Annotated in this window: 57 protein-coding genes (1 of these 57 cut by a window edge); 26 read left to right on the top strand and 31 right to left on the bottom strand. The window is 57.5% G+C overall.

The window, feature by feature from the left end; genetic code table 11:
- Positions 1-174: 174 nt before the first annotated feature.
- The 6 genes from F8N43_RS18340 to acs all read right to left on the bottom strand — a co-directional run bounded on the left by F8N43_RS18340 (position 175) and on the right by acs (position 7,118).
- Entirely contained in the window at positions 175-939 is a 765-nt protein-coding gene (locus F8N43_RS18340; protein ID WP_008154324.1) for an ABC transporter ATP-binding protein, read from the bottom strand.
- 27 nt (positions 940-966) lie between these two features.
- Entirely contained in the window at positions 967-2,079 is a 1,113-nt protein-coding gene (locus tag F8N43_RS18335) for a M14 family metallopeptidase (protein WP_150654130.1), read from the bottom strand.
- A 1-nt stretch (position 2,080) separates the two neighbouring features.
- On the bottom strand, positions 2,081-2,779 hold the full coding sequence (locus F8N43_RS18330) for an ABC transporter permease (RefSeq protein WP_150633308.1): 699 nt from the start codon (positions 2,777-2,779) through the stop codon (positions 2,081-2,083).
- The gene (locus tag F8N43_RS18325) at positions 2,776-3,465 is read right to left on the bottom strand and encodes an ABC transporter permease (RefSeq protein ID WP_150639869.1); all 690 of its coding nucleotides are present in this window, start codon (positions 3,463-3,465) and stop codon (positions 2,776-2,778) included. Before F8N43_RS18325 ends, F8N43_RS18330 begins: the two co-directional genes overlap by 4 nt.
- Positions 3,466-3,556: 91 nt before the next feature.
- On the bottom strand, positions 3,557-4,330 hold the full coding sequence (locus F8N43_RS18320) for an ABC transporter substrate-binding protein (protein WP_150633306.1): 774 nt from the start codon (positions 4,328-4,330) through the stop codon (positions 3,557-3,559).
- 832 nt (positions 4,331-5,162) lie between these two features.
- Positions 5,163-7,118, bottom strand: a complete 1,956-nt coding sequence (acs, locus tag F8N43_RS18315) for an acetate--CoA ligase (RefSeq protein WP_150633305.1) — start codon at positions 7,116-7,118, stop codon at positions 5,163-5,165.
- 487 nt (positions 7,119-7,605) lie between these two features.
- Here acs and F8N43_RS18310 point away from each other — a divergent pair, with 487 nt between their 5' ends.
- The 3 genes from F8N43_RS18310 to F8N43_RS18300 all read left to right on the top strand — a co-directional run bounded on the left by F8N43_RS18310 (position 7,606) and on the right by F8N43_RS18300 (position 10,138).
- Positions 7,606-7,869, top strand: a complete 264-nt coding sequence (locus F8N43_RS18310; protein ID WP_150633304.1) for a DUF2790 domain-containing protein — start codon at positions 7,606-7,608, stop codon at positions 7,867-7,869.
- A 188-nt stretch (positions 7,870-8,057) separates the two neighbouring features.
- The gene (locus F8N43_RS18305; RefSeq protein ID WP_150654129.1) at positions 8,058-8,372 is read left to right on the top strand and encodes a hypothetical protein; all 315 of its coding nucleotides are present in this window, start codon (positions 8,058-8,060) and stop codon (positions 8,370-8,372) included.
- Between the two features lie 515 nt (positions 8,373-8,887).
- A complete protein-coding gene (locus F8N43_RS18300) occupies positions 8,888-10,138 on the top strand; it encodes a ribonucleotide-diphosphate reductase subunit beta (protein ID WP_008034875.1) in 1,251 nt (416 codons plus the stop codon).
- 268 nt (positions 10,139-10,406) lie between these two features.
- Here F8N43_RS18300 and F8N43_RS18295 read toward each other — a convergent pair whose 3' ends face one another.
- The 5 genes from F8N43_RS18295 to F8N43_RS18275 all read right to left on the bottom strand — a co-directional run bounded on the left by F8N43_RS18295 (position 10,407) and on the right by F8N43_RS18275 (position 15,404).
- Positions 10,407-11,483, bottom strand: coding sequence for a DUF262 domain-containing protein (locus tag F8N43_RS18295; protein WP_150654128.1), 1,077 nt, complete (start codon positions 11,481-11,483; stop codon positions 10,407-10,409).
- Positions 11,480-12,220: an FRG domain-containing protein gene (locus F8N43_RS18290; RefSeq protein WP_150654127.1), complete on the bottom strand. Its 741-nt coding sequence runs from the start codon at positions 12,218-12,220 to the stop codon at positions 11,480-11,482. Before F8N43_RS18290 ends, F8N43_RS18295 begins: the two co-directional genes overlap by 4 nt.
- Positions 12,221-12,418: 198 nt before the next feature.
- On the bottom strand, positions 12,419-12,829 hold the full coding sequence (locus tag F8N43_RS18285) for a very short patch repair endonuclease (RefSeq protein ID WP_150654126.1): 411 nt from the start codon (positions 12,827-12,829) through the stop codon (positions 12,419-12,421).
- A gap of 11 nt (positions 12,830-12,840) precedes the next feature.
- The gene (locus tag F8N43_RS18280) at positions 12,841-13,941 is read right to left on the bottom strand and encodes a DUF3883 domain-containing protein (protein WP_150654125.1); all 1,101 of its coding nucleotides are present in this window, start codon (positions 13,939-13,941) and stop codon (positions 12,841-12,843) included.
- Positions 13,938-15,404, bottom strand: coding sequence for a DNA cytosine methyltransferase (locus F8N43_RS18275; RefSeq protein ID WP_150654124.1), 1,467 nt, complete (start codon positions 15,402-15,404; stop codon positions 13,938-13,940). Before F8N43_RS18275 ends, F8N43_RS18280 begins: the two co-directional genes overlap by 4 nt.
- 569 nt (positions 15,405-15,973) lie before the next feature.
- Here F8N43_RS18275 and F8N43_RS18270 point away from each other — a divergent pair.
- The 4 genes from F8N43_RS18270 (at position 15,974) to F8N43_RS18250 (ending at position 19,669) form a co-directional block, all read left to right on the top strand.
- Positions 15,974-16,483 (top strand): Bro-N domain-containing protein, encoded by a 510-nt coding sequence (locus F8N43_RS18270; protein ID WP_150654123.1) that lies wholly within the window; start codon positions 15,974-15,976, stop codon positions 16,481-16,483.
- A 429-nt stretch (positions 16,484-16,912) separates the two neighbouring features.
- Positions 16,913-18,130, top strand: coding sequence for an S-type pyocin domain-containing protein (locus tag F8N43_RS18260; protein ID WP_150654122.1), 1,218 nt, complete (start codon positions 16,913-16,915; stop codon positions 18,128-18,130).
- A 7-nt stretch (positions 18,131-18,137) separates the two neighbouring features.
- Positions 18,138-18,401: a colicin E3-like toxin immunity protein gene (locus F8N43_RS18255; protein ID WP_150654121.1), complete on the top strand. Its 264-nt coding sequence runs from the start codon at positions 18,138-18,140 to the stop codon at positions 18,399-18,401.
- A 278-nt stretch (positions 18,402-18,679) separates the two neighbouring features.
- Positions 18,680-19,669: a hypothetical protein gene (locus F8N43_RS18250; RefSeq protein WP_150654120.1), complete on the top strand. Its 990-nt coding sequence runs from the start codon at positions 18,680-18,682 to the stop codon at positions 19,667-19,669.
- A 6-nt stretch (positions 19,670-19,675) separates the two neighbouring features.
- Here the strand turns inward: F8N43_RS18250 and F8N43_RS18245 are convergent, their stop codons facing one another.
- Entirely contained in the window at positions 19,676-20,491 is an 816-nt protein-coding gene (locus F8N43_RS18245; RefSeq protein WP_150654119.1) for a sulfite exporter TauE/SafE family protein, read from the bottom strand.
- Between the two features lie 112 nt (positions 20,492-20,603).
- Here F8N43_RS18245 and F8N43_RS18240 point away from each other — a divergent pair, with 112 nt between their 5' ends.
- The 3 genes from F8N43_RS18240 to F8N43_RS18230 all read left to right on the top strand — a co-directional run bounded on the left by F8N43_RS18240 (position 20,604) and on the right by F8N43_RS18230 (position 22,294).
- Positions 20,604-21,371 carry an AraC family transcriptional regulator gene (locus tag F8N43_RS18240; protein ID WP_150633930.1) on the top strand — a complete coding sequence of 256 codons (768 nt, stop codon included), beginning with the start codon at positions 20,604-20,606 and terminating at the stop codon, positions 21,369-21,371.
- Between the two features lie 82 nt (positions 21,372-21,453).
- Positions 21,454-21,771: a helix-turn-helix domain-containing protein gene (locus tag F8N43_RS18235; protein WP_150654118.1), complete on the top strand. Its 318-nt coding sequence runs from the start codon at positions 21,454-21,456 to the stop codon at positions 21,769-21,771.
- A gap of 202 nt (positions 21,772-21,973) precedes the next feature.
- Positions 21,974-22,294, top strand: a complete 321-nt coding sequence (locus F8N43_RS18230; RefSeq protein ID WP_150654117.1) for a helix-turn-helix domain-containing protein — start codon at positions 21,974-21,976, stop codon at positions 22,292-22,294.
- Positions 22,295-22,326: 32 nt separating this feature from the next.
- Here F8N43_RS18230 and F8N43_RS18225 read toward each other — a convergent pair whose 3' ends face one another.
- A complete protein-coding gene (locus F8N43_RS18225) occupies positions 22,327-23,805 on the bottom strand; it encodes an amidase family protein (protein WP_224787836.1) in 1,479 nt (492 codons plus the stop codon).
- Positions 23,806-23,938: 133 nt separating this feature from the next.
- Entirely contained in the window at positions 23,939-24,979 is a 1,041-nt protein-coding gene (locus F8N43_RS18220; protein ID WP_150654116.1) for an MBL fold metallo-hydrolase, read from the bottom strand.
- 212 nt (positions 24,980-25,191) lie between these two features.
- Here F8N43_RS18220 and F8N43_RS18215 point away from each other — a divergent pair, with 212 nt between their 5' ends.
- The 3 genes from F8N43_RS18215 (at position 25,192) to F8N43_RS18205 (ending at position 27,636) form a co-directional block, all read left to right on the top strand.
- Positions 25,192-25,800 carry a TetR/AcrR family transcriptional regulator gene (locus F8N43_RS18215; protein ID WP_150633927.1) on the top strand — a complete coding sequence of 203 codons (609 nt, stop codon included), beginning with the start codon at positions 25,192-25,194 and terminating at the stop codon, positions 25,798-25,800.
- A 157-nt stretch (positions 25,801-25,957) separates the two neighbouring features.
- Positions 25,958-27,034, top strand: a complete 1,077-nt coding sequence (locus F8N43_RS18210) for a diguanylate cyclase (RefSeq protein WP_150654132.1) — start codon at positions 25,958-25,960, stop codon at positions 27,032-27,034.
- A gap of 71 nt (positions 27,035-27,105) precedes the next feature.
- The gene (locus F8N43_RS18205) at positions 27,106-27,636 is read left to right on the top strand and encodes a DUF1003 domain-containing protein (protein WP_150654115.1); all 531 of its coding nucleotides are present in this window, start codon (positions 27,106-27,108) and stop codon (positions 27,634-27,636) included.
- Here the strand turns inward: F8N43_RS18205 and F8N43_RS18200 are convergent, their stop codons facing one another.
- Complete coding sequence (locus F8N43_RS18200; RefSeq protein ID WP_150633925.1) at positions 27,637-27,948, bottom strand: hypothetical protein; 312 nt, start codon at positions 27,946-27,948, stop codon at positions 27,637-27,639.
- Between the two features lie 189 nt (positions 27,949-28,137).
- On the opposite strand from F8N43_RS18200, the gene F8N43_RS18195 reads away from it, so the two are divergent.
- Positions 28,138-28,845 carry a CTP synthase gene (locus tag F8N43_RS18195; RefSeq protein ID WP_150654114.1) on the top strand — a complete coding sequence of 236 codons (708 nt, stop codon included), beginning with the start codon at positions 28,138-28,140 and terminating at the stop codon, positions 28,843-28,845.
- Positions 28,842-29,165, top strand: coding sequence for an antibiotic biosynthesis monooxygenase family protein (locus F8N43_RS18190; RefSeq protein ID WP_150639852.1), 324 nt, complete (start codon positions 28,842-28,844; stop codon positions 29,163-29,165). The genes F8N43_RS18195 and F8N43_RS18190 overlap by 4 nt, the downstream gene beginning before the upstream one ends.
- Positions 29,166-29,289: 124 nt before the next feature.
- Here F8N43_RS18190 and F8N43_RS18185 read toward each other — a convergent pair whose 3' ends face one another.
- Positions 29,290-29,616 carry a DUF2025 family protein gene (locus tag F8N43_RS18185; RefSeq protein WP_150633922.1) on the bottom strand — a complete coding sequence of 109 codons (327 nt, stop codon included), beginning with the start codon at positions 29,614-29,616 and terminating at the stop codon, positions 29,290-29,292.
- Between the two features lie 219 nt (positions 29,617-29,835).
- On the opposite strand from F8N43_RS18185, the gene F8N43_RS18180 reads away from it, so the two are divergent.
- Together F8N43_RS18180 and F8N43_RS18175 are read left to right on the top strand one after the other, a co-directional pair.
- Positions 29,836-30,963, top strand: a complete 1,128-nt coding sequence (locus tag F8N43_RS18180; protein ID WP_150639851.1) for a glycerophosphodiester phosphodiesterase — start codon at positions 29,836-29,838, stop codon at positions 30,961-30,963.
- A gap of 200 nt (positions 30,964-31,163) precedes the next feature.
- Positions 31,164-31,472 (top strand): PepSY domain-containing protein, encoded by a 309-nt coding sequence (locus F8N43_RS18175; protein WP_150633920.1) that lies wholly within the window; start codon positions 31,164-31,166, stop codon positions 31,470-31,472.
- Positions 31,473-31,535: 63 nt separating this feature from the next.
- Here the strand turns inward: F8N43_RS18175 and F8N43_RS18170 are convergent, their stop codons facing one another.
- Positions 31,536-33,161 carry a methyl-accepting chemotaxis protein gene (locus F8N43_RS18170; protein ID WP_150639850.1) on the bottom strand — a complete coding sequence of 542 codons (1,626 nt, stop codon included), beginning with the start codon at positions 33,159-33,161 and terminating at the stop codon, positions 31,536-31,538.
- 268 nt (positions 33,162-33,429) lie between these two features.
- On the opposite strand from F8N43_RS18170, the gene F8N43_RS18165 reads away from it, so the two are divergent.
- The 4 genes from F8N43_RS18165 to F8N43_RS18150 all read left to right on the top strand — a co-directional run bounded on the left by F8N43_RS18165 (position 33,430) and on the right by F8N43_RS18150 (position 37,968).
- A complete protein-coding gene (locus tag F8N43_RS18165; protein ID WP_150633918.1) occupies positions 33,430-34,452 on the top strand; it encodes a transporter in 1,023 nt (340 codons plus the stop codon).
- Positions 34,453-34,579: 127 nt separating this feature from the next.
- The gene (locus tag F8N43_RS18160; protein WP_150654113.1) at positions 34,580-36,193 is read left to right on the top strand and encodes an inorganic phosphate transporter; all 1,614 of its coding nucleotides are present in this window, start codon (positions 34,580-34,582) and stop codon (positions 36,191-36,193) included.
- 189 nt (positions 36,194-36,382) lie between these two features.
- The gene (locus F8N43_RS18155) at positions 36,383-37,249 is read left to right on the top strand and encodes a hypothetical protein (RefSeq protein WP_008032558.1); all 867 of its coding nucleotides are present in this window, start codon (positions 36,383-36,385) and stop codon (positions 37,247-37,249) included.
- The gene (locus F8N43_RS18150; RefSeq protein WP_007946102.1) at positions 37,246-37,968 is read left to right on the top strand and encodes a TylF/MycF/NovP-related O-methyltransferase; all 723 of its coding nucleotides are present in this window, start codon (positions 37,246-37,248) and stop codon (positions 37,966-37,968) included. Before F8N43_RS18155 ends, F8N43_RS18150 begins: the two co-directional genes overlap by 4 nt.
- A gap of 134 nt (positions 37,969-38,102) precedes the next feature.
- On the opposite strand, the gene F8N43_RS18145 is transcribed toward F8N43_RS18150, so the two are convergent.
- On the bottom strand, positions 38,103-38,999 hold the full coding sequence (locus F8N43_RS18145; RefSeq protein WP_150654112.1) for a LysR family transcriptional regulator: 897 nt from the start codon (positions 38,997-38,999) through the stop codon (positions 38,103-38,105).
- Between the two features lie 120 nt (positions 39,000-39,119).
- On the opposite strand from F8N43_RS18145, the gene F8N43_RS18140 reads away from it, so the two are divergent.
- Positions 39,120-39,878 carry an SDR family NAD(P)-dependent oxidoreductase gene (locus F8N43_RS18140; RefSeq protein ID WP_150633914.1) on the top strand — a complete coding sequence of 253 codons (759 nt, stop codon included), beginning with the start codon at positions 39,120-39,122 and terminating at the stop codon, positions 39,876-39,878.
- Between the two features lie 43 nt (positions 39,879-39,921).
- Here the strand turns inward: F8N43_RS18140 and F8N43_RS18135 are convergent, their stop codons facing one another.
- A complete protein-coding gene (locus tag F8N43_RS18135) occupies positions 39,922-40,359 on the bottom strand; it encodes a multidrug/biocide efflux PACE transporter (RefSeq protein ID WP_150633913.1) in 438 nt (145 codons plus the stop codon).
- Between the two features lie 90 nt (positions 40,360-40,449).
- Between F8N43_RS18135 and F8N43_RS18130 the strand changes: the two genes are divergently transcribed.
- Positions 40,450-41,304, top strand: coding sequence for a LysR family transcriptional regulator (locus tag F8N43_RS18130; protein WP_150633912.1), 855 nt, complete (start codon positions 40,450-40,452; stop codon positions 41,302-41,304).
- 98 nt (positions 41,305-41,402) lie between these two features.
- On the opposite strand, the gene F8N43_RS18125 is transcribed toward F8N43_RS18130, so the two are convergent.
- The 3 genes from F8N43_RS18125 to F8N43_RS18115 form a co-directional block, all read right to left on the bottom strand.
- Entirely contained in the window at positions 41,403-42,638 is a 1,236-nt protein-coding gene (locus F8N43_RS18125; RefSeq protein WP_150639847.1) for an RNA polymerase sigma factor, read from the bottom strand.
- A gap of 59 nt (positions 42,639-42,697) precedes the next feature.
- Entirely contained in the window at positions 42,698-43,042 is a 345-nt protein-coding gene (locus tag F8N43_RS18120; RefSeq protein WP_150633910.1) for a YciI family protein, read from the bottom strand.
- Positions 43,043-43,109: 67 nt separating this feature from the next.
- Positions 43,110-43,535 (bottom strand): YybH family protein, encoded by a 426-nt coding sequence (locus F8N43_RS18115; protein WP_150654111.1) that lies wholly within the window; start codon positions 43,533-43,535, stop codon positions 43,110-43,112.
- A 141-nt stretch (positions 43,536-43,676) separates the two neighbouring features.
- On the opposite strand from F8N43_RS18115, the gene F8N43_RS18110 reads away from it, so the two are divergent.
- Positions 43,677-44,162 (top strand): GNAT family N-acetyltransferase, encoded by a 486-nt coding sequence (locus tag F8N43_RS18110; RefSeq protein ID WP_150633908.1) that lies wholly within the window; start codon positions 43,677-43,679, stop codon positions 44,160-44,162.
- Between the two features lie 7 nt (positions 44,163-44,169).
- Positions 44,170-44,775, top strand: a complete 606-nt coding sequence (locus tag F8N43_RS18105) for a pyridoxamine 5'-phosphate oxidase family protein (protein WP_150633907.1) — start codon at positions 44,170-44,172, stop codon at positions 44,773-44,775.
- Between the two features lie 69 nt (positions 44,776-44,844).
- On the opposite strand, the gene F8N43_RS18100 is transcribed toward F8N43_RS18105, so the two are convergent.
- The 9 genes from F8N43_RS18100 to F8N43_RS18060 form a co-directional block, all read right to left on the bottom strand.
- A complete protein-coding gene (locus tag F8N43_RS18100; protein ID WP_150633906.1) occupies positions 44,845-45,342 on the bottom strand; it encodes a GNAT family N-acetyltransferase in 498 nt (165 codons plus the stop codon).
- Positions 45,343-45,480: 138 nt separating this feature from the next.
- Positions 45,481-46,173 (bottom strand): response regulator, encoded by a 693-nt coding sequence (locus F8N43_RS18095; protein WP_150633905.1) that lies wholly within the window; start codon positions 46,171-46,173, stop codon positions 45,481-45,483.
- Positions 46,170-48,863 (bottom strand): sensor histidine kinase, encoded by a 2,694-nt coding sequence (locus F8N43_RS18090; protein ID WP_150633904.1) that lies wholly within the window; start codon positions 48,861-48,863, stop codon positions 46,170-46,172. Before F8N43_RS18090 ends, F8N43_RS18095 begins: the two co-directional genes overlap by 4 nt.
- A 54-nt stretch (positions 48,864-48,917) precedes the next feature.
- On the bottom strand, positions 48,918-50,987 hold the full coding sequence (gene kdpB, locus F8N43_RS18085) for a potassium-transporting ATPase subunit KdpB (RefSeq protein ID WP_150633903.1): 2,070 nt from the start codon (positions 50,985-50,987) through the stop codon (positions 48,918-48,920).
- Entirely contained in the window at positions 50,984-51,679 is a 696-nt protein-coding gene (kdpC, locus tag F8N43_RS18080; RefSeq protein ID WP_150639843.1) for a K(+)-transporting ATPase subunit C, read from the bottom strand. Before kdpC ends, kdpB begins: the two co-directional genes overlap by 4 nt.
- A gap of 10 nt (positions 51,680-51,689) precedes the next feature.
- Positions 51,690-53,396 (bottom strand): potassium-transporting ATPase subunit KdpA, encoded by a 1,707-nt coding sequence (gene kdpA / locus F8N43_RS18075; RefSeq protein ID WP_150633901.1) that lies wholly within the window; start codon positions 53,394-53,396, stop codon positions 51,690-51,692.
- 167 nt (positions 53,397-53,563) lie between these two features.
- Positions 53,564-53,662, bottom strand: coding sequence for a K(+)-transporting ATPase subunit F (gene kdpF, locus F8N43_RS18070; protein ID WP_095130908.1), 99 nt, complete (start codon positions 53,660-53,662; stop codon positions 53,564-53,566).
- A 260-nt stretch (positions 53,663-53,922) separates the two neighbouring features.
- Entirely contained in the window at positions 53,923-54,408 is a 486-nt protein-coding gene (locus F8N43_RS18065) for a GyrI-like domain-containing protein (RefSeq protein ID WP_150633900.1), read from the bottom strand.
- Positions 54,409-54,475: 67 nt separating this feature from the next.
- Positions 54,476-55,138 (bottom strand): LysE family translocator, encoded by a 663-nt coding sequence (locus F8N43_RS18060; protein ID WP_150654110.1) that lies wholly within the window; start codon positions 55,136-55,138, stop codon positions 54,476-54,478.
- Between the two features lie 139 nt (positions 55,139-55,277).
- Between F8N43_RS18060 and alaC the strand changes: the two genes are divergently transcribed.
- Positions 55,278-55,705 carry the beginning of an alanine transaminase gene (gene alaC / locus F8N43_RS18055; RefSeq protein ID WP_150633898.1) on the top strand. It continues 790 nt past the right edge of the window, so 428 of the gene's 1,218 nt are visible here — the first part of the coding sequence; it begins with the start codon at positions 55,278-55,280; its stop codon lies off the right edge, out of view.

Raw genomic sequence — 55,705 nt, 5'->3', positions numbered from 1 at the left:
CCAATTCGATGGGCAGTCATGGCGGGCAATCCGAAACGAAAACAGTGATGAAGGCATGGGCCAATGCTAGCCCGGAAATGAACGCAAATCTCAAAACCAACACAGATCAAACTGTGGGAGCTGGCCTTCAGGTTGCGAAGCATGCACTATCCCGGTGCGCAACGGGAGTTCGGTTTACTTCAGGCTGCCCGAGAGGAATTGCTGCAGACGCTCGGACTGTGGATTGACCAGCACCTCGCGCGGGTTGCCGCTTTCTTCGACGACACCTTTGTGCAGGAACACCAGTTGGTTCGACACTTCACGGGCGAAGCCCATTTCGTGCGTGACCACCACCATGGTCCGGCCTTCCAGCGCCAGGGCCTGCATGACCTTCAGCACGTCGCCGACCAGTTCCGGGTCGAGGGCCGAGGTCGGTTCGTCGAACAGCATCACCTCGGGCTCCATCGCCAGGGCACGGGCAATCGCCACGCGCTGTTGCTCGCCGCCGGACATGTGGCCTGGGTAGGCATCCTTACGATGCGCCACGCCCACCTTGTTCAGGTAGTGCTCGGCTTTCTCGCGGGCTTCGGCCTTGGACATGCCGAGCACATGGACCGGCGCTTCCATGATGTTTTCCAGCGCGGTCATGTGCGACCACAGGTTGAAATGCTGGAACACCATCGACAGGCGCGAACGCATGCGTTGCAGCTGTTTCGGGTCGGCGGCCTTCAGCGCACCGTCCTTGTTGGCCACCAGTTTCAGCTCTTCGTTGTTGAGCAGAATCTTGCCCGCGTGCGGCTGCTCCAGCAGGTTAATGCAGCGCAGGAAAGTACTTTTGCCGGAGCCACTGGAGCCGATGATGCTGATCACATCGCCAGCCGCCGCTTTCAGGGACACGCCCTTGAGCACTTCGTGACTGCCATAGCGTTTATGCAGGTCTTGGACTTCAAGTTTGTACATGCGGTCGGTTCTCACAAAAACAGTCAGTCAGTCGTTGAGCAAGCGCCCGTGACGCAGCGCTTCGCGCCCCGCCACCTTGGCCAGCCAGAAACCGGGTTGGGCATAACGCAGCCGTTCAATGGCAAACAGCACCCCGGACGTACCAGCACACACCGTGCTGACCCGATCCGATAACGGATCGATCACTTCGAAAATCTCATCGCCGGCTTCGATCCACTCACCGGGTTTACGCAGAAAACTGATCACGCCCGGATGCGGCGCGAACAGCAATTCGGTGCCTTCGAACGGCAGGCCTTCGCAAGCTTCGTGCGCCGGTTTCGGCCATTCGCCGCTGATCAAGCCTTGCTCGGCGAGGAACGCGAGAATGCCTTCGGCGTAAGCCTCGGCATCAGCGCGACCGGTGTCGGCCTGACCACCCAGTTCAATGGTGGTCGCCAGGCAGGCCAGCGGAATCTGCGCGTCCGGGAACTGACGCGACAGACGCAGCCACGGCAGCGAGCAGGCTTCGTCGAAGGAGCTGCCGCCGGAATCTTCCGCCAGCAAACCGACCTTCACATTCAGGTGCGCGGCGAGCGAACGCCATTGCGGCCAGTGTTGCGGCAAGGCATACATGTGCAGCGCTGCTTCGGCGTCGCAGTGCAGATCCAGCACCACGTCGGCGGTGCAGGCATGGCTGAGCAGTACGCGCTGCATGCCTTGCAACTGGCTGCTTGCCTCTGGCAATGCCGCCAGGTGATCGCTCATGGCCTGGCGAATCAAGCGAATATTGGCGTGCGGATCATCACCCAGATGTCCTTCGAGTTGGGCCGCCACTGGCGCGCTCAGCTCGACGAAATCGCGGTTGAAATTCTTGCCGCTGCCCGCTTCGAAACGACCTTGATGATTGCCCTGAAGCAGTTGACCGAGGCCCAGTGGGTTGGCCACCGGCACCAGTTCGATTACGCCGTTGAGCAAGCCTTGGGCTTCGAGTCCGGCCAGGCGCTTTTTCAGCTCCCAGGCCGTGCGCATCCCCGGCAATTCATCGGCGTGCAGGCTGGCCTGGATGTAGGCCTTGCGCTCGCCACTACCGAAGCGGAACACCGAAATCTGGCGTTCGCTGCCCAGGTGGCTCCACGGCAATGGATGATCGATGCGTTCCATATCAGTGCTTCCGCGGGGCCAGATAGCCCAGCCAGCGGCGCTCGGCCAGTTTGAACAGCTTCACCAGAATGAACGTCAGGCACAGGTAGAACACGCCAGCGGTGATGTAAGCCTCGAACGGCAGGTAGAACTGAGCGTTGACCGTGCGCGCGGCACCGGTGATGTCGATCAGGGTCACGATCGACGCCAGACTGGTGGTCTGCAGCATCATGATCACTTCGTTGCTGTACTGCGGCAACGCACGGCGCAGGGCCGATGGCAGCAGGATGCGTTTGTACATCTTGAAGCGCGACATGCCCATGGCCTTGGCCGCTTCGATTTCACCGTTCGGCGTAGCGCGCAGGCTGCCGGCGATGATTTCTGCGGTGTAGGCACTGGTGTTGATCGCGAAGGCCAGGCACGCACAGAACGTCGCGCTGGACAGCCATGGCCACAGGAAGCTTTCACGTACTGCTTCGAATTGCGCCAGCCCGTAGTAGATCAAAAACAGCTGCACCAGCATCGGCGTGCCGCGGATCACGTAGGTGAAGAGCCAGGCCGTCATGTTGACGACGGTGTTCTTCGAGACGCGCATCAGCCCCAGCGGCAAGGCCGCCAGCAGACCGAAAAACAGCGACAGTGCGAGCAATTTGAGGGTGGTCACCAGGCCGCCAAAGTACAGCGGCAAGGCCTCCCAAATGACGTTGTAGTCGAAGATCATAGATCAGCCGCCCTTACGCCTACCGAGTAGCGCTTCTCAAGGTGACGCAATGCCAGCAACGAGACACTGGTGATCACCAGGTACATCGCCGCCACTGCGAGGAAGAAGGTGAAAGGCTCGCGGGTGGCATCTGCCGCCTGCTTGGCCTTGAACATCATGTCTTGCAGACCCACCACCGAAATCAGCGCGGTGGCCTTGGTCAACACCAGCCAGTTGTTGGTGAAGCCCGGAATCGCCAGACGAATCATCTGCGGCACCAATACCCGGAAGAACACCTGAAAACTGCTCATGCCGTACGCCATGCCCGCTTCTGCCTGCCCCTTCGGGATCGCCATGAACGCGCCACGGAAGGTTTCCGACAGGTACGCACCGAAGATGAAGCCCAGAGTGCCGATACCGGCGACCAACGGGTTCAGGTCGATGTAATCGTCATAGCCGAGCATCGGCGCGACGCGGTTGAGCAGGTCCTGACCGCCGTAGAAAATCAACAGGATCAGCACCAGATCGGGAATCCCGCGGATCACCGTGGAATACAGATCGCCCAGCCAGGCCAGCCAACGCACCGGCGACAGACGCAGCGCAACGCCGATCAGCCCCAGAACGATGGCCAGAGCCATGGACGACAAGGCGAGCTGAAGCGTCAGCCATGCGCCATCGAGGATGACAGCCCCGTAGCCTTTCAACATGATTCAGGTCCTCGAAAGTTGGGATGAAAAAATGGCGCAAACCTCAGAGATCCTGCTGCTTGCGCCATTTCGGACTTGTCGCCGGAACGTGTTACTTGCCGTAGATATCGAAGGCGAAGTATTTGTCCTGGATTTGCTTGTACTTGCCGTTCTCGCGAATGGCGGTGATCGCGGTGTTGATCTTGTCTTTCAGCGCGTCACCCTTGCGAACAGCAATGCCTACGCCGTCGCCGAAGTATTTGACGTCGGTGAAGGCCGGGCCAACGAAGGCGAAACCTTTGCCGGCGTCGGTTTTCAGGAAACCGTCATCCAGCAGCGTAGCGTCTGCCACGGTGCCGTCGAGGCGACCGGCCGCCACGTCGAGGTAAATTTCGTTCTGCGAACCGTACGGCTTGATCTCGGCACCCAGCGGGGCCAGGACTTCGCGGGCGAAACGCTCGTGGATCGAACCACGTTGCACGCCGATGTTCTTGCCCTTGAGCTCAGTCAGGCCTTCGCTGACTTGAGTGCCGGCCTTCATGACCAGGCGAGCCGGGGTGTTGTAGTACTTGTTGGTGAAGTCCACGGACTTCTTGCGGTCTTCAGTGATCGACATGGACGACAGGATCGCGTCGATCTTGCGCACTTTGAGTGCCGGGATCAGACCGTCAAACTCTTGCTCGACCCACGTGCACTTGACCTTCATCTCTTCGCACAGGGCGTTGCCGATGTCGTAGTCAAAACCAACGATGCTGCCGTCCGGTGCCTTGGAAGCAAACGGAGGGTAAGCCGCTTCGATACCGATTTTCAGAGGCTTTTCATCGGCGAAGGTTGGCAGGGACAGCACGGACAGTGCCAGGGCGCCAAGCAGCACGAGTTTCTTCATCTTGGGACTCCATCGGTAAAGGGCTAAAACGGCAGAGTGAGCGACAGCCCAATATGCGAATGAGTGGAACCGGAAAGCGTTGCTGCGTCCTACAGTGCCTGTGCGAATTTTCAACACAGACAACGACGAGCGAGTGATCGGCATTCTAACGACAGGCCCGAAGCCGATATTTCTTCAATGCGACAACAAATTACAGAAGCACCGAGAAAGCCGCTTGGGCGCGTTGACAGCCTTGCAATTTCATGCAAGAGCAAAAGACAGTGAACCGATCTACATTGCAAATTGCGGGCCTATTATTGGCAAAGCCTTCTAATCCGGCAAGCGTAGCGTGGGTTCTTATTTTTTTGCCGAGCAAAAATGCACCGTTGCGGGCTGATGGCGTTTCTCAATGCCCCGTATCGGCGCGAGCGGTTACACATTCAGTTACTTGAAGGGTGGCGGGTAACAGTGGGAAATGCCCTACGGGTGAAGCCGATAATTATTGGTCGTTGTTGATTTGGCCACTGACAGATCGCTATCGCTAGCAGGCTAGCTCCCACAGAGGGAACTGCGCTCGATGCAAATTGTGAATCCACCGGAGATCCCTGTGGGAGCTAGCCTGCTAGCGAAGAGGCCCGGACTACCAACACAAAACCATCAGCCAATCCCCATCAGGCTCAACATCTCCCACAAGGGAACTGCGCTCGGCTCACATTGTGAATCCACCGGAGCCCCCCCTGTGGGAGCTAGCCTGCTAGCGAAGAGGCCCGAACGGCCAATCCAAAACCATCAGCCATTAAAAAACCCCATCAGGCTAAACACCTGACGGGGCTTCGATGACTCCAAACGCTACTTACGCAACGTTCATCGTCTTGTGCGTATCAATCAAATGCTGCACCACACCCGGGTCTGCCAGGGTGGAGATATCGCCCAACCCATCGTACTCAGCCGTCGCAATCTTGCGCAGAATCCGGCGCATGATCTTGCCCGAACGGGTTTTCGGCAGCCCTGGTGCCCACTGAATCACATCCGGCGAAGCAATCGGGCCGATTTCTTTGCGTACCCAGTTCTTCAGCTCCAGACGCAACTGCTCGCTCGTCTCTTCGCCAGCGTTCAGCGTCACGTAGACATAGATGCCCTGCCCCTTGATGTCGTGCGGCACACCGACCACGGCGGCCTCGGCGACTTTCGGGTGAGCGACCATCGCGCTTTCGATTTCGGCGGTGCCCATGCGGTGGCCGGACACGTTGAGTACGTCGTCCACACGCCCGGTGATCCAGTAGTAACCGTCTTCGTCACGACGCGCACCGTCACCGGTGAAATACATGCCGCTGAAGGTCTTGAAGTAGGTGTCGACGAAGCGGTCATGGTCGCCATACAGCGTGCGCGCCTGGCCTGGCCACGAATCGAGAATCACCAGATTGCCCTCGGCAACGCCTTCGAGGATGTTGCCGAGGTTGTCCACCAGCGCCGGCACCACGCCGAAGAACGGACGTGCCGCCGAACCCGGCTTCAGGCCATGCGCACCCGGCAACGGGCTCATCATGTTGCCGCCGGTTTCGGTCTGCCACCAGGTATCGACGATCGGGCAACGGGACTTGCCGACGTTCTTGTAGTACCAGTCCCACGCTTCCGGGTTGATCGGCTCACCGACCGAACCCAACAGACGCAAGCTGCTGCCATCAGCACCTTCGACAGCGGCTTGACCCGACGCCATCATCGCCCGAATGGCGGTCGGCGCGGTGTAGAGGATGTTGACCTTGTGCTTGTCGACGATCTTCGCCACCCGGGTGATGTCCGGATAGTTCGGCACGCCTTCGAACAGCACGGTGGTCGCGCCGTTGGCCAGCGGGCCGTAGACAATGTAAGTGTGGCCGGTGACCCAGCCGACGTCGGCGGTGCACCAGAAGATTTCGCCCGGACGGTAGTCGAACACGCGCTCATGGGTCATGGCAGCGTAAAGCAGGTAACCGCCGGTGGTGTGCTGCACGCCTTTAGGCTTGCCGGTGGAGCCGGAGGTGTAAAGGATGAACAGCGCCTCTTCAGCGCCCATCTCTTTCGGCGCGCAGACACTGCCCGCCACTTTCATCAGGTCTTCGTACCAGATGTCGCGATGCTGGTTCCACTTGATGTTGCCACCGGTGCGCTTGCACACGATGACTTTCTGGATGCTGCTGGTTTCCGGGTTGGTCAGCGCGTCGTCGACGTTGGTCTTGAGCGGGATTTTCTTGCCGGCACGAACGCCTTCGTCAGCGGTGATCACCACTTTGGATTTGCAGTCGATGATGCGACCGGCCAGGGCTTCCGGCGAGAAACCACCGAATACCACCGAGTGAATCGCGCCGATCCGGGTGCAGGCCAGCATGGCGACCACGGCTTCTGGGATCATCGGCATATAGATAGTCACCACGTCGCCGCGGTGCACGTCCTGGCCGCGCAAGGCGTTGGCGAACTTGCAGACTTGTTCGTGCAGCTCGCGGTAGGTGATGTTGCGGCTTTCGGCAGGGTCATCCCCTTCCCAAATGATCGCGACTTGATCGCCGCGCTCGGCCAGATGACGGTCGAGGCAGTTGTAGGAAACGTTCAGGGTGCCGTCGGCGAACCACTTGATGTCGACATGGTGGTCGTCGAAGGAAGTCTGCTTCACCGTGGTGAAAGGCTTGATCCAGTCGAGGCGCTTGGCTTGTTCGCGCCAGAAGCCGTCCGGGTTGACGACGGACTGCTGGTACATGGCCTTGTAGGTCGCCTCGTCAGTCAGCGTATTGGCCAGAACCTCGGGACGAACGGGATACAGGGAAGCCGCACTCATCTTTCTTACCTCGGTGGAATAGTTGTTTTTGTATGACCCAGTTGTAGCCGGGCCGGGCCTATAGAACCATTCGACGATGGTAGTAACAAGCCCCTACAAATTATCGTGATAAGCCTGGAACCACCGTCCCAAACACCACGCAAACTCCTGTGGGAGCGAGCCTGCTCGCGATGTTCGTGAACGATAACGCGTCAAATCTGACACCCATGGAACCCTCCGGTTTATCGTCGGAACGACGTCCTGAGCTAACTCGCCCTACAACGCCATCCACCGATTGTTACGAAATCTGTCAAAGGTGTTTATCAAAACCCCACCTATATGAACGCACCCCTCACGCCTAAAATCAGCCTCGCCAACACGGCAAACCCTGATTAACCAAGTTGCAGCCCCCACGAAGGCAGTTAATCAAAAACCCGGTAACCCAGTTCCACACGCAACCCCAAAAAGGTTGCGTGACCCCACTCGACCTCTAAAAGGTAAAACCGAAATGAAAGCTTTATTAGTTCTGGCCCTCTCCAGCCTGTGCGCAACCGCCATGGCAGACGAGGTCCCGACTGATGTCGCACAGCAACAACCGGCCATCGAGGAATACACCTACTCCACTCACCTGGACATCGCCAAAGTTGTCTCCATGAGTGAAATCCCCAATGTGTGCGAAGTGGTCCCCATGAAAATGGAATACGACGACTCCAAAGGTCAACGCCACATTCTGCGTTACAGCGTCATGGGTAACGGCTGCTCCAACGGCTAATCGCCCGCACTCCCTCTTATCGGTTCGACCCACCCGCCCCGCTGTTCAAGGCAGATGAAGCGCCGAACCGAATAGATCGATTTACTTGATTGCTTTAAGCACTTATTTGCGCTTTTTAATCGAATTAGTCGGCGTAGTATGAACTCCACACCAAGGCACACAACGCCAACACACCTGGAGCAACGACCATGAAAACCAAACTGATCCTCGCCCTGACCCTGTCTGTACTGGCCGCCAACACCTTCGCCGCCGATGGCTACGACCGCACAGGCTCGGGGGCTTTCACCACCGAAGCGGCTGTCGCTTCTGACGGTTACGACCACACCGGTTCGGCCTCTTTCGCCGCCGACGGTGCCGATCACGTCGGTGCAGGCAAACTCGCCTCCGACGGTTTTGATCACACTGGCGCCGCCAAGGTCGCTGCTGACGGTTCCGATCACACCGGTGCAGCCAAAGTCGCCGCTGATGGTGCAGATCACGTCGGTGCCGTTCGCCTCAGCTGATCATAGGGCGTGACTTACAGCCCGACTTCGGTCGGGCTTAGTTGTGTCTGGAACCACCGAAAACCGATTCAAAACACAACATGTAGTAAAAAACCCGGATTTTTGCCTATTTTTTGAACAAAAAAGTAGCACGTCAAAATTTAAGAAAAAAAATCTGCCCCCGCGATCTCCAGCCAAAGCCCTGTAAACCCTCGCTCCGACCGAAAAACCCTCCTTCTCGACCGCTCCATGCGCGGATTCGCCCCACCACGGCCGCAAAAATTTCCCTATAATGCCGGCTTAACGGGCCTGCAATATTCCCTTACAGGGATGACAGCCAGTCCGAAGCCCAGGCCGACGTCTTCACCGACTGCAGCGCCGTCAGCGGCTCTCGGAACTCCGTACAAAATTATGTTTATTTGCCTGCGTGTACCGCTGCAAAAAACGCTATCCAACGCGGCCAGACCGGTCGTGTGAAAAACCAACCAATCAGTTTTCACACGGGCATCTGGCCCTCACGCAGGAGACGACACGTCATGCTGAGCTGGGACGAATTCGACAAAGAAGACAGCGGCGAGACCGTGGTAAAAGGCGCCAACGCCGGCCACGCGACTGAAGCCAACATGGACCGCCTCGACACCGCCGGTGGTGTTGCCGCTCAAGAAGCTCGCGCTGTAACCGCGTCCGACTCCGCCGCCATCGCTCGCGCCAAGGCTGCCCTGGACAACCTCGACATCGCCGAAGGCCTCGCCGAACTCGAAGGCGCCTCCGCCCGTGTCGCCGTCGACGAAAAGCGCATGATCAACTGCCGCGCCGACCTCAACCAACTCGTACCCTTCAAGTACGACTGGGCCTGGCAGAAGTATCTGGACGGTTGCGCAAACCACTGGATGCCGCAAGAAGTCAACATGACCGCCGACATCGCCCTCTGGAAAGACCCGGAAGGCCTGACCGACGACGAGCGCCGCATCGTCATGCGCAACCTCGGCTTCTTCTCCACCGCCGACTCCCTGGTTGCCAACAACCTGGTCCTGGCCGTGTACCGCCTGATCACCAACCCGGAATGCCGCCAGTACATCCTGCGCCAGGCCTTCGAAGAGGCGATCCACACCCACGCCTACCAGTACTGCATCGAATCGCTGGCCATGGATGAAGGCGAGATCTTCAACATGTACCACGAGATCCCATCGGTCGCGAAAAAAGCCACCTGGGGCCTCAAATACACCCGTTCGATCTCCGATCCGAAGTTCGAAACCGGCACCGTCGAAACCGACAAAGAACTGCTGCGCAACCTGATCGCCTACTACTGCGTTCTGGAAGGCATCTTCTTCTACTGCGGCTTCACCCAGATCCTCTCCATGGGCCGCCGCAACAAAATGACCGGCGTCGCCGAGCAGTTCCAATACATCCTGCGCGACGAATCCATGCACCTGAACTTCGGCATCGACGTGATCAACCAGATCAAAATCGAAAACCCGCACTTGTGGGATGCCGAGATGAAGGAAGAGGCTTCGCAGATGATTCTGCAGGGTACTCAGCTCGAGATCGAATATGCGCGTGACACCATGCCTCGCGGGGTACTGGGCATGAATGCGGCGATGATGGAGGATTATCTGAAGTTCATCGCTAACCGTCGTCTGTCGCAGATCGGTCTTAAAGAAGAGTATCCAGGGACGACTAACCCGTTCCCTTGGATGAGCGAGATTATGGACTTGAAGAAAGAGAAGAATTTCTTTGAGACGAGAGTTATTGAGTATCAGACTGGTGGGGCGTTGAGCTGGGATTGATTCCGCTGAACTGAGACTGCCGAAACAGACTGTGTAAAAAATCTAACAATCTGCGCGCGACGCTCAAAGAAAATGCTCCGTATCAAAAGATACGGAGCATTTTTCGTTATGGCTATATCCAAGAAGGACCCCACAGCCAAAGTCCTCCAATCAAACTCGAGAACAACAATTTCATTGCAAGCCAACAACCATTAATTACATTCAAACCAACTAAAACACTGATAAGTCTGTAAGAAGCTTGCCATCATCATTACTCCAACCGGACCAGTTAAATTTCTATATTACTTAGATCCAACTCCCTTGCAAGTATACCAAATCGCTCTTTAATATTAGAAGAATCGTTAGTACCTTGCTGTGTAAGCCGGTCATATTCTAGTAACTCAAAAGATGATTCCGCATACTCCTCTGCTGCCCGCAAACGATTTTCTTTTAGTCGCTCACGAAAATCGAAAAGCTTTCTTCGGGTAATTTTCCCAACTTCCCCCGTTCTTAAGGCAGCCCGAAAAACAAGATAATAAACTATCATATTACCTTGAGACTGAAGTAACTCATCCTTCTCCATGAAGACATCAGCCATCGCACTAACAACCTCAATAGTTGCTCCCTTCAACTCCAAAACACGATCACTACCATTACTATGATAATTTCGCGCCAGCGCATCTAAATAAACCTTTTTTGTATCTATCAGACGCCCATTCCCACGCAAACTTTCTTCCACAAGAAGCATGCGCACAGCAACTTCTCGATGCTGATATCTATTATTATTAAACTTTACCCGACTCAAAAACAAAGGTGTCGCCGCCACTTCGCGAATTGCGTTAACCATTTCACCACCGATGGCATTTCTTTTTTCAGCAGCATTCAGTGGTACAGCCTCATTTAGTCTAGAAAACATATCCTCAATCAAATCTTCATCATCTGTCCTGATACCAACAACAGGAAGAACGAAAGAATCAAATGCAATTCGGATCTTCGGAAAAGCTTTAGCTATGTCTTCGTATGTCAAATTAGCTAGATTTATTAAATTATCTCGCTGATATTCGAAATCCTCAGACAGTGCAAAGTCACCATCAATAAAACTCCAAATAGTTTGCAACCGCTGACGACCATCAACTACCGCATATGAAAAACCGGTCTCGGTTTTCTGTTCGCGGGTAAACTCATGAAAATACAACTTCGGAACATCATAATCATTAAGTATGGAATCAATAAGCAACTGCTTCTTTTCCCTCGTCCACACCCCCCCCATTCGTTGGTAGTGCGGATCCAGTTGAATCTCTTCCTTATCGGAATAGAGAAGCATGATAGTACTGTTTTTTAAAGCAAACGTTTCTATATAGCTCATTGAACACCATCCTTGATAATCGACCCAACACTAGCCAACTCAGGGAACATTTGAAAGCGCCCAAACCCAAGCAACTGTAACTGCTTAAGAATCACAGGCTTCGCTTGATGTGGGATTTTATACTTTATGATATGAGAAGTGTCTCCAACCTGCTCAATAGGAATACTCTCATGATGATGAATAGTAAAAACACCTAATTGCGCTTGTATTCTGGCATTATTTCTAGTGGCAATTGTAGCAACAGGCAAAAGCTGTATTCTTTTATTTTGCGCCAAACTATCTACAGAGTAAGTTTGTAATTCATCGTCATCAAATGAAGGAATATAGCCATCTTCATCTTTATTATTTATGTGAGCATTCTTATTTAGCTCAGAAGGCCTAAGCAACCATAAAGCCGCATCTCTTTCTGGCTCTGTCGAAAAACCTTCAACAGCGAAATACAATCCAACTAGCGGACTTTCGCTCCAATCAAGTAGCCTAGTAGGCACTCCGTAATGCTGCATTAAGAACAGCCAATCAAAGGATGCTCCAGGATGCCTTTCGATCAACATAGCAGCACTTTGCTTGAAACGTTTCAGCAGCGTTGCTTCAGAGGGAGGGTTTTTTAATCTGACGTATCCTGGCAAGAGGGACCAATCAATGTTTGATTGCCCTCGATACCACACCGCACCTGGATAACCTGCATTATCTTGATCCAAAGCCTCAAGCAGCGACTGTACGGATGTGATTTCACGCATGGTAGAACCAAACTCCCTGTAGCAGAAAAAGGATGGCCAAACCGCCACCGGCATGGCCATACGCTACTAATTTGCCACTGCTATGTCTACATCTATTCTACCGTCTCTACAAAAAAAAGAAAAAGATAGGATATAACGCTAAAAAACCAGGAAGCCTTTTCAATTAAATATCTATTTTTAACTAAACCAGCAAATAACTTAAATCAACCATAAAATGTTTTTAAGACGCAAAACCAATGCAGGCATATCTTTAAGCTCGCACTCCCATACAACCTCAACGCTCCATCCAAGTGACTGTAAATCCTTCGTCGCCCTTATATCCCGCTCAACATTTTTAGAGAACTTCTCAGTCCAAAACTCACATCTACTTTTAGGGGCATATGCGTATTTGCATCCTTCATGACGATGCCAGAAACATCCATGTACAAAAATACATAACTTTTGGCGAGAAAATACGATATCAGGAGAGCCGGGCAAGTCCTTTCTAAGGACTCGAAACCTGTAGCCCAAACGATGACAGATCGAACGGACGGCTAGTTCGGGTTTCGTATTCTTACTCCCGATACGCTGCATACATTTACGACGCTGTTCGGGAGTAAGAGTATCCATTAATGCTTTACCTAACCAAGGGCAAAAATTTCAATTTCGATTTCATCTTCAAACTCCAACACTTCTGGCGAAACCGATATATTATCGACGCGCACTCCAGGAGATACCGGATCCAACCGTTCCAACACAGAGACTGCAAACTCCTGCATCGGCTTAGAAATCTTTAGTTTAGCCCGTTTTTTATAAACATCAAAAATCCGGTAAATTCTATAATTCGACAACTCTCTCATATGGAGAAGCTCATTAATCGAAATATGTATCTTATGTCCAAACCCCCCAACTGTGGATTTAACATCGATATAATTATCATCGCCAACAACAAAGTCGAATGCTTCAATAGCATTCTCAGTGGAGGACCACTTATAAGAAGAGATAGAACCACTACTCAGCAACTCGCTTAAATAGTAGTTAACAAACTCCTCTCCTAAAGCTCCAATAGCGTCCGTAGCATCACGGGCCTTCCGAAGATCATCCTTAGATATTTTTCTTTTGGAACTCCATTTTTGGAGTTGCTCTACACCAACGATTCCACCCTGTGATGCATCCTCTAACGCACCGTCTATATCCATGACTCTTGCAGCATGTGAGTCATCAATATCAGGATGATCAACTACAGTTTCGAGCTCAGCAGAACTGAGGGCCCGCATGGAAGCGCCGTGGAGCAATGAAAAAATTCTAGCATGCAACTTTTCATCTTCAACAACATTTTCGGCCACTAAAATTAACTTTAGTTCATCAGGTATAGATTCACCACCAAATATCATTATTGCGAAATCACCCTCTCGCAGTTCATTGTAGCGCTCTGGCGACTCGATCGGATTATTTATAAATTCGCCATTCAGACGCCAGTTCTTATAAGCAGCACCTTTGACTATTTTTCTAGCTAACGAATGCTTTGGGGCGACACCCGGCCCGTATATACTTACATCAACCAGAAAGGACGTTTTCCCTTTCTGCGTTGAAATAGCAGGCAAATCAGGATAAAGTCTCTCGATAAATACATCAGCATTCAAGTTTATCGACTTCTGATTCCCCGCATTCATCTCCTTGAAATGCCAAGTAAATAGTGTGAGATCTGACTTGGTAAGTCGCTTGATCGCAATTTTACTCATATATCATCCTTGAGATTCATCATTATTTCTTTAGCCAAAGCATATGATAGAAGTGGCGGAACTGCATTACCCACTTGCTTAAAAGCCGGATTCATACTTCCAGAAAATTTAAATCCGTCGGGAAAAGATTGAAGCCTAGCGGCCTCTCTTACAGAAATTGTCCGCGCTTGTGAACTATCGTAGTGAATATGTGAATAGCCATCTTTCCCTAAGTGCGCCATCAATGTTCTAGCAGGTTGTACGGCTTCCATTTTTCGCCATTTATTTGGAAATTTTCCAGGGTCATATGGTGGAACGATGCTTTTGAAAAGCGCATCGTACTCTGCTGAGCCTTCGACTACCTCGCTCCCCAGAATCCTTTTCTTTGCAAGCGCCTCATTAAACAAACTCACTGCGTGACCATACGCCTCAGGATATTGATCTCCTGGATTCATTCTTGCAAAAATTTGATAATCTCGAGGTAACGAACGGGTTACATGACCATATACAACCCCATGACTCTCAAAACGAGGCCAGTTGCGCATCAACTTAGCGTATTCGGACAACCTAACTCCTGCCGGATACTCGGAAACCTCATTCGGACTCCGGGCTCCTTTCTTCACTTCCTGTTCTAGATGCTTAGTTATCCTAGGTAGATCATAAAGTGCTTCTTCTGCCGTCACAGCAGGCTTACATTCAGACTTTATTGCAACGGGGGGTGCGATAAAGTACTTATCTCCTCCTAGCAAGTCGGAGTTGATAGTCTTTAATGCCACTTTCCTACTATTATCATAACCCTTAGGCAAACTAATCCAATTCGTTGGCGAAGGGAATTTAACCTTCCTTTTTAACTCTTTAGAATACGCAATTAAAAACATACGCTCACGCATTTCGGGCACACCAAAATACACAGCATTAAGAAGCGTGTAACCGCAATCATATCCAAGATCGTCTAACGTTTCACAAACCTCCTCTGCGATATTATGCCCCCCGTAGTTTAGAACGTCGGGAACGTTCTCCATCAAAATAGCAACGGGCTTCAATTCGCGAACGAAATGTAAATAACGCAGATATAAATTTCCACGTGGATCTTGTTTAAATGCCTGCGGGTGTTCCGCTACTTCTCTTAATTTTGCGCGTCCCACGCGTGCGAAAGCTTGGCAAGGCGGACCGCCGACAATGACATCGATTGCCCTGTCTGCGTCCCCCTTGAAACCCATATCATTAATAAAAGACACAGGTTCAATAAGCGTAATGTCGTGAGCTCGAGCATGCTTTTCAAAGAGTTCAGGGGGAAGCTCTCTATGGAAATTCATTGCGTGTGAACGAGCGGCATGAGCGTCGAACTCAATGGCGGCAGCATTCTTGAAGCCAGCTCGGTCAAAACCGAGAGAAATCCCGCCGCAACCTGCAAAAAGGTCCAGAACCTTAGGTGTGCCACCATTTTGTATACGTGCGATTTTTTCTCGATGGATCTCTCTCATAACGATCTTGAACGGCCTGACTCAAAACGCTGGAGTATATAGAAGGTAGAAGCCGGTAGCAGCACCATTGGCTTAGCAATTGGCTGGTTGGAGCTCAGTCTGTTTGACACGGAGATCCGAGCAGTACTCAGTTAGCCATTGCTTGAGAAATTAACGGAGTGGAGAGGCCTCAAGATAAGGCTGCTATCCCTTTTCGCAGTAATACCGAGGCAAAATGCCATCGCTTGACCACCTTTTCCTAACCCAATACTCTCGTCGTTCGGCGCCTAAGAAACGCCTCAACCAGAGCGGTCCTCCGCACCCGACAGTCATGCGGCTTTTTTTCGTCTGCGGTTTCTCTACGCCTGCGAGAAAATCCCCGTTATGTCGGGAGTGGGCGAATACAAGACCCGAAAGGGGAATATGTCCGGCCCGTCTCTGGTGGGTTTCTTAGCTCCCGACACCCATAACGAATGCCCTAAGAAAGCAGCCAGAGGTAAAGGAAATGCCTGACATTCCGACCTTCACGATGAAGGTGACTTGCCGTATCCGTATGTCCAATCGCGCGCTTCCGTTTCTGGAGGTTCGCCATGTCTGAACCGCTCGTTTCAACCCTCTTCCTTCGTCACGGCACCTGTCTTCGTGCCCTACTCGTGGAGAACCAGGTGTGGTTCTGTGCTCACGACCTGGGACGATTGATGGGCAAACATCTCGACGAACGCATGTCACGCAAGCTGGATGCAGATCAGCGGCGGATGATGCTCGTGGAGGCTCAAGGTATTGCCGAAGAACGACTGATGATCAGCGAGTCCGGAGTTTATGCGTTGCTGGTTTATCACTATTGCCCGGAGTACCGACTTCTAAGGGAATGGCTGACTCACCAGGTCGTTCCGGCGCTACGTGATGCGCGCCCATCGCGTTCAGTTGAACGGCCAACGTTGAGTGTTCTGGACTGGCCTAAGATGTCGCTCTGCATGTTGCACTGGCAGGATGAACCGTGGATTCGGTTGCGGGACATGCCTTGCGTGTTGGCAGATGATCCATTCAATCAGAGCGGATCGTGGTGGCGTAAGGCGTCACGAGTGCTGCGAGGGTTCTGATTGTTCATTGCCGTATAAAAATCCGCTGCTTGAGTTTCAGGCAGCGGATTTTTTGGGTGGTGTATTTAATGACGCCTTCGCGAGCAAGCTCGCTCCAACAAAGGAATTTGCTGCAGGGTCTGCTCCCGGTGCGAGCAATTCCGTAGCGCTGTGTCCGAATTATCATCGACGTTGTCACCATTCGAATGATCGGGATGAGTCACTGCTTCGCTGTTTCAGAAGGTGAAGCGGTTGAAGATTGAGTGATTGGGCCTGGAAAACCTACGCCCACGAAGGCCCCGGGCCCTAAGTATTGCGCTGCAATCACGATAAAAAGAGAAAACGCTTAGAGTCATCCAAGACTCGTCCTACAGCCACGATTAGCCGCGTTCGTTAACGTCGCGCAGCCCCTTTTCCGGGGCTGCCTATGGATGAACGAAAGGATGATCAGTGGCTGGCAACAAGGACATTCCGCGGATTAAGAATCCGCCCTCCGGTGATGGGCATCACGTCACTCACCGTTTCATGACGGCCACCGAATTGGCCGAGCGGGACGCCAGACAAAAAGCCTACGAGGCCATGCTGGCCAGGCAGGACGCCTTCGAACGCAGCCGTCAGGTCATGGCGCAAAAGCAAAGGCCCACTCAAGCCGGGTGTGTCTTCGCCAAGTCCTGCAAGCTGCCGGACGCCATCATCGATTACTCGAATCCCTCAGGGGTGGTGCCGACCGATAGCCTGAAAGACTACGGCGACCTGATTCTGCTGGGTGCTCGCGAAGCGGATGTATCGGGCGCTGTGCCACTAAAGAAGATCAGTGGCACAGCGATTCCCGTCGGTCTGGGCTCCCTCGCCTTGGCCGGCGCGGCATTCGCCGCTGCTCCCGTGGTCGCGGCGAGCGCCGTAACAGCAACGTTGGTTGGCCTTGTTGCGCTGGTCACACAATCGAGTCTGGGCGACAGCTCGCTTTACACCGAAGACCAACTCCGTGCGCTCAAACAGGCCCGTACCCGCGTTCGCCTGCAGGTCGAGCAACAGGCTGACGGCAGTCTCAAGGGATACGGTTTCTACACCGGCAAAAATCGCGATTGGGAAATGGTTGATGTCGTGCAGTTCACATTGCGCGGCAGCCAGCAGGTGGCTGACCTGGGTGACGGTGTTGAGCTGATCTGGACCCCAGCGGTGGATGGTTCCGACATCTTGGGCATTCCGGCGCTGGAAGCCGCCCCGCAAGCGCCGCATATCTGGGTTTACCCGCCGACGAAAGCGGCTGACAGCATCATCGTGAACCCGGTGTATCCGCCGGAGTACAAGGATTTCATTCTGGTGTTTCCGGCGGACTCGGGGGTAAGGCCGGTTTATATTGTGGTGAGTGCTAGGGGCAAAGGCACAGCCGAAGCGGGTCACACCTATCACCCTGCCCCCGAAACCGAAGACATCACTGCATTTCCTGGATTGAGAAGAACAAAAAAGAAAACCCCATACGCGGGAGGACTTCGGGATCGCTGGACTGATGAGAAGGGTAGAACAATTTACGAGTGGGATTTTTTACATGGTGAACTTGAAGCCTATCGCTCAAGTGATGGCAGCCACCTAGGTTCCTTCGACTTTGAGACTGGCGAACAGCTGGACCCACCGAAGAAAAAACGAAGCATCAAAAAATATTTATGAGGACGTTATGGGTCTGAAAATCAGGCTGGAATGGTATGACAAACAAACAGAGATGGGCGAAGGGGAGGAATTGTCGAAAGACTTTGGCGATGATGGCTCAGTTATCGAAGCGCTGGGCATGCCCATTGAAAACAATGTGAACAATGGTGGTTTCAACGTATCTCCCGATTGGGTCAGCACTCTTCAGCCCCATTTCCACCATGCCATTCAGTTGCTCTCCTATGACTACCAAGTTGCGTTTGTCTATCGAGACAAGTGGCAATCAAAGTGATAGAGGACTGAACATTCAACACAAAAAACCGACCCGTCTCCTGATCGGTTTTTTGTTTGCTCGCTTTCTTCGCTTAGTGCGAAAAGCGACTCGTTAGCTCCTGCTTGTCGGATCCAGGACTGCGACCTGTCCAGCGGTGTTCTTGAGTTTTTCGCGAGTAGGCTCCCCACAGGTTTGGTGTGTTGCCGCAGATTTTGCGCTGTGTTGAAAACATTCAGTGCAACCCGCCCCGCCTCCCGCTATTAATACCCTTCCCCACTCAAGGACCCGAGCCCGCCATGAAATTCGATCTCGCCTACTGCCTCAGCCTCGACGACAAGCTGTCGATCTATGACGTGCGCGATTTGAATTTTGACGAGACGATGGAGTTCGATTCCGCCAAGGAACACTTCCAATGTCCCAATGACGCCTGCCGCTTGGCCTTCGATGCAGCAAATGTGCTGACGACGTTCAACGCCAAAAACGTCAATTACGTTCGCACCCCGCACTTCAAGAACACGCCCGGTACGCGGCATGTGGCGGATTGTCCTTATGTCAGTCTCAAGGCGCCGGCATCAGGTGTAGACGCGGATGGTGCGGAAACGGATGACAGTCGCGAGGAGCATTTTCCGTCGGAGTTGTTGCTGACTCGGCGTCAGTATGTGCGTAAGCCGTCGAATCCTTCGGTGGCGGCAGATGTGATGCGAGCGGACCCGCAACCGCCGACAAAGGCCAGTGACGTCGAGCACCCAAGCCACGAGTCAGCACCGGACAAAACCAGTGTTTTCGCTCACCCGGTGGAGTGCTTCGTGTCGAACTTCGAGGACAAGGACCTGCTCAAGCGTATGCCGCTGAAGATTGGCGAGCACACGGCGCCTTATGGGTCGTTCTTCAAGAAGATCGAGTACCTGACGGACAACAAGGGGCTGATTTACTGGGGCAAGATCAAAGAGATCAAGGATTACACGCAGAGCTTTCGCATCGATTTCGAGCAGAAGGTCTGGTTCAAGCAGGCGGATGAGGCGAAGAAGAAGCCGTATTCGGTCAACGTTTACCTGAGCAAGAAGTTGATCGAGAACTACCGCAAGCGCAAAGCGTTTCTCGAAGAGATCAAGCACGCCATCGACAGTGAAGCGGAGTTGTATTGCTTCTTTTTTGGCGTGACGCCGGAGTTGAAGCAGGTGCCGAGCAAGAAAAACCCCGAGCAGACGTTCGGGGTGTTCAGTGCGAATATCGAGAACCTGGATCACTTCATTATTCGGGAAGCGCCGGGGTTAGAGGCGAAGTGACGGTGTTCAATTCAGGCACATGCTGATCATCACCAACACCAGCAAACCGATGTAAACCCGCGCATGGATTCGATCCGGCATCCGCCCGATCCACGGCGTGGCCAGTCGAATCCCCAGCAACGATCCCATCGTCAAAACCGCAAACGCCAGCAGATCCACATAACCGACAAACCACGCGCCCAGATCAAACTCGGTGAACCCCGCCATCGCCATGTAGGTCAGCGTCCCAGCCAACGCCACGGGCAGGCTTAGCGGATTGGCCATGGACGTTGCCTGACTCATGCTCAACCCGCATCGACGTAACAACGGCACGGTCATGACGCTGCCACCCACGCCGAGGAATGTGGCGATAGCGCCGATTCCTACGCCGCCGCCCGACACTTCCGCCCTCCCCAATCGACGTGGGATTCCGTTATCGGTGTGCGTAAGAAATCCGCGTCTGAACAGACAATCCACAATGGTCACGCCCAGGTAAGCAATAAAGGCATAGCGAATCACCTCGCCACTGACCCACATTGCGGCCACTGCGCCGATCACCGCACCCAACCCTATAAACCCACCCAACGGCCACAGGTAATGGCGAATCAGATTACCGGCTCGGTGGTGTTTTCCGGTGGCGACCAGGGCGTTGACGATCATCACGCAGGTCGAGGTGGCGACGGCGATGTGCATTACCGATTGGCCGATGGGGTCGTCGGCACCGTGGCTGGCCATGAGCATGCGGTACAGCAACGGCACCACGACAAACCCGCCGCCGAAGCCGAACAGCACGGCGGTGATGCCGGTCATGCAGCCGAAGAGTGTCAGCAAGAGATAGAACATTGCGCGTCGTCCATGGGTTGAGAGCGGTCGACGATAGAGCGATGCGGCTTGGCCTGCTTCAGCAAGTCAGCCAATATTGTTTGCGTTTACGCCAACTGCTGGAAGCCGCTTGATGCGCAATGTTTCGATTAATGGGCTGGATGACACGCCACGCTCGGTGGTGGCGATCGGTACGGATTATTCCTACGGTCAGGTGTTGCCGCTTCATACACACAGACGGGCGCAGTTGTTGTACGGCGCGACCGGGGTGATGCAGGTCAGCACGCATGACGGCAATTGGGTGGTGCCGCCGCAGCGGGCGGTGTGGATTCCGCCGGGGGTGGCGCATGAGGTGTTGATGCTGGGGGTGAGTACGCGGAGTTTGTACATCGAACCAGGGGCGGTTGATCTGGGGAGTCGTTGTCAGGTGATCAGCGTTTCGCCGTTGATGCGGCACTTGCTGATGGAGGCGGTGGAGATTCCGTTGGCGTATGCCGAGGCCGGGCGCGATGGGGCGTTGATCGATTTGCTGCTGCATGAACTGGCGCGCAGTGCTCACTTGCCGTTGCACATTCCGCTGCCTGTCGATGCGCGGTTGCTCGCGTTGTGCCAGGGCTTTTTGCAGCGCCCCGATGCCCATCAGTCGCCGCAGCAATGGGCGGATCAGTTGCACATCAGTTTGCGCACGTTCAATCGCCTGTTTCGCCAGCAGACCGACCTGAGTTTCAGCCAGTGGCGGCAGCGCGCCTGCGTGGTGCTGGCGCTCGCAAGATTGGCGGTGGGTGAGCCGGTGACGCGGATTGCGCTGGATTTTGGCTATGACAGCCCGGCGGCGTTCTCGACGATGTTTCGCCGCGTGTTGGGTCAGGCGCCGTCCGTCTGGTTGGAGGGGTCGAAATAAAAATGAGTTTGATCCGGAGGCAAAACAACTGTACAAAAACACAGTATATTTTGGATCAGCACTCTTGAGCCCGGAGAACACCATGGCCTCTTATGCGATGAAAATCACCCTGGAACGTATCGCCCTCTTCCAATTCACCCCCGCTCACTGCGCCCAAGCCCGGGCGATGTTGGGTTGGAGTGTTGATGAGTTGTCGCGGGAGTCTGGCGTTTCGGTCGACGCGATCGAGCGATTTGAGGCCAGGCGTGATGTGGCGGATGCTGATCGACTGGCGTTGGCTTATCGGTTTGAGTCGGAGGGGTTGGTGTTCTTCCCGGGGTTTGCGCCGGGGCGGGGGATGAATATGAAAGGGTCGGCAGCGGAACCGATGGGGCGGGCTGATTTTGCGATGGTTGAGTGAAAGAAATCATCGATTGGCGATTATTCCCATATAGGTATATTTCACGTAAGTCTGAAGGCGGCATTCCGACCTATGGCCGCGCAGGCGTGTGTCGCTTTTCGTAGGAGCCAAGCTTGCTGGCGAAGACGATCTTAAGGACGCCTTCGCCGGCAAGCCTGGCTCCTACAGATCCGGACGCAAGACCACGCAAAAGGATCAGATCATGATTGAAATCGAAGAAAGCAGCGGCAACGTCTACGAAGACCTCTCGACGCCCAACGCCAATGAAATGCGCGTCAAATCCCAGCTGGCCGCAAAAATTGGCGAGATCATAAAGGCTCGCCATTTGACTCAGGTTCAAGCGTCTGAAATTTTGGGTCTGTCCCAACCCAAGCTCTCTGAAATGTTGCGCGGGAAGTTTCGCGGCATTAGTGAAGCAAAGATGATGGAATGCTTATCCCTGCTTGGGCGAGACGTGCAGATCGTGGTCAAGTCAGCCCCTCGATCGAGAAAAGAGGGGCGAATTGAGGTGGTTTTCACCTGAAGTAAAAATCCCAGTGTTTGCGTTAGAAGCCTTTACGGCTTGAACGCAGGGATCGGCCTTGCGTTGGAAGCTTGCTCATACCCATAAGCAATAGCCAGCAGATGCGCCTCGCTCCAGCGAGCCCCAAAGAAGAACACCGAGGTCGGCACTCCGAAATCGTCCGCCCCGGAAGGCACCATGATGCCGGGATAACCAGCCAACGCAGTGACGTTCAACCCTGGGGAGCCCACGTCCCACACTACGGCATCCAGCTGATGCTCAAGCATCACGTTGTCGATGACAGCCGCATTTTCGCTTTGAATTTTTTGCCACAACTCGTTGTACGCGTTCTCGTCAAAATCAACGTTGTTGGCCGCGTTCAACGTGGCTTGCCCAAAACCCTCGGCGCCGGGAGCGTGCTCGTTGTGTTGCAGGAGATCCTTCAGGTTTTGGATTGCAAGACCGCTTCGTTTAGCGAGGTATCGGGGAAGATCACGCTTGATACCCATCCGGAATCCGTTTTCCACCTCATCCGGCGTCAGGGATTGAGGATCATCGAACACTACCGGAATCAATGTCGCCCCTGCGGCCTGCATGACTTCCAGAGCACGGGAAAACTGAGGGTCGCTTTGTGCGGCCTCGGCGCTGGTATCAAACTTGACGGGATACCCGATGCGCCGTCCGACCAGTGAGTTCGGAATCAGCAAAGCCGTATAGTCCACGCCGTTGATGGCGTGAGGTGTTTTGATCGGTTCGGCGTCGTCGCTGCCGGTCATGGCGTTCAAGAGCAGTGCCGCCTCACGAACGGTGCGCGCCATGGGCCCGGGCGTATCGACTTTTTGACTCACCGGGACGATGCCGCTGCGACTGAGCAAGCCCACGGTCGGTTTGAGGCCGACCACACCGTTGACGGACGCCGGGGCGATAATCGAGCCGACGGTTTCCGTTCCGACCGCCAGCGGCGCAAAACCTGCGGCAACCGCCGCGCCGGAGCCTGAGCTTGAGCCATAGGGCGATTCACTCAACACGTGTGGATTTTTGGTTTTCCCACCTCGGCTGCTCCACCCATCGGGGATGGCAGGATCGCGGAAGTTGGCCCACTCACTGAGGTTGGTTTTTCCGAGAATCACCGCCCCTGCTGTTCTGAGCCGTTGCACGATGAAAGCATCCTGGGCGGCCGGTTGCCCGACCATGGCCAACGACCCGGCGCTGGTCTGCATCTGATCGGACGTATCGATATTGTCTTTGAGCAAGACGGGAATGCCATGCAGAGGACCTCGTACGTGCCCTCGTTGCCGCTCTTGATCGAGCACTTTGGCAATGGCCAATGCATCAGGGTTGAGTTCGATGATCGCGTTGATTGCCGGTCCCTGTTTATCCAGCGCCTCGATCCGCTGCAGCAGATACTGCACGAGCGCGACAGCACTCAGCTGTTTGCGTTTCATTCTTTGGCTGAGTACATCGACACTTGAATATTCCAGCCCCCACTGGGGTTTCAGCCGTTGCGTAGCGTCGTTTCGCGTTACATCCATGTGATAAAGATCCTCGTGATGACTGATAGCGAGTGAATAAGCTCACTCGCTTTTCAAGCCTACAGACGCCGCTGGAATTGTCCGTCATCTCCTGGCGCTGGATCACGTATGAATATTCGCTCCAATCTGTAGCTCAGCCCAGACTCTCCTGATACACCTGCTGCTCGACCTCGGTCCACCAAACACTCCCCCGCTGCGGATACATCACGTTAAACGCCTCACCCATCTGCGGCGTGGTAATCGAAACACTGCGCTCCCAGGCCAACGCCAGAATCCGGTCAAACGGTTCATACCAGGCATGCATCGACAGGTCGAAGGTGCCGTTGTGAATCGGCAGTAACCAGCGGCCTTTCAGGTCGATGTGCGCTTGCAGGGTTTGCTCGGGCTGCATGTGCACATGCGGCCATTCGACGTTGTAGGCGCCGGTTTCCATCAAGGTCAGGTCGAACGGGCCGTGCTGTTCGCCGATGCGTTTGAAGCCGTCGAAGTAGCCGCTGTCGCCGCTGAAGAAGATCCGTGTGTGGGCGTCGATCATCACCCACGAGGCCCACAGCGTGCTGTTGCCATCGAACAGACCGCGGCCGGAAAAGTGTTGCGACGGGGTGGCGATGAATTGGATGCCGTCGACTTCGGTGCCCTGCCACCAGTCGAGTTGACGCACTTTGCTGGCGTCGATGCCCCACTTGATCAGGGTGTCGCCGACGCCCAGCGGGGTGAGGAAGTAGTTGGCTTTGTCCGCCAGTTTGAGCACGGCCTGATAATCGAGGTGGTCGTAGTGATCGTGGGACAGGATCACCGCTTCAATCGGTGGTAATTCTTCGAGGCTGATGGGCGGCTGGTGGAAACGCTTCGGGCCGGCCCATTGCACCGGCGAAGCGCGCTCGGCGAAGACCGGGTCGGTGATCCAGAACTTGTCTCGCAGTTTGAGCAATACGGTGGAATGGCCAAGGCGATAGACGCTGTGATTGGGCGCGGCAATCAACGCATCGTGGGTCAGGCGTTGCACCGGAACGGCCGCAGTCGGGCGGGTGTTGCGCGGTTTGTGGAAGATCATGTTCCACATGATGCGCACCATTTTGCGAAAGCCTTCTCGCTGCACGGGCGCATGGTTTTTGAAGGCCCGGTCTACCTGACGGGAAGCTTCAGGTTCGCAGGTGTCAGTTGAATTGGCCATGTGAATGACTCCAGGAAACCGTACGGTTCGCGGTTTCTGTTTTGGGACGATTAATGGCCAAGGCACGCACGCATCAGCCGGACTCTCGAATTTTGACTGCGCAGGATTAACGAAACATTACACTGCACAGTGTAGTTTCTAGGTTGCATCAAACCCGATCGCAAGTAAACTGCTGAGTGTAAATTCTTAACTTCTTCTGCCGAAGCGAACTTATGACAGCTCCACAGCGCCTGACCGACCGAAAACGCGAAGCGATCATCCAAGCGGCGATTGCCGAATTCCGTGCCCACGGTTTCGACATCACCAGCATGGACAAGATTGCCGCCACCGCTGGCGTGTCCAAGCGCACGGTGTACAACCACTTCCCCAGCAAGGAAGAGTTGTTCGCCGAAATCCTCAATCAGTTATGGGCGCGGGTGACTGCCGAACAGGAAACAACCTATCGCCCTGATCTACCGCTTCGGGACCAGATGCGCTTGATGCTGATGGCGAAATTGCAGATGTTGGCCGACAACAACTTTCTCGACCTGGCACGTGTTGCGATTGCCGCCACCATCCATTCCCCGGAGCGCGCGCAGAACATGGTCGCGCGAATGAGCGAGCGTGAAGAAGGTTTGACCGTGTGGATTCGCGCCGCTCGGGCCGATGGACGATTGAAGCCGGTCGACCCGGAGTTTGCCGCGCAACAGGTTCAGGGGATGCTCAAATCCTTTGCCTTCTGGCCGCAGATTTCCATGGGGCTGCCGGGCCTGTCGCCTGAGATGCAGAACACCGTCGTGGACTCTGCGCTGGACATGTTCCTCGCGTGCTACCAGCTCTAAATCAAGCGTTCCCTGCGCTCTGCAACCGTTAAATGGCTTCGAAGGACACTGATTATTCCTGCTGGAATAAATGACAATGTCCGCCGTTTTACCGATGAACGGTAGCTTTGAATAAAACACGGCAATGTGTTTCAGAATGAATCTGGTGCAGGACATTATGGAAAACCAACGCGGCAAGGGCTTGTCATTTGCCAGACGCATTTACTTACCCCGAATCATTGGCTTGGGCATCGGCTGCATCAGCGTGGCCGCCGCACTCTATCCGTTGAGCCTGCCGATCTGGGTCTGGGTACTGCTGCTATTCAATGGTTATGTCTGGCCGCACCTGGCCTATCAACTGTCGACCCGCTCGACTTTTCCCTACAAGGCAGAACGCCACAACCTACTCTTCGATTCGCTGTGTGGCGGTTTCTGGGTGGCGACCTTTCAGTTCAACCCACTCACCACCGTGACCATCCTTGCGATGATGGCCATGAATAATGTCGCGGCCGGCGGTCAGCGCCTGTTCATTCAGGGCTCCCTTGCTCAAGTGGCAGGAGGGACGATTTCGGTGCTGCTGTTTGGCGCCGCCTTTACCCCTTATTCCACGCAGATGCAGGTGTGGGCGTGTCTGCCGATGCTCACGCTCTACCCATTGGCCGTGGGCATGGTCTGTTACCGGCTTGCGATCAAACTGTCCAAACACAAACGCGCCTTGAGCGCCCTGAGCCGCACTGACAGTCTGACCGGCCTGCTCAACCACGGTGCCTGGAAAGACTTGCTGCAACTGCAATTCCAGCGCTGTCGCGCACATCAACAACCCGCCGCGATTGCCTTGATTGACATCGATCACTTCAAATCCATCAACGACACCTACGGGCACATCGTTGGTGACTCGGTGCTGCGCAAGTTGAGCGCCGAACTCAAACGCAACCTTCGCGAGTGCGATCTGGCCGGGCGCTATGGTGGTGATGAATTCTGCGTGATCCTGCCCGGCATGCCGTTGCATCAGGCGCGGGATGTCATGGAACGCTTGCGTGAAGTCCTGCACAACTACCGGCATCAGGAAATACCCGAGCTGCGGATCAGCCTGAGCATCGGCCTGGCGGCTTATCATCAGTCCTTCATCGATGCCATCGCCTGGCTCGATGACGCGGACAAAGCCCTCTACACGGCCAAAAATACCGGCCGCAATAAAATCTGTTTAGCCGCCCGCGATACCGAGCGCAGGACCGCTGTCGCGCAGGCGATTTAGTCAAAGCTGCGCGGCTTGCCGGACGGTGGCGCTATAGTGGACCTCAGTCCCCGCGCCCTGCAGAGAGCATCATGACCACCGAAAGAAAAGCCACCGCGCCCGTCGATCACTTGCGTTTCCACCGCCCTCACGCTCACCTGGCGCCGACCTTCGGCACTGACAAGTTTGCCCTGCGCGCCGAAGCCTTTGCGCGATTCTTCGGCACGCCAGTGTTTCTCGGCGCGCAGACGCTGATCGTCGCGCTGTGGATTTTTCTCAACGTGTCCGGCATGACCCACTTCGATGCCTACCCCTTCATCCTGCTCAACCTGGCGTTCAGCCTGCAAGCGGCGTACGCCGCACCCTTGATTTTGCTGGCCCAGACCCGGCAGGCAGCACGGGACAAAGCCCAGTCCGATGCGGACGCGCAGCACCGCGAAGCGCTGGCCGTGGCCAACAGTGAACGTCAGGCGCAGGCGGCGCAGAACACCGCGCAATTGCTCGAATTGCTCGAGCAAAACACCCGCCTCACCGAGATGACCAAAACCCTGACTGAACGCATCGAAAACCTGACCTCGGAAATGCACCTGCACATTGTGCGCAAAGATCCGCCGAGCCACTGATCAGCGAACAGTTACCTTGTCTGTGGGTACTTGAAGCAGTGCGACTGCACGCTGCTGCCAGCGTTTTTTATAGCTGGGTGTCGCCGTCTCGTTATTGCCGTCCAGCACGACATGGATGACACCCTTTTGACAAATCGTGAACACTCGTTGAACGCCGACCGCTCTTCCACCGTCTTCGATAATGGCCTGCGCCAGTTCTGCTTGCGTGTCGCTGCCCAGAAATTTCCCGCCACAGGTGAAAGGCTGTGCCATGACCGGCCACGCGCCTGCGCAAAAGCACAATACCAGTAGCTTCCCTGCTGTTTTTTTCATGGTTATCCCTCTCCATCGCTTAAAGATTCAGTCGAATGACTGAAGTCAAACTAGAGGTTGGCGGGGATATTAACAATCAGAAAAGTCGACACCTGCCCTAGGTTAAAAGCACTCAACGCTGAAGGCTTTTTCCGGGGAGGATGGGCCTCTATAGTGGGCTCCAGGAATCAACAAGCGTCGAGAGCACTCATGGAAAACACCGTCATCCGCATCGCCCTGATCGGCGACTACGACCCGCAAGTCACCGCCCACCAGGCGATTCCCGTCGCCCTCGGCATGGCAGCCGAACACGCAGGCCTGGACGTACAGTTCCAGTGGTTGGCCACCGATCGCATCGACAACGACACACCGCTGGCAGACTTCGATGGCTTCTGGTGTGTACCGGCCAGTCCCTACCGTAATGAGACCGGTGCGTTGCGAGCGATCCGCTTTGCCCGCGAACAACAGCGACCTTTCCTCGGCACGTGTGGCGGTTTTCAGCACGCCGTACTCGAATACGCCCGCAACGTTCTGGGGTGGAAAGATGCCAAGCACGGCGAGACAGCACCCGATGCGACGCGAGCGCTGCTCACGCCACTGACCTGTTCGTTGGTGGAAGCCGTCGACAGCATTCATCTGGTTGAAGGTTCGTTGATCGCCAAGGCGTACGAAAACTCGGAAATCCGTGAAGGCTATCGCTGCCGTTATGGTGTGAATCCCGAGTTTGAACGGGCGTTGCTGAGCCAACAGCTGTGCGCCGTAGGACATGATTCATCGGGGGATTTGCGAGCAGTGGAATTACGCGGGCATCCGTTCTTCGTTGCCACGCTGTTTCAACCTGAACGTGCTGCGCTCAAAGGTCTGTTGCCGCCGCTGGTCAGTGCGTTGATCGAAGCGTGCGTGAGGCAGAAATCATGATGGCCCAGACGCCGGAACCGCCTTACTACGCGGTGATTTTTACTTCGCTGCGCACCGACGGCGATCAAGGTTACGCCGAGGCCGCCGAACGCATGGTTGAACTGGCGCGTGAGCAGCCGGGGTTTCTGGGCGTGGAATCGGCGCGAGGTGAGGACGGGCTCGGGATTACCGTTTCCTACTGGGCCAGTGAGGCGGCGATTCTGGCGTGGAAACATCATCCCGAGCACAGCGCGATTCGTGAGCGTGGGCGCTCGACCTGGTATGCGGCGTGCAATACGCGGGTGTGTAAGGTTGAGCGGGCTTATGAGTTCAAACAGTAAGTGGTGTGGTGTTTTGAGGCCGTCATCGCGGGCAAGCCCGCTCCCACATGGGTTTATGTGTGCGACGCGAAACCCTGTGGGAGCTGGCTTGCCAGCGATGAGGCCAGCACAAACACCGAAAAATTCAACTCTGCACAAGACTGCGCACCGCCGAAATCTCCGGCACTTCCCGCCGATTCATATACACCCGCAACGGCTCGGTGATGTTGATCCGGTCATCGATGTTCTGATCCAGCAACAACTGAATCAGCTCGCGCTTCAGCGTCATGGCCTGCTCCGGCCCCGGCGCCCAGACGAATTCACTGGCAGGAATAATGCCGTCATCCGCCACGTCCATGCCGAAGGAATCTTCGCTGAAACGCACGATGTACTGACCGGTCTTGCGATTGAGGCCGACGAAGCCTTTGAGCTGTTCGGCGGCCTGGCAGATGAGCTGAGAAGTGATGCGCATATAAACCTCACAAATGTGATCGATGGTTTACACGCAGGGCATGAACGGCTTTTCCCTCTGCCGGGGAAACTGCCGGGGCCAAGAGTACTGCAAAGAACCGCACAAATGTGCTGAAAAAATACTCTTTAAACACGTTTATGTCGGTCTCGCGATAGCGCTAGCGGCGCTCAGTTGTTAAAAGAGACGTCTTTAAAAACTCTCTGCGAAAGGATCTCGACCATGCCCGTTACTTTCACCAAGAGCGCCCTGCTGCTGAGCGTGCTGCTCGGCCTCGGTCAGGCGCAGGCCGCCAGCGAGCCAAGCCCGACCTCATTGGCAACCCGTTCGGGCATCCCGCATCCGGCGGTAATCGCTCACCGTGGTGCGTCTTTCGATGCACCGGAATCCACCGCCGCCGCTTACAAACTGGCGCGCGATCTGGGCGCCGACTACCTCGAACTGGACCTTCAACGCAGCAAGGACGGCGTGCTGTTTGCGCTGCACGACAACAACCTGCAACGCACCACCGACGTCGCCAGCAAATTCCCCGAGCGCAAGGACAGTCCGGCCAACGCGTTCACCATCGCCGAGCTGAAAACCCTCGATGCCGGCAGCTGGTTCAACACGGCTTACCCGGATCGCGCGCGCCCTTCCTACGTGGGCCTGAAAATCCTGACCCTCGACGAAATCATCGACATCGCCCAAGGCAATCCACTGCACAAACCCGGCCTGTACATCGAAACCAAAGAACCCAAGCAATTCCCGGGCATCGAAAGCGACCTCAAGGAAAAACTTCAGGACCGCGGCTGGTTGAGCCCGGCCGGTTCGAAACTGGCGAAAAGCGAGCTCGCCGTCGGCCAGGGCAAAGGTAAAGTGGTGCTGCAAACCTTCGAGAAGAGCAGCCTCGAACTGCTGGAAAAAGAAATGCCGAAGGTGCCGAAGATCCTGCTGCTGTGGGTCGGCGAAGGCAGCATCGAGCCTAAGTCCAAGGTGACGTTCGCCGAGTCTGGCGACAAGGACAAAGCCACGTATTACGCCAAGCAGGAACCGAAGGACAAAGCCGAGTTCCAGCAATGGGTCGAGTACGCCAAGGCTCAGGGCGCGATCGGCACCGGGCCTTCTGCGGCACTGACCAAGGGGGGTGATCAGAGCTATTCGGATCTGGTGAAACCGTGGATGAACCAGTACACCCACGACCAGGGTTTGTTGGTGCACGTCTACACCGTAGATGATGCGGTGGATTACCAGAAAGTCATGGACGCCGGGGTCGACGGCATCTTCACCAACCGCGCCAGCGAATTGTTGAAGTTCTACAAACGTCCGGCGGCGGGTACCGTTGCGCAGTTGCTGACGAACAACGGGTATTGATCCAGGACCGAGGCGCCCGTATCGCTAGCAGGCTAGCTCCCACAAGGGATCGTTGGCATACACAAAATGTGTGGCCAACCGAGATCAACTGTGGGAGCAGCTAGCGAATGCTTCTAACCGTGACCAGGGAATTAAGCCTGAATTAAGTTGCCACAGTTAATCTGGACTCACTTAAACGGCTCACCCAAGGAAAGAACCTCATGAAGACTTTGACTGCCCTGTTCACCGCTGCCGCCCTGACCCTCACCGCTGGCCTGGCCCAGGCAGCTGATGTCCCCGTCGATCAGATCCCACAGTTGGTCAAAGATAAAAAGATCAAGCCGCTGGAAGAACTGAACCAGATCGTCCTGAAGTTGCACCCGGGTGCCACGATCACCGACAGCGACCTGGACCAACACCCTTCTCTCTATGAGTATGAAGTTGAACTCAAAGACGCCAAAGGCGTTGAATGGGACGTGGACTTGAACGCCGCTACCGGCGAAGTCCTGAAGAACAAACAAGACGACTGATACACACAAAACAAAGCCGCACGATTTTCGGATCGTGCGGCTTTTTTGCGTTCCGGTGACGCCTTACGCGCTCAGGCGCGCCGTCACTTCATTCAACTGTCCTGACAACCCATGCAGGTTGTGGCTGGCCGCTTCGGTGCGCTGCACGTTGTCCAGGTTGGTGCTGGCGATGCTGGTGATCTCAGTGAGGTTGCGCGAGATGTCCTCGGCCACAGAGGTCTGTTCTTCGGCGGCGGTGGCGATCTGGCGGTTCATGTCGCGAATGGATTCCACGGCATGGGTGATGCGCTCCAGCATGGCACCGGCCTCGGTCACTTGCTGCACGCTTTCTTCGCTGCGCGACTGACCGCTTTCAATGGCCTGGGCCGCGTCCACCGCACCGGTTTGCACGGTCTGGATGATCTGGTTGATCTCGATGATCGACGCCGCCGTGCGCTGGGCCAGGCTACGGACTTCATCGGCCACCACCGCGAAACCACGCCCCGCTTCACCGGCGCGGGCTGCTTCAATGGCGGCGTTGAGTGCCAGCAGATTGGTCTGTTCGGCGATGCCGCGAATCACTTCCAGCACTTTGCCTATTCGGCCGCTGTCAGTCTCCAACTGTCGGATGACGGTCGCGGTGTTGGCGATTTCGCCGCGCATCTGGGTGATCGTGTAAATGGTGCCCTGCATGACCTTTTCGCCTTGCTGGGCGGACTGGTCGGCATCGTCGGCGGCACGCGCGGCATCGGCGGCGTGGCGCGCGACTTCTTGCGCGGTGGCGGACATTTCGTTCATCGCCGTGGCCACCTGGTCGGTGCGGTTGAATTGCTCGTTGGTGCCGCTGGCCATGAGGCCGGCGATCGCTTTCAACTCACTGCTGGCGCCGTCCAGATCCTTGGCACTGACCTGCAAACGATTGAAGGTTTCAGCGAGAAAATCGCGTAGCGTATTGGCCGCTACCGCCAATTTACCCAGCTCATCCTGGCGGGTACTGGCCACACGTTCGGCAAACCTGCCCCGGCTAAGTTGCGCCACGTAGTCGATCAGTTTGCGAATCGGCTCGACCAGGTTGCGGTTGACCAGCCACAGGCTCAACAGCCCGATCAACAAGCCCGAAGCGAGCATCACGATGATGCCCAGCCACACGGTGCGATCGGCGCTGGCACTGATCAGCTTCGATTGCTCGACGCCCTGCTTGCGCAATTCGCTGACCAGTTCACTCATCTGATCGCTGGTCGCCCGGTCCACGCCCTTCACGGCAGTGTCGCCGGCCGTTGGATCGGCACCGGCTGCCACGTAGGCATCGCGGCCCTTCTGGTACGCAGCGCCTAACAAGCGGTGTTCGTCACGCAGGCGTTCGATGCGGGTTTTCAGTTGCGGCTCGATGCCCTTCTGCCCGGCCAGGTCGCCGAGGATGCCCTGCACGTCGCGCTGACGGTCTTCGAATTGCTTCCAGTATTTGTCCAGGTCCGCCGGTTGCTTGCCACGCAGCAGAACGTTTTTCCATTCCTGAACCTGCACCTTGAATTGCAGGTTGGCTTCATCGATCAATTGTGAGGTATGCAGCGGGCCGTCGATCAGGTTTGCGTAGCTCTGAACGCCGCTGGACAGAAAGTGAAAGCAGGCCAACGCGATCAACAACATCGCAAACAGGCTGCCGCTCAACAGGGCGAGAATTTGCGCTCTCAGGGACTTTTGCAAAGACATCAGAAGTTACTCGTGACAGGAATAAGGTACGCCATGGTGTGTGGCGTGAAAATCGTCCGGACATCCCTGTCTTCAGCGTCGAACGTGCGCTTGCTGGCTCCCAAGGGAGATCGGCGTGTCAGTGCCGTTCTTGAGCGCTTCCGACCACCGGTAAAAAGCACTTGGCCAGCTCCGCGAAGCTGTCACAAAACTGTCAAGACGCCTTGCGATGATGCGGCTCAAGTGAACCTGTGAAACCCGCGACAGGCGCCTCTCACTGCGAGACCTCATGAACCACAGCATTGACCAAAGCCATCGCGACCCGGACCTGTTCGGTCTGCTGTACGGTTTCAGTTTTCGTCCCGGCGAACGCGGCCGGGAAATCGACTCGGCCATGGCGTTGCGGTGTCTGCAGCAACCGGGCGACAGCGATGAATTTCTCTGGCTGCACCTGAACCTCGCCCACGCCGCGTGCGAGCGCTGGATGAAAAGTCATCTGGAATTGCCCGACGAGTTTTTCGAAGCCTTGCATGAAGGCTCGCGTTCGACGCGCATCGAGCATGTCGATTCGGCGTTGCTGGCGGTGGTCAACGACGTGGTGTTCAACCTCAGCAGCATGGTCTCCTCGGACGTGTCGACGCTATGGGTGTGCGCCCGCAGCCGGCTGATCATCAGCGCGCGCCTGCAACCGCTGCACTCGGTGGACAAGTTGCGTTCGTCGGTGAAGGCCGGTGAATGCTTTCGCTCGCCGCTGGAATTACTGGTGCATTTGCTGCGCGACCAGGGCGAGGTGCTGACGCAGATCGTGCGCAAGACCAGCCAGAGTGTCGATCAGATCGAAGATGAATTGCTGTCCTCGCGGCTGTCGACCAACCGCGCGGAGCTGGGCGCCAATCGCCGGGTGCTGGTGCGCTTGCAACGGTTGCTGGCGCTGGAGCCGGGCTCGTTGCTGCGCCTGCTCAATCGCCCGCCGCAATGGCTGCAGAAGGAAGACGTGAAGGAGCTGCGCAAGTCCACGGAGGAGTTTGCGCTGATCATCAACGACCTGACGGCGCTGGGTGAACGGATCAAGCTGTTGCAGGAAGAGATTGCCGCCAACCTCAACGAGCAAAGCAACCGCACGCTGTTCACCTTGACCGTGGTCACGGTGCTGGCGTTGCCGATCAACATCATTGCCGGTTTCTTCGGCATGAACGTGGGTGGCGTACCGCTGTCCCAGGACCCGGAGGGGTTCTGGATTCTGGTGGCGCTGGTGGCAACGTTTACGGTGATTGCGGGGCGTTGGGCGTTTCGTAAGCGTCAGGATTATTGAGCACTGCTTCCGAAGTAAATTAGATCAACGGAACGACAAAAAACCCAAACACTGACTTAACGCAGCCTTCCCGTAACATTTGGCAACGATCATGACGGACACACTTCCCTCCTCAGGATTGTCCGGCATGGCTACTCCTTCCTTCACCGCTGCCCAGGCGCCCGTCAGCAGCGCCAGACCGCAGCTCGACAAGAAACCCAGCCTGTTCACCCTGGTGATTTTCTTCGGCGGGTTGGCCAGCGGGTTGTTGTTCACCGCGTACAGCCTGATGCACGACATGAACGAACTCGGCACGGTAGTCACCACCTGGACGCCGTTTCTGTTGCTGGGCGTGGCGCTGCTGATCGCGCTGGGCTTTGAGTTCGTAAACGGTTTCCACGACACCGCCAACGCGGTGGCCACGGTGATTTACACCAACTCGATGCCACCGAATTTCGCGGTGGCCTGGTCCGGATTCTTCAACTTCCTCGGGGTGTTGCTCTCCAGCGGTGCGGTGGCGTTCGGCATCATCGCCCTGCTGCCGGTGGAGCTGATCCTGCAAGTCGGGTCGTCCGCCGGGTTCGCGATGATTTTCGCCCTGCTGATCGCCGCGATTCTGTGGAACCTCGGCACCTGGTGGCTGGGCTTGCCGGCGTCGTCGTCGCACACCCTGATCGGTTCGATCATCGGTGTCGGCGTGGCCAATGCACTGATGCACGGTCGCGATGGCACCAGCGGCGTGGACTGGGCGCAGGCCACCAAGATCGGTTATGCCTTGCTGCTCTCACCACTGGTCGGCTTTGGTTTTGCCGCGTTGTTGCTGCTGGCGTTGCGCGCCTTCGTCAAGAATCGCGCGTTGTACAAGGCGCCGAAAGGCAACACGCCGCCACCGTGGTGGATTCGCGGCATGCTGATCGTGACCTGCACCGGCGTATCGTTTGCCCACGGTTCCAACGATGGCCAGAAAGGCATGGGCCTGATCATGCTGATTCTGGTCGGCACGCTGCCAATGGCTTACGCGCTGAACCGCACCATGCCGGCCGATCAGGCCTTGCAGTTCGCCGCCGTCGCCGAAGTCACCCAACAAGCGCTGGTGAAAAGTTCGCCGCTGCCGGCACCGGCCGACCCGCGTTTGGTGCTGTCCGAATATGTGGGCAGCAAGGAAGCCACGCCGCAACTGATCCCGGCACTCGCTGCGCTCACCGGCAGGATTGGCGCCGAGGTCAAGGGTTATGGCTCGTTGTCCAAAGTGCCCGCCGAAGCCGTGGGTAACGTGCGTAACGACATGTACCTGACCAGCGAAACCATTCGCCTGATGGAGAAGAACAAGGTCGGTAACTTCGACGCTGACACCAGCGGCAAGCTGCAACTGTTCAAGCAACAGATCGACAACTCGACGCGGTTCATTCCGCTGTGGGTAAAAATCGCAGTGGCGATTGCGCTGGGCCTGGGCACCATGGTCGGCTGGAAGCGCATCGTGGTCACGGTCGGCGAGAAAATCGGCAAGACCCACCTGACCTACGCCCAAGGTGCCTCGGCGGAAACCGTGGCCATGCTGACCATCGGCGCGGCTGACATGTTCGGGCTGCCGGTCTCCACCACCCACGTACTGTCTTCGGGGGTGGCCGGGACCATGGTTGCCAACGGCGGAGGGTTGCAGATGAAGACCATCCGCAACCTGCTGATGGCCTGGGTGCTGACCTTGCCGGCGGCGATTCTGTTGTCGGGCAGCTTGTATTGGTTGTTCACCCAAATTTTCTAGCTTCAACACACAACCCTGTAGCAGCGGGCTTCACCAGCTGCTACAGGGTTTTTTATCGCCCTATGGAAAGCATTTCGTCGCAAATTCAGGGGATTGCGATTTTATTGATCCGCCACCCGCCGGATTGCACTTCAGTTTGCTAACGTGTGGCCGACTCTTAAGAGACTCGATGCATTCAGGAGTGGAATCGTGAATCTGTACATCAATCAGCTTCAACAGAAAGCTGACTTCAAAGAAGCCATCTACGCCGGCGACATCTTCCTGAACACTCAGCTGCGCGCGGCCAAAGAGCTATGTGCGTTCGCCCAGGAAAGCATCACCGCTGCCTTCGACGGCGAGACCAATCACCAGGCGCTGCACACGCTGATGCCGGTGGAAGAATTCGTGGTACTGGTGACGCGCCTCAAGGGCCAGTTCACCAACAGCCTGCGCGTCAAGGAATTGATCCTGTCGTTCATCGACGAGATTGGCGTCGACCCGCGTGAGTACATTTTCGACGTGCCGCGCATTCGCGTGGTGCCGAACTATGACTACCTGCACGCCGGTGTCAGCTATGCCTACAAACCGCATCGCGATACCTGGTACGGCAGCGTCGATTGCCAGATCAACACCTGGATGCCGGTGCACACCATCCGCCCCGACCAGACCATGATGATCAACGCCGGCTACTTCGACGTGCCGGTGAAGAACACCTCCAGCGAATGGAGCCTCAACGACTGGATCAACAACCAGCGGCACAAGGCCAAGGACAACCTCAAGGAGGAAGTCCGCGTGCACCCGGTGCCACTGGAGGCGATCAACACCGCGTCCGAAGTGCGCATCGCCGGCAACACCGGCGAGATGCTGATTTTCTCCGGCTCGCACCTGCACGGCACGGTCGCCAACCACACCGAACAAACCCGCTTCAGCGTGGATTTCCGCCTGATGCACCTCGACGACCTCAAACACAAGCGTGGCGCGATCAATGTCGACAGCGCCTGCCCTGATGTTGGCGCAGGCTTCAAAGACTATTTCCACGCCCACGACTTTTCTAATTTCCAAGGAATCGAAGCATGACCAAGCGTCGCATCACGCCCGCCGAGGCCCAGTACAACGAAACCCGTGCCAACGTTCTGAAACGGGTCGATGCCGAGTACGTGGCCGACGCACCGTTCGTCTTCGCCAACCGCATCGGCGTGACCGCTGCCCTGTCGCGTATGGAACTGTTCAAAAAAGTCGCTGAAGTACCGGGCGCGATCATCGAGTGCGGTGTGTACAAAGGCAACTCGCTGATGCTGTACATGCACTTGTCGATGATTCTCGAACCGTACGCGATCAACCGTTCGATCATTGGCTTCGACACCTTCGAAGGCTTCCAGAGCATCGACAAGAAAGAAGACCCGGCCGACGTCAACGAGACCATGTTCTCCGACACCGACCAATCGCTGATCCAGGACATGATCGACGCCAACGACCTGCTGCGCCCGGTCAACCGCATCCCGCGTTGCGAGTTGGTCAAGGGCGACATCGTCAAGACCGTGCCGGAGTGGGTCAAGACCCGTCCGGACCTGGTCGTGGCCATGCTGATCCTCGACACCGACCTGTACGAATCGACCAAAGTTGCGCTGGAAACCTTCCTGCCGTACATGCCAAAAGGCGCCATCGTGGTGCTGGACGAAGTCGCTTACCGCAACTTCCCGGGCGAAACCAAGGCCCTTCGTGAAGTGCTCGACCTGAACAAGATCGAACTCAAGCGTCTGCCGTTTGATAGCTGCGTAGGTTATTTCCACGTCTGACGCAGCCCTGAACTGAAATGCAACCACTGTGGGAGCGAGCCTGCTCGCGATGGGGCCTTCACATTCAACATCACTGTTGACTGAGCTACCGCTTTCGCGAGCAGGCTCGCTCCCACAGGGGCACGGGTTGTTCTTCAGGTTGTGGACTGGATGACGTTTGCCAGCCAGTCCATGAACACTCTGACCCGCAACGGCAAATGCCGTTGCCGGGCATAGAGCAGCGACACCTCCATCGACGGCGCATTCAACTGAGGCAGCACTGCCACCAGCTCACCGCTGAGCAAGTGCGATTGCATGCCCTTGAGCGGCGCCTGAATCAAACCGAATCCCCCCAGGCACGCTGCTTCATAAGCGTCGGTGCTATTCACCGTGACGCTGCCCGCCATCGGCAAGCGATGCAGCTTGCCGTCGACCTCATACAGAAAACCCTCCGAACGCGAACCCAGGACGCCGACGTAATGCACCAGTCGATGCCGGGTCAGGTCCGCAAGGCTTTCCGGCACGCCGTAGCGCTGCAAGTAAGCGGGACTGGCGCAATTGACCATCGAAAAATCACACACGCGACGCGCGACCACCGACTGATCCGGTTGCACGCCGACCCGCACCACGCAATCAAAACCTTCCCGTTGCAGGTCGACCCGGCGATCGGTGGTGCTGATTTCCAGCTCCAGGTTGGGGTGCAGCGCCATGAACTCCGGCAAGCGCGGCAACACCATCTGGCGGCCAAGAAAGTTCGGCATATCGAAGCGAATCCGCCCGGTGAGCGAAGCCGCGTCCTGGCGAAACAGCCCTTCGATTTCATCCATGTGCGACAGCAAGTCCTTACTGCGCTCGTACAACACCAAGCCGTCCTGAGTCGCCTGAACCCGGCGCGTGGTGCGTTGCAGCAAGCGGGTGCCTAACAGCGTTTCCAGCGCCTGAACGTGCTCGGAGACGGTGGAGCGTGGCAACCCCAGGCTCTCGCCGGCAAGGGTAAAGCTCGACATCTCGCTGACGCGAACGAAGGTGCGCAGCAATTCCAGTTTGTTCATGGTGACGACCTTCTATTGTTCGGCTGAACCGACCAGTGATTCCAATTTCACTCTGTTTATCACCGCAGGGCGGATAAATAAACTTCCTTCACACCGTTACTCCCCCCCTGAGGAAGTCCCATGAACCGCAAAATCGCACTGATCACCGGCGCCAGCCGCGGCCTCGGCAAAAACGCCGCCCTGCACTTGGCCGCCCAAGGCGTCGACGTCATCGGCACCTACAACAGCAAGGCTGATGAAGCCCAAGCCCTGGTCGCAGAAATCGAAAGCCTCGGCGGTCGCGCCGCCATGCTGCAACTGGACGTCAGCCAGAGCGAGCGCTTCGCTGATTTTGCCACGCAGGTGGCCGAGGTCTTGCGCAGCCATTTTGATCGCCAGCACGTCGACTTCTTGCTCAACAACGCCGGCATCGGTGTGTATGCGAACTTCGCCGACACCACCGTCGAGCAGTTCGACCTGCTGATGAACATCCATTTGAAAGGGCCGTTTTTCCTGACCCAGAAGTTGCTGCCGTTGCTGGCTGATGGCGGTCGCATCGTCAACGTGTCCAGCGGACTGACCCGCTTCAGCCTGCCGGGTTACGGCACTTACGCGGCGATGAAAGGCGCGATGGAAGTGCTGACGCGTTATCAGGCCAAGGAGCTCGGTGCGCGGGGCATCTCGGTGAATACGTTGGCGCCGGGCGCGATCGAAACCGATTTCGGCGGCGGCACCGTGCGCGACAACGCGCAGGTGAACCAAATGGTCGCCGCCAATACCGCACTGGGTCGCGTCGGTCTGCCGGACGACATCGGCGCCGTGATTGCGCTGCTGTTGGCACCGGGCAGCCAGTGGATCAACGGGCAGCGCGTCGAGGCGTCGGGCGGGATGTTTTTGTAAACAGCACTCATGCGAGCGGGCTGACGATCAGCCCGCTCAACGATCATCCTTCACATGAAGTGCGCATCACCCATCGCTCGCGCACCACGTCATATACCCAGTGGTAAACGTAGGTGTACGGCAGGAAAAACAGCAACACGCCGATATCCAGCAGGAATGCCTGCCACAAGCTGACGTTGAGCCACCAGGCGATCAGCGGCACGCCGACCGCAACCAACCCCCCTTCAAACAGCAGCGCATGGACGATTCGCGACCCAGCGTTGTGCGCAATCTCGAATCGCGCCAGCACGCGGTCGAAAATCCCGTTGAAGATCACGTTCCAGGCCAAGGCCAGTGCCGCAATGACCACGGTGACGACGCCCATGTCGAGCATCGGCTTGTCCATGATCCACGCCAGTAACGGGGTGCAGATCACGATGGCCAGCAGTTCAAAGCCGATGGCCTGGAAAATACGTTCAGTGATGGATTTGTTGGCGTTCATGAGCAGAACTCCCTGAGTGACTGTGGTTGCCATGATCCATCCTCACGCCGATACTTCATAACCAATAACCATCGATCAAGGCGATAGTTCATGGCGTCTCAGGAAGTGTTGCAAGCGTTTGTTCAAGCGGCGACCCAAGGCTCGTTTTCTGCGGCGGCACGCAAACTGGGGCGCAGTCAGTCGACCATCAGCGCGGCGGTGGCGAGCCTGGAGATCGATCTGAATCTGGTGCTGTTCGACCGCAGCAGCCGCAAGCCCACATTGACCCCGGCCGGGCACGTGATGTTGCAACGGGCCGAGGACATCCTCGCGGCCACCAGTCGCCTGGAAATGACCGCCAGCCAGTTGTCCCAAGGAGTTGAGCCGAAGCTGACCGTGGCGATTTCCGACACCTATCAGTCCGACCGCTTCGAAGCGGCGCTCAGTGCGTTCGAGCAGCGTTACCCGGACCTTGAGCTTGAATGCCTGATCGCCGAATGCGATGACCTGGTGGCGTTGGTGCAAAGCGGTCGGGCGCATGTGGCGTTCGCCGAGCAACAAGACAGTTACCCGCCGGATCTGGTCAGTTCGACGGTGCAGGAGCGCACGGAAATCGCTTTGTTCGTGTCTCGTGAGCATCCGTTGGCGACTCTGACCGGAATCGATCAGGAGCAGTTGCAGCAGCATCGGGAGCTGCGTCTGGCGACGATCGTCAATCCGTATGAAAGCCGTGCAAAGGGGCGCGTCTGGTCGGCACCGAGTTATTTGATGCTGCTGGAAATGGCTCAAGGTGGATTCGGCTGGGCGCCGTTGCCGCGATGGCTGGTGGGGCGTTTTGGTGCCGGGACGTTGCAGGAATTGAAGGTGCGCGGCTGGCCGAAGCCGCTGTTCGTCGATGCGCTGTGGTCGAGGCTGCATCCGCCGGGGCCGGCGGGGAGTTGGTTGTTGGGCAAGATGCTGGAATGAAGGTCCTGCGGACCTCATCTCGGGCAAGCCCGCTCCCACAGGTTTTGCGCTGAACCTGTGGGAGCGGGCTTGCCCGCGATGGGGCCCGCCAGATCGCCTCACTTTAAAGCCTTGATCCGCGCCTCGATAAACCGTCGCTCCGGCACTTGCTGCGTCAATTCCAGCGCCCGCTCATACGCCGCCCGCGCTTCCTCCACCCGTCCCAACTGCCGACAAAACTCCGCCCGCGCCGAATGCGCCAGGTGGTAATCCAGCAATTCGCCGCGATTCAGAATCCCTTCAACCAACATCAACCCCGCCAACGGTCCATCGCGCTTGGAGATCGCCGCCGCGCGATTCAGTTCAATCACCGGCGAAGGCACCGCCGCCAACAGCACCTCATACAAACCCGCAATCTGCGCCCAGTCCGTCTCCTGCGCCGTCATCGCTTCGGCATGCACCGCCGCAATCGCCGCTTGCAGACAGTACGGCCCGAATCGCCGCGTACTCAGCGCCCGCTCGATCAACGCGCAACCTTCGGCAATCAACCCGGCATCCCACAGCGAACGGTCCTGCTCATCCAGCACAATCAACTCGCCACTGGCCGATGTTCGCGCCGGGCGCCGTGACTCATGCAACAGCATCAGCGCCAGCAGGCCCATCACTTCGGGTTCGGGCAGCAACTCCATGACCAATCGGCCGAGCCGGATGGCCTCGCGGGTCAGGTCTTCCCGAGTCAGCTCGGTGCCGACGGACGCCGAGTAACCTTCGTTGAACACCAGGTAAATCACCCGTAGCACGCTGTCGAGACGCTCGGGCAACTCCGCCAGGGTCGGCACCTGATAAGGGATTTTCGCGTCGCGGATTTTCGCTTTGGCGCGCACGATGCGCTGGGCAATGGTGGCCGGCGCCGAGAGAAACGCCCGGGCGATTTCTTCGGTGGTCAGGTCGCAGACTTCGCGCAATGTCAGCGGCACTTGAGCATCCGCCGCGAGTGCCGGGTGACAGCAGGTGAAGATCAAACGCAGGCGATCGTCTTCCACGTCTTCGTCACTCCAGTCGGCCTGCTCCAGGGCTTCCAGTTGCGCGATCAGCATCGGTCGGGACGCGGCAAACCGCGCGCGCCGACGCAAGCCGTCGATCGCCTTGAAGCGCCCGGTGGACACCAGCCAGGCGCGTGGATTGTCCGGCACACCGTCACGCTGCCAACGCTCGACCGCGACGAAAAAGGCCTCGTGCAAAGCCTCCTCGGCCAGATCGAAATCACCGAGCAAACGGATCAGGGTCGCGAGGATCCGCCGCGACTCTTCGCGGTAAACCTGCTCGACCCGAGCCTTGACCGACACGTCAGCCATCAGTCCCGAATGCCTTCAGTCAACGGCGTCACCACAGGGACCTCCTTTTTTGTTGTGACTCAGGGATTCAATTGACGAACCGGTCGCACTTCGACGCAGCCGACCCGGGCCGCCGGAATGTCGCCGGCGACCTGGAGGGCTTCATTGAGGTCTTTGGCGTCGATCAGGTAGAAGCCGGCCAGTTGCTCCTTGGTTTCGGCGAACGGGCCGTCGGTGATCGACACTTTGCCGTTGCGCATACGCACGGTGGTGGCGGTCTGCACCGACTCCAGCGCTTCGGCGGCGAGCATGCGGCCGCTGCCCTGGATCGATTCGGCGTAGGCCATGCACTCGGCGTCCTTGGGGCTGTCGGGCAGTGAGTGCAACTCCTGTTCATTGCTGTAGACCAGGCATAAATACTTCATGGGGCTCTCCGGATCGAACTGATCAACTATGGCTGCAGTTTGGCGCGTGGGTGGCACTTCCCGACGATCAGGGCTCCAGGTTGAACAGCGCAGTGCCGCTCATCATGTCGAACGGGGCCGACCAGTGTTCGTGGACGATGCGCCATTGGCCGGCCTCGCGCCGATAGCAAGCGGTCACGCGCATCCAGCAGGCCTGGGTTTCACCCTGGTCGTTGGTGCCGCCGCAATGGGCCAGCCAATGGGCGAAGGCGATGTGCTCATCGGCCACGATGTTCATGTGGTCGAAGTCGAATTTATGCGCGCCCTGGCACATTTCCATGCATTCCAGCCAATGCGCGCGGTAAGCGGGCTTGCCGCGAAATTGCAGGGCCTTGACCGCGTCGTAGGAGACAAGGTCGTCGGCATACAGGGCCATGATTTTCTCGACATCCTTGGCGATCACCGCCTGGCGATAGGTGTCGATCAGGGTCTGGATTTCGTGTGTAGCCGTCATGATGGTTCTCCGTGGTTTTTGTTGTGAAGACACCCTTAGTCGCCTGGCAAGACGCCAAATCGACAGTCGAAATAAAAATAAACCATGGGCGCAAACTCGCTAGAATCCGAGGCTCATTTCTGTTGGAAAAAGGACACTCCAGTGACAGCCCGACTCGTGCCTTACGAAACCCTGAACGCGCACCAGTGCCAGCAGGTCGAGGCCATCGAAGTTCATCAGGAACAGATCAGGTTCTCCGGCGACATCCACGGTGCGTTGCACACCCTGCTGTCCAAACCCGGCCCCGGCGTTAAGGGATTTGCCCTGCTGGTCGAGGATGTTCCGGTGGCTTTCCTGCTGCTCAAACGCCCGCCGGTGCTGCCCGCCTGGGCCGACGAACACAGCGCCACCCTGCATGCCCTGCAAGTTGACCAACGTCATCAAGGCAAAGGTTATGGCAGGGCCTGCCTGCAAGCCCTGCCCGACGTGGCGCGCGAGGCCTTTCCCGAAATCAGGGCGCTGGAGTTGTCGGTGGATGCGGACAACGAGGCTGCCATTGCGCTGTATGCCAAATTCGGCTGGGTCGACAGCGGCGAAGCCTACAAGGGCCGGATCGGTTACGAACGGCGCATGGGCCTGATTTTCTGAGGTGGTTATGCTCGACAGCATCGAAGCACTGGAAGCAATCTACGGCCTGCCCCACGAACGCGCCGTGCGCAAGCAAATCGCCTTTCTGAACGAGGACTATCAAGCGATGGTTCGCGCCTCGCCGCTGGTGATCATCAGCTCCGTCGGCCCCGACGGCCTGGACGGCTCACCGCGCGGCGACACACCGGGTTTTGTGCGAATCATCGATGAGCGCACCCTGGCGATCCCGGATCGCCCGGGCAACAACCGCATCGACACGCTACGCAATGTGGTGCTCGACTCGCGGGTGTCGCTGCTGTTCATCATCCCGGGGATCGGCGAGACGTTACGGGTCAACGGCACGGCGCAGATCAGCGATGAACCGGGGTTACTGGAAAGCTTCGCGGTCAACGGCAAACCGGCGCGCACGGTGATGCTGGTGACAGTGGAGGCGGCGTTTTTCCACTGTTCGAAAGCGATGGTGCGTTCGGATGTGTGGAACCCCGAGAAGCACCTGGATCGCTCGGCGCTGCCGACGGCGGGGGCATTTCACAAACGCTTGAATGACGGGCAGTTTGATGCCGAGACGTATGACCGCGAAGCACCGGCCCGAGTGCGGGACAGTCTCTACTGACACGACGCCTGACACTGTGGGAGCGAGCAGGCTCGCTCCCACAAGGATCTTCAGTGGTCGCTGGATCCGTTACAACGCCAACACCATCTCATGCCACGCCATCCCGCCGTGGTCTGACGCGGAAGGTTTGACGTAGGCAAACCCGAATCCGGCATACAGCGGAATATGCCGTTCCTTGCACATCAGGTTGATGCTGGTCTTGCCTAACGCACGCATGCGCTCGATGAACTCGCCCATCAAGCGTTTCGCCAAACCCTGCCCCTGATAATCCGGATGCACCACCACCGACATGATCACCACATGCGGGCCGGCCGCGTCGTGGCCGATCAGCTCCTTGAACGCTTCGTCGGACATCTCCACCTGATACGCCGCCCCGGAATTGATGAAACCGGCGACCACGCCGTCCACCTCGGCGACGATAAACCCCTCGGGCCAGGTGGCGATGCGGGTGGCTATTTTTTCTCGGGTGGCGGCTTCGTCGCCTTCGTAGGCAACGGTTTCGATGGCGTAGCAGCGGTCCAGATCAGCGGGCAGGACGTTTCGGATGACAGGGTTCGACGAGTTCATGGCAGAACAGCAACCTTGGGGCAAGTGAGATGACAGAGTATCGCTCGCCAATTCTAACAACACTTGCCGGCCCTCGAATGCCCGACACCCGGCACTCGTACGACAAGGCCTGGCGCTGCAACCAGCACCTGCCCTTCTCTACAGCCCCACCAAACGATAACCCACCTGCAATTCGGTGATGAAATGCTGCGGCTGGGCCGCATCGGCCTCGAGTTTTTGCCGCAGGTGCGCCATGTGCACCCGCAGATAGTGAGCACGATCAACGTAGTCCAGGCCCCACACTTCCAGCAGTAACTGGCGATGGGTCATGACCCGGCCTTGTCCGCGAATCAGCGCACACAGCAGGCGATACTCGATGGGCGTCAGATGGACCGATTGGCCCTCGCGCCGGACCTCGTGCGTGGCCAGGTCCACTTCGATCATGCCGAACGTCACCTTGCTGGTGACGGCGGCGGTCCCGTTCTGCACATGTCGACGCAACTGGGCGCGGATTCGCGCCAGCAACTCGGGCACGCCGAAGGGTTTAACCAGGTAATCGTCGGCACCCGCATCCAGCGCCGCCACTTTTTCCTCTTCACGATCACGCGCCGACAGCACCAGAATCGGCACCGTCATCCAGCCCCGCAGCTCGCTGATCAATTGTTTGCCGTCACCGTCGGGCAAGCCCAGATCGACAATCACCAGATCCGGTTGACGGCTGGCGGCGTGGATCAGGGCGCGCTTGACGTTGTCGGCTTCGAACACCTGAAAACCTTCATCCTGCAGCGCGATACCGATGAAACGGCGGATGTTGGCCTCGTCCTCGACAATGAGGATGCGTGCACTGGTCATAGCGATTCCATGGAAGGCGGGTGACCCGCCGGTAGAGTGATGACAAAGCGGATGCCCGAGGTGGCCTGGGGTTGCGCCTCGATGGTTGCGCCATGGGCCTGGATAATGCGTTTTGCCAGCGCCAGCCCAAGGCCGATGCCGGCCACGGCCGACTCCTGCTGACCCCGCGTGAACGGTTCGAACAAGCTTTGCGGCGTGCTGCCTTGAGGACAACCGGGGCCGGCGTCGATCACCTCCAGCACAATGCTGTCCTGCTCTTGCCGCGCGGCAACCTGCACCAGCGTTCCGGCCGGGGTGTACTTGGCGGCGTTGTCCAGCAGGTTGACCAGCACGCGCTCGATCAACAGCGCATCGACTTCCACCAAGGGCAACTGCGGCGACAGCGCTGTGCGCACGACATGCCGTGCCAACGGCTCGCGCAGTTGCCGCAACGCGCTGCCGACGATTTCCTCCAGCGAGTGCCATTGCCGGTTCAGGCGCACCCCGCGCTCCTGCATCCGGGCCATGTCCAGCAGGTTTTCGATCAACCGCTGCATGGAGCTGGCCTGATCGCGGATACCGCCCAGCAACTGTGTCAGCGGTCCGGGCGGCGCATGGGGCGTCGCCGCATCGGCCGCGCCGATAATGGTCGTCAGCGGCGTGCGCAGGTCATGAGAGATCGCGGCCAGCAGCGTATTGCGCATGCGCTCGCCCTCCATCTGCACCAGAGTGCTCTGCGCCACTTCGACGAAATGCACCCGCTCCAGCGCGATCGCCAGTTGGCTCATGCACGCTTCGAGCAAACGCTGTTCTTCAGGCTCGCTCAATCGCTCGGGTTCCGCCAGTTCGAGCACCAACACGCCACGTACGCGCATCGGCGCCTTCAACGGCAAATAGCGTCCTTGAGAGGCTGCCAGCGTATCGGTGCCCTGACCCGCGGGTTGGCCGTGGTCGTACACCCATTGGGCAATGCTTTCATCGATCGGGAATGCCCCGGCGCCACTGCAATGGACATTGTCTATAGCGTCCGGCAGCGCCAACCCGACACGCGCTTCAAACACGCCGCTGAAGGTGCGCAGCGCCACCTCGGTGATCTGCTCCACCGTCAGCGCCGCCGACAGGTCGCGCGCCAACCTTGCCAATGACGTCGCGCGCCGCTCACGGCCGGCAGCGGTGCGCGCCTCGTGACGCAGGCGGGCCGTCAGTTGACCGGTGATCAAGGCAATCCCCAGCATCAGGGCGAAGGTAAAGAAATATTGGGTGTCGTTGACCGTGAACGACCAGCGTGGCTGGACGAAGAAGAAATCAAAACACAGCACCGCCAGCATCGCCGCCCAGACACCCGGCCCGCGCCCGTAACGCAGGGCGACCAACACCACGGTGAGCAGAAACAGCATGACCACGTTGGCCAGATCAAACACCTGCAGCAACAAGGCGGCCACCGCCGTGGCGGAAAAACAGGCAAGGCTGGCCCACAGATACGCCGGAGCCCTGCTCGGCGGCAACGCTGCATCGGTGTTCAGCGCAACCGCTACCACGACGGGCAACGGGCCATGAGCGATGACAATCTGATCGATCTCGGGGTGACGACGGCTGATACGGTCACTGATCGACTGATGCCAGAATTGCCAAACCTTGCGCGGGTAATGCCCGAGCACCAGGCGGTTGGCGTTATGTTCACGGGCAAACGCCACCAGGGTCTCGGCCACGTCCATGCCTGACGGCGTGGCCGTGTCGGCGCCGAATTCAGCGGCCAGCGCGAGGGTTTTCATGGCGGCGGCATAGCGGTTCGCCCCCGCTTCACGGCGCTGAACCGAAGGCACATGGACGACAATCCAGTCCGCTTCAAGCTTTTGCGCCAGACGCGCCGCTTCCCGCACCAGACGCTCATCCGAAGGGTAACCCGCTACGCCCACCAGTAAACGCTCGCGCGCGGGCCAAACCGTGTTGATGGACCGCTCGCGGCGATAGTCGCGCATCTGTGCATCGACGCGATCGGCAGTACGCCGCAGCGCCAGTTCGCGCAAGGCCAGCAAGTTGCCTTTGCGAAAGAAATGCCGGGACGCACGCTCGGCCTGAGGCGGCAAGTAGACCTTGCCCTCCTTGAGACGGCGCAGCAGGTCATCGGGCGGCAGGTCGATCACCACCACTTCATGGGCATCGTCGAACAGATGATCGGGCACGGTCTCGCGCACCCGGATGCCGATGATCCCGCTGACGATATCGTTGAGACTTTCCAGGTGCTGGACATTGAGGGTGGTCCAGACGTCGATGCCGGCACGCAGCAGTTCTTCAACATCCTGCCAGCGTTTGGGGTGACGCGAACCGGGAACATTGCTGTGAGCCAGTTCATCCACCAGCAGCACCGCCGGACGTCGCGCCAGCGCGGCATCCAGATCGAACTCGCTGAGGGCACACTCGCGGTGCATCACGTTGTAGCGCGGCAGCAGTTCCAGACCGCTAAGCAGTTCCGCGGTTTCCCGACGGCCATGGGTTTCGACCACGCCCGCCACCAGGTCACGGCCCTGGGCCACTTCGCGCTGGGCCGCGGTGAGCATGGCGCAGGTTTTCCCCACCCCTGCATTGGAGCCGAAATAGATGCGCAATTTGCCGCGCAAGGCGGCCTGTTCGTCTTGTTGCAGCTTCTCCAGCAGCGCGTCGGGATCAGGGCGGCCGTCACGCGAAGCGGTGAACGTATCAGTTACGAGCATGGCAATCCTTTTCAACGGCACGGCGCCACAGAGGGCGCCGTGCAGTCAGTCCTTTCAAACCAGGCCAAGCCCGGCCAACAGCATGTCGATCACCTTGATCCCCGCGAACGGCACCAGCACACCACCGAGGCCATAGATCAGCAGGTTGCGATTGAGCAACGCCGCCGCGCCGATGGCTCGGTAGGTCACACCCTTGAGCGCCAGCGGGATCAGAAACACGATGATCAGGGCATTGAAGATCACCGCGCTGAGAATCGCCGAGTTCGGGCTGCTCAAGTGCATCACGTTCAGGGCACCCAGTTGCGGATAGGTCGCGACGAATGCGGCCGGTACGATAGCAAAATACTTGGCCACATCGTTGGCCACGCTGAAGGTGGTCAACGCACCGCGCGTCATGAGCATCTGCTTGCCGACTTCAACCACCTCGATCAACTTGGTCGGGTTGCTGTCCAGATCGACCATGTTGCCCGCTTCCTTGGCGGCCTGAGTCCCACTGTTCATGGCCACTGCCACGTCCGCCTGGGCCAGTGCCGGCGCATCGTTGGTGCCGTCGCCGGTCATCGCCACCAGCTTGCCCTGCGCCTGGTAGTCGCGGATCAGTTGCAGCTTGTCTTCCGGCCGGGCCTCGGCGAGAAAGTCGTCAACCCCGGCTTCCACGGCAATCGCTGCCGCCGTCAGGCGGTTGTCGCCGGTGATCATGACCGTCTTGATCCCCATGCGCCGCAGTTCGGCAAAGCGCTCCTTGATGCCCCCCTTGACCACGTCCTTGAGCTCGACCACGCCCAATGCCTGTTCACCCTCGCACACGACCAGCGGCGTACTGCCACGGCGCGAGACTTCATCGACCTTAATCTGCAATCCCGGCGGAAAGCTGCCGCCCAGCGCCTCGATGTGCTGGCGAATGGCATCTGCCGCGCCCTTGCGGATGCGCCGGCCACCGGCCAGATCGACGCCGCTCATGCGGGTTTGCGCGGTGAAGTGCACGAAGCTCGCCCCCAAGGCATTGAGGTCCCGCGCCCGCAGGTCGAACTTCTGCTTGGCGAGCACCACGATACTGCGGCCTTCCGGTGTTTCGTCGGCCAGCGAGGCCAGTTGCGCAGCGTCCGCCAGTTCCGATTCCTTGACGCCCGGCGCGGGCAGAAAAACGCTGGCCTGGCGATTACCCAAAGTAATGGTGCCGGTCTTGTCCAGCAGCAGGACGTCAACGTCACCCGCCGCTTCCACGGCTCGCCCGGAAGTGGCAATGACATTGGCCGACATCATCCGGCTCATGCCCGCCACACCAATCGCCGACAGCAGACCACCAATGGTCGTAGGGATCAGACAGACCAGCAGCGCCACCAGCACCGTTGCGCTGACCACGTCGCCGCCGCTCATGCCCACCGCGAACAACGAGTACGGGCCCAGGGTCACGATCACCAGCAAAAACAGAAAGGTCAGGCCGACCAACAGAATGGTCAGAGCCACTTCGTTGGGCGTCTTCTGGCGTTTCGCGGATTCGACCATGGAAATCATGCGATCCAGAAACGACTCGCCGGGATTGACGCTGATGCGCACCACCAGCCAGTCCGACAGCACTTTTGTGCCCCCGGTGACCGATGAAAAGTCGCCGCCCGCCTCGCGAATCACCGGTGCCGATTCCCCGGTAATCGCGCTTTCATCCACCGACGCCACGCCTTCGATCACCACGCCGTCGAGGGGCACCAGATCGCCCGCCTCGATCAACACCACGGCGTCCTTGAGCAGTTCACTGGAAGGCACTGGCCGCCAGGCGGAACCGTGGCGGGGTTGCTGCAACAGCTTGGCCAGGGTCTGGCGCTTCATCCCGCGCAGGCTGGCCGCCTGGGCCCGACTGCGGCCCTCGGCCAGGGCTTCGGCGAAGTTGGCAAACAGCACGGTGAACCACAGCCACAGCGTGATGCTGAGAATGAAACCACTGGGGGCTTCTCCCTTGCCGACCAGTGATTGCACCCACAACAGCGTGGTGAGGATGCTGCCCAGGTACACCACAAACATCACCGGGTTCTTCCACTGCGCCTGGGGTAGCAGTTTTTTGAAAGCATCCAGGCACGCCGTGAGCAACAACCCACGGTCAAACAAAGGCAAACGAGCTTGCTTACTCATGGTTGTTTCTCTTGTTCACTGGCCGCAAGGGATGGCTGATGCACAGGCGTCAAGGCATCCAGCGCGAGGTTGAGTTGCAGCACATTGACCCGGGGCTCGCCGAGCAAGCCAAAGGTGCGTTGCTCGGTGTGGGCGTTCACCAGTTTCAACAGATCGGCTTGCGGCAAGTGACGCAGGCGTGCGACGCGCGACGCCTGAATCTGTGCGTTGGCCACCGAGATGTGCGGGTCCAGGCCGGATGCCGACGCGGTGACCGCGTCCACCGGCACCTGTGCATCGGCTGCCAGGCCGTTCTGCTGGCGGTAGGTTTCGACACGCAGGGCCACGGCGTCGATCAACTTCTGGCTGGTCGGGCCAAGGTTGCTGGCGCCACTGGAACCGGCGTTGTATGGCTGTGCCACGCTCTTGCTCGGGTCCAGTGGGTCGGCGCCGAGGGTCATGCTCGGACGCCCCTGAAAATACTCGGGGCGAGTGAAATGCTGGCCGATCACCGCCGAACCGATCACCAACCCGTCCCGTTCAACCAGACTGCCCCTGGCCTGAAACGGGAACAGCACGTTGGCCACCAGCGTGGTGAACAACGGATACGCCAACCCGGTCAACAACATGAAGAACGCCGCCGAAATCAGCACCGGGCGCAACAGGCCGACAAACAGAAATCGCATCTTGGTTTGGGTTTGTACTTGAGTCATCACAGCCCCCTCACTTATAGGTCTGGCCGGTCAGCAACTGCAGTTGCTCAACCAGCGGGCCGAGCGCGAGCGCCGGCAGGAAAGTCAGGCCGCCCACCACCAACACCACGAACACCACCAGAAACATGAACAGCGGTGTGGCCGTCGGGATAGTGCCGGCACCGGCCGGGATGTTCTTTTTCATCGCCAGGGAACCCGCGACCGCGAGCATCGGCAGCATCGTGAAGAATCGTCCGAGCAACATGGCAAGACCGATGGTGGTGTTGAAGAACGGCGTATTGGCGTTCAATCCGGCGAATGCCGAACCGTTGTTGGCCGTGCCCGAGGTGTAGGCATACAGCACCTCGCTGAAGCCATGGGGCCCCTGGTTGTTGAGACTGTTGAGGGTGTCGGGCCAGAGCGCCGCCAGGGCAGTGAAGCCGAGAATGCAGACCGGGTGTGCCAACACCGAGAGCATGACCAGCTTGATCTCCCGGGCCTCGATCTTCTTGCCGAGAAACTCCGGGCTGCGACCGATCATCATGCCCACCAGAAACACTGTCAGCAGGGCGTACTGGATCAGGTTGATAAAGCCCACGCCGTCGCCACCGAACACGCAGTTGAGCATCATCTGCGCCAGCGGTACGAAGCCGCCCATGGGCGTCAGCGAGTCATGCATGGCATTCACCGAGCCGGTGGTGGCGCCGGTGGTGGTGGTCACGAACAGGCTGGTGTCGGCAATCCCGAAGCGCAGTTCCTTGCCTTCCATGTTGCCGCCACTCTGGGTGGCCGACAGCACCTGATCCGCGCCCACTCGGGTCAGCAGCGGGTTGCCACTTTGTTCGGCGGTGTAAACGATGCTCAGAAAGCCGACGAACATCACCAGGAATGTGCCAAAGAACACCCAGCCCTGACGCCGACGCATCAGCATGCTGCCGAAGGTGTACGTCAGCGCTGACGGGATCAGCAGCATGCTGAGGATGTGCAGCATGTTCGTCAGCGGCGTCGGGTTTTCGAACGGGTGCGCGGCGTTCATGCTGAAGAAGCCACCGCCGTTGGTGCCGATGTGCTTGATGGATTCAAAGCTCGCCACCGCGCCGACAATCAATTGCTGCTGCGCGCCTTCCAGCGTGGAGGCAAGGGCCTGGGAGTTGAGGGTTTGGGGCATGCCTTGCCAGACATACACCAGCGCCAAGCCGAAACACAGCGGCAGCATCACTCGGTACAGCGTACGGGTGAAGTCCACCCAGTAGTTTCCGATGTCAGCGGAATTCGACCGACTGAGGCCGCGAATAAACCCCGCCGCCGCCACAACGCCCGCTGTTGCGCCGACGAACATCAGGAAGGTAATGACCGCCATCTGGCTGAAGTTGGACAGGCTGGTTTCACCTGAATACGCCTGCCAGTTGGTGTTGGTGATAAACGACGCCGCGGTATTGAACGCCAGATCCGGTGTTTGCGCGCCCAGCCCCAAGGGGTTGAGCGGCATGAAACCTTGCAGGCGCAACACGATGTAACCCAGCAACATCATCGCCGCGTTCGACAACAACAGGGCCGAGCCGTAACGCGCCCAGCCCATGGTTTCGGTCGAATCGATCCCCAGCAAACGATAAGTGGCGCGCTCCGCCAAGGCATGCTTTCGCCCGGTGAATACCCGCGTCAGCCACTTCCCCATCAAAACGGCGAGCCCGGTCATCAACCCGAGAATCACCGCAAATTCCAGCATAGTGCTCAACATGTCGATGCTCCGTTCAAATCTTGCCCATGGCGACGATGACCATGGCTGTCGCAGCAAAAAACACCACGCTAACCCCCATGAAAATCAGGTCGTACATTGCCGGTTTCCTTTCTCAAGACCGCCCTGGCGGGCGAATAAAAACGCCTGTGCCGCAATGACTGCGGCCATCAGAATTTCTCTGCACGGATAAGGGCGTAACCCAGGTAGGCGAACAACAGGGCGGCACACAGGCCGCTGGCGATGTAAATGAACTCGAGTGTTAACAAGACAGCTCCCCCTGACTAAACGAAGGCACCCGCAATCGGGTCCCGGTAGAGCGCGCCAGAGCAAAAAACGCACTGAATACGCGCTCTTATCTGCGCCGTGCAGGTTAAGAGAGGGGGTATCAAGGACGGACACTGATTGGGGGCCGCGGTATTAAGACGGCGTATAGAACGAACGGAACGGACGGTGTGCGGGGGGGATGCGAGGGCTCAACGACAGCTTTGGACGGACACCGTTAAGTGCCCGTCGCGGGCTCGTCTCATTACGACTTGAGTGGAAGCCAGATTTCCAGCTTGCCGGTGTTGAGCTTCGGGTTGAAGTCTTCGCTGTAGCGTTCGAATTCCGGGGCGTCTGCGGCCTCTTTACCGGACTGCGGCAACCAGGTTTTCCAGATGTACTGAAACGTCTCGGGTAACTGGTCCAGCGAGCCTTTGTGCTCGAACACCGCATAATGTTGGGGTTGAACCTCGACCCAGCGGTACTTCTCGGGGAGGTCGTCGAGTTTGTCGATCTCGACACCGGCAATGTATTCGAAGCCGCCCTTGCCATCAGGATTACAGCAGATGCCGTAGGTCACTTCGCTTTTTTGACCGGGAATCTTGCCAATCTCGGGAATGAATTTCTCCCAAAGGTCGGGAATCGCTTTGGTTGTAGCTGCGGTAAATCGACCACCAAGCCCCGCAATGAGCAGAAAGTGCCCGTGTTCAAAACGTGGCTCGTCCGGTTTTACGCCTGATTGCTCATCCATGACTCGACTCCTGGATCAAAAAAGTGGGTTCGGCTGGGAGTATAGAAGCCAAACCCGATTAGCCCAGTCAGAGGCTGTGCAGCGCATCGACAGCACCCGCGCCTACAAACTCGTTGTAGCCCGATAGAATCACGTACACCGCGAAATAGCAGAAGATCGCCGCCGATGCCATGTAGGAATAACGCAGCAGTTTGTCGCCGAGCAACTTGCCGCCATGGCTCGCGGCGAAGCACAGGCCGGCGGACCACAGCAACCCGGCGCAGAGGAAGCCGCCAAGGAAGAGTGCCGAGCTGAGCGCCCCGCCACCGCCGGAACGCGCGATCAACGTACCGCCCACCGCCGCGAACCAGAGAATGGCGCTGGGTGACGACATAGCGAGAAAGATCCCGCGGAAAAACTCTTTACGGTGCGAGTTGTGACCCACTTCAGCGGTCTGCGCCAATACGGCTTCGTGGTGAATCGCCGAATAGATCATCTTCGCCGCGAAGTACACCAGCAACACCGAACCGCCGATCCACAACACCCAGCGCACGGTTTCGTATTGCAGCAAAACAGTCATGCCGGCCAGTGCCAGCACCGCATAAATCAAGTCGCCGACACACGTCCCCAACCCCAGGGCAAAGCCTTGAAAATAGCCGCGTTGCATCGCCAAGGTGATCATCGCGATGTTGGCCACGCCGATGTCCAGGCACAGAGAAAGGCTCAGCAAGAAGCCGCTGCTAAATTCCATCAACCGTTATCCTTCGGAAAAATTTGTTTACACACTGGCTGGACAGTGTGCCATGCCACCCCTTATCTTCCGCAACAGGTCACCGCAGTGACCAGCGTCGCTCGGACGGTTCCGGGCGCTCACGTTATCCGAGGCAACAATGGCTAACCCAGGTTCGCCGCGCCGCTTTGCGCGCATAGATCGACTCCCCCCTTACGTATTCAACATCACTGCCGAGCTGAAGATGGCCGCCCGTCGTCGTGGCGAAGACATCATCGACTTCAGCATGGGCAACCCCGACGGCCCGACTCCGCCGCACATTGTCGAAAAACTCGTCACCGTCGCCCAGCGCGAAGACACCCACGGCTACTCCACGTCCAAGGGTATTCCGCGCCTGCGCCGGGCGATTTCCAACTGGTACAAGGATCGCTACGAGGTCGACATCGACCCGGAAACCGAAGCCATCGTGACCATCGGTTCCAAGGAAGGCCTGGCGCACTTGATGCTGGCCACCCTCGACCAGGGCGACACCGTACTGGTGCCGAACCCGAGCTACCCGATTCACATCTACGGCGCGGTGATTGCCGG

This window comes from Pseudomonas fluorescens, from assembly GCF_902498065.1.
GTDB lineage: Bacteria > Pseudomonadota > Gammaproteobacteria > Pseudomonadales > Pseudomonadaceae > Aquipseudomonas > Aquipseudomonas fluorescens_BJ.
This window is presented reverse-complemented; position numbering and strand designations above follow the sequence as displayed.

What these genes read in the sequence shown, in the direction of transcription:
- F8N43_RS18310 (WP_150633304.1), top strand. Translation starts at nt 7,606, where the DNA reads ATGAAAGCTTTATTAGTTCTGGCCCTCTCCAGCCTGTGCGCAACCGCC.
- F8N43_RS18145 (WP_150654112.1), bottom strand. Translation starts at nt 38,999, where the DNA reads ATGAACAAACTGGAATTGCTGCGCACCTTCGTTCGCGTCAGCGAGATG.
- F8N43_RS18305 (WP_150654129.1), top strand. Translation starts at nt 8,058, where the DNA reads ATGAAAACCAAACTGATCCTCGCCCTGACCCTGTCTGTACTGGCCGCC.
- F8N43_RS18120 (WP_150633910.1), bottom strand. Translation starts at nt 43,042, where the DNA reads ATGAAGTATTTATGCCTGGTCTACAGCAATGAACAGGAGTTGCACTCA.
- F8N43_RS18135 (WP_150633913.1), bottom strand. Translation starts at nt 40,359, where the DNA reads ATGAACGCCAACAAATCCATCACTGAACGTATTTTCCAGGCCATCGGC.
- F8N43_RS18100 (WP_150633906.1), bottom strand. Translation starts at nt 45,342, where the DNA reads ATGAACTCGTCGAACCCTGTCATCCGAAACGTCCTGCCCGCTGATCTG.
- kdpA (WP_150633901.1), bottom strand. Translation starts at nt 53,396, where the DNA reads ATGTTGAGCACTATGCTGGAATTTGCGGTGATTCTCGGGTTGATGACC.
- F8N43_RS18340 (WP_008154324.1), bottom strand. Translation starts at nt 939, where the DNA reads ATGTACAAACTTGAAGTCCAAGACCTGCATAAACGCTATGGCAGTCAC.
- F8N43_RS18330 (WP_150633308.1), bottom strand. Translation starts at nt 2,779, where the DNA reads ATGATCTTCGACTACAACGTCATTTGGGAGGCCTTGCCGCTGTACTTT.
- F8N43_RS18165 (WP_150633918.1), top strand. Translation starts at nt 33,430, where the DNA reads ATGAACCACAGCATTGACCAAAGCCATCGCGACCCGGACCTGTTCGGT.
- F8N43_RS18205 (WP_150654115.1), top strand. Translation starts at nt 27,106, where the DNA reads ATGACCACCGAAAGAAAAGCCACCGCGCCCGTCGATCACTTGCGTTTC.
- F8N43_RS18170 (WP_150639850.1), bottom strand. Translation starts at nt 33,161, where the DNA reads ATGTCTTTGCAAAAGTCCCTGAGAGCGCAAATTCTCGCCCTGTTGAGC.
- F8N43_RS18270 (WP_150654123.1), top strand. Translation starts at nt 15,974, where the DNA reads ATGTCTGAACCGCTCGTTTCAACCCTCTTCCTTCGTCACGGCACCTGT.
- F8N43_RS18160 (WP_150654113.1), top strand. Translation starts at nt 34,580, where the DNA reads ATGGCTACTCCTTCCTTCACCGCTGCCCAGGCGCCCGTCAGCAGCGCC.
- F8N43_RS18200 (WP_150633925.1), bottom strand. Translation starts at nt 27,948, where the DNA reads ATGAAAAAAACAGCAGGGAAGCTACTGGTATTGTGCTTTTGCGCAGGC.
- F8N43_RS18240 (WP_150633930.1), top strand. Translation starts at nt 20,604, where the DNA reads ATGCGCAATGTTTCGATTAATGGGCTGGATGACACGCCACGCTCGGTG.
- F8N43_RS18105 (WP_150633907.1), top strand. Translation starts at nt 44,170, where the DNA reads ATGCTCGACAGCATCGAAGCACTGGAAGCAATCTACGGCCTGCCCCAC.
- F8N43_RS18190 (WP_150639852.1), top strand. Translation starts at nt 28,842, where the DNA reads ATGATGGCCCAGACGCCGGAACCGCCTTACTACGCGGTGATTTTTACT.
- F8N43_RS18130 (WP_150633912.1), top strand. Translation starts at nt 40,450, where the DNA reads ATGGCGTCTCAGGAAGTGTTGCAAGCGTTTGTTCAAGCGGCGACCCAA.
- F8N43_RS18180 (WP_150639851.1), top strand. Translation starts at nt 29,836, where the DNA reads ATGCCCGTTACTTTCACCAAGAGCGCCCTGCTGCTGAGCGTGCTGCTC.
- F8N43_RS18210 (WP_150654132.1), top strand. Translation starts at nt 25,958, where the DNA reads ATGGAAAACCAACGCGGCAAGGGCTTGTCATTTGCCAGACGCATTTAC.
- kdpC (WP_150639843.1), bottom strand. Translation starts at nt 51,679, where the DNA reads ATGACTCAAGTACAAACCCAAACCAAGATGCGATTTCTGTTTGTCGGC.
- F8N43_RS18125 (WP_150639847.1), bottom strand. Translation starts at nt 42,638, where the DNA reads ATGGCTGACGTGTCGGTCAAGGCTCGGGTCGAGCAGGTTTACCGCGAA.
- F8N43_RS18220 (WP_150654116.1), bottom strand. Translation starts at nt 24,979, where the DNA reads ATGGCCAATTCAACTGACACCTGCGAACCTGAAGCTTCCCGTCAGGTA.
- F8N43_RS18225 (WP_224787836.1), bottom strand. Translation starts at nt 23,805, where the DNA reads ATGGATGTAACGCGAAACGACGCTACGCAACGGCTGAAACCCCAGTGG.
- F8N43_RS18250 (WP_150654120.1), top strand. Translation starts at nt 18,680, where the DNA reads ATGAAATTCGATCTCGCCTACTGCCTCAGCCTCGACGACAAGCTGTCG.
- F8N43_RS18175 (WP_150633920.1), top strand. Translation starts at nt 31,164, where the DNA reads ATGAAGACTTTGACTGCCCTGTTCACCGCTGCCGCCCTGACCCTCACC.
- F8N43_RS18195 (WP_150654114.1), top strand. Translation starts at nt 28,138, where the DNA reads ATGGAAAACACCGTCATCCGCATCGCCCTGATCGGCGACTACGACCCG.
- F8N43_RS18235 (WP_150654118.1), top strand. Translation starts at nt 21,454, where the DNA reads ATGGCCTCTTATGCGATGAAAATCACCCTGGAACGTATCGCCCTCTTC.
- F8N43_RS18140 (WP_150633914.1), top strand. Translation starts at nt 39,120, where the DNA reads ATGAACCGCAAAATCGCACTGATCACCGGCGCCAGCCGCGGCCTCGGC.
- F8N43_RS18320 (WP_150633306.1), bottom strand. Translation starts at nt 4,330, where the DNA reads ATGAAGAAACTCGTGCTGCTTGGCGCCCTGGCACTGTCCGTGCTGTCC.
- F8N43_RS18230 (WP_150654117.1), top strand. Translation starts at nt 21,974, where the DNA reads ATGATTGAAATCGAAGAAAGCAGCGGCAACGTCTACGAAGACCTCTCG.
- F8N43_RS18335 (WP_150654130.1), bottom strand. Translation starts at nt 2,079, where the DNA reads ATGGAACGCATCGATCATCCATTGCCGTGGAGCCACCTGGGCAGCGAA.
- F8N43_RS18115 (WP_150654111.1), bottom strand. Translation starts at nt 43,535, where the DNA reads ATGACGGCTACACACGAAATCCAGACCCTGATCGACACCTATCGCCAG.
- F8N43_RS18280 (WP_150654125.1), bottom strand. Translation starts at nt 13,941, where the DNA reads ATGAGTAAAATTGCGATCAAGCGACTTACCAAGTCAGATCTCACACTA.
- kdpB (WP_150633903.1), bottom strand. Translation starts at nt 50,987, where the DNA reads ATGAGTAAGCAAGCTCGTTTGCCTTTGTTTGACCGTGGGTTGTTGCTC.
- F8N43_RS18290 (WP_150654127.1), bottom strand. Translation starts at nt 12,220, where the DNA reads ATGCGTGAAATCACATCCGTACAGTCGCTGCTTGAGGCTTTGGATCAA.
- acs (WP_150633305.1), bottom strand. Translation starts at nt 7,118, where the DNA reads ATGAGTGCGGCTTCCCTGTATCCCGTTCGTCCCGAGGTTCTGGCCAAT.
- F8N43_RS18060 (WP_150654110.1), bottom strand. Translation starts at nt 55,138, where the DNA reads ATGGAATTTAGCAGCGGCTTCTTGCTGAGCCTTTCTCTGTGCCTGGAC.
- F8N43_RS18095 (WP_150633905.1), bottom strand. Translation starts at nt 46,173, where the DNA reads ATGACCAGTGCACGCATCCTCATTGTCGAGGACGAGGCCAACATCCGC.
- F8N43_RS18295 (WP_150654128.1), bottom strand. Translation starts at nt 11,483, where the DNA reads ATGAGCTATATAGAAACGTTTGCTTTAAAAAACAGTACTATCATGCTT.
- F8N43_RS18185 (WP_150633922.1), bottom strand. Translation starts at nt 29,616, where the DNA reads ATGCGCATCACTTCTCAGCTCATCTGCCAGGCCGCCGAACAGCTCAAA.
- F8N43_RS18255 (WP_150654121.1), top strand. Translation starts at nt 18,138, where the DNA reads ATGGGTCTGAAAATCAGGCTGGAATGGTATGACAAACAAACAGAGATG.
- F8N43_RS18215 (WP_150633927.1), top strand. Translation starts at nt 25,192, where the DNA reads ATGACAGCTCCACAGCGCCTGACCGACCGAAAACGCGAAGCGATCATC.
- F8N43_RS18245 (WP_150654119.1), bottom strand. Translation starts at nt 20,491, where the DNA reads ATGTTCTATCTCTTGCTGACACTCTTCGGCTGCATGACCGGCATCACC.
- F8N43_RS18275 (WP_150654124.1), bottom strand. Translation starts at nt 15,404, where the DNA reads ATGAGAGAGATCCATCGAGAAAAAATCGCACGTATACAAAATGGTGGC.
- F8N43_RS18090 (WP_150633904.1), bottom strand. Translation starts at nt 48,863, where the DNA reads ATGCTCGTAACTGATACGTTCACCGCTTCGCGTGACGGCCGCCCTGAT.
- F8N43_RS18150 (WP_007946102.1), top strand. Translation starts at nt 37,246, where the DNA reads ATGACCAAGCGTCGCATCACGCCCGCCGAGGCCCAGTACAACGAAACC.
- F8N43_RS18065 (WP_150633900.1), bottom strand. Translation starts at nt 54,408, where the DNA reads ATGGATGAGCAATCAGGCGTAAAACCGGACGAGCCACGTTTTGAACAC.
- F8N43_RS18285 (WP_150654126.1), bottom strand. Translation starts at nt 12,829, where the DNA reads ATGGATACTCTTACTCCCGAACAGCGTCGTAAATGTATGCAGCGTATC.
- F8N43_RS18300 (WP_008034875.1), top strand. Translation starts at nt 8,888, where the DNA reads ATGCTGAGCTGGGACGAATTCGACAAAGAAGACAGCGGCGAGACCGTG.
- F8N43_RS18325 (WP_150639869.1), bottom strand. Translation starts at nt 3,465, where the DNA reads ATGTTGAAAGGCTACGGGGCTGTCATCCTCGATGGCGCATGGCTGACG.